Genomic DNA, 51,686 nt, shown 5'->3' on the forward strand with positions numbered 1-51,686 from the left:
AATGGGGTCACGACTTCAGGCCCGAATACCGAAATCTTCGCACCATTGTAAAAAGAATTGGAGATAATATTCCAATTATTGGTCTAACGGCTACAGCTACGCCAAAAGTACAGGAAGATATCCTGAAAAACCTGGGTATCACTGATGCTAAAACTTTTAAAGCAAGCTTTAACAGGCCGAACCTTTATTACGAGATACGCCCGAAGACCAAGAATGTCGATGCCGATATTATTCGGTTTATCAAACAAAATCAGGGGAAAACAGGGATCATATACTGCCTTAGCCGTAAACGGGTGGAAGAGCTCGCTCAAACCCTTCAGGTGAACGGAATTTCCGCAGTACCATACCATGCCGGGTTGGATGCTAAAACCAGATCTAAGCATCAGGACATGTTCCTTATGGAAGATGTTGATGTGGTGGTGGCTACCATTGCATTTGGTATGGGTATCGATAAACCCGATGTGCGCTTTGTGATTCACCATGATATTCCAAAGAGTATTGAAAGTTATTACCAGGAAACCGGACGGGCCGGTAGAGATGGCGGGGAAGGACATTGTCTGGCCTTTTATTCTTACAAGGATATTGAAAAGCTTGAAAAGTTCATGAGCGGTAAGCCTGTCGCCGAGCAGGAAATAGGTCATGCCCTTCTTCAGGAAGTGGTAGCTTTTGCTGAAACATCGGTGTCCAGAAGAAAATTCATCCTCCATTATTTTGGGGAAGAATTTGATGAAAAGACCGGGGAAGGTGCAGATATGGACGATAACGTCCGTAACCCTAAGAAAAAACACGAAGCCCAGGATGAGGTCGAATTGTTGTTGAGAACAGTGAAAGAGACCAATCAGCTTTATAAATCCAAAGAGGTGGTCAATACGCTGGTAGGAAAGTCAAATGCTGTTATCAAGTCGCATAAGACTGATGAGCATGAACTTTTTGGAAAGGGTAGTGGAAAGGATTCCAAATACTGGATGGCATTATTACGTCAGGTTCTGGTCGCAGGATATCTTCGGAAGGATATAGAAACCTACGGAGTGGTTAAACTTACCGGGAAAGGTGAAAAGTACCTTTCTAAACCGCAATCCTTTATGATGACCGAAGATCATACTTATGAGGTTGACGGAAATGATGGTATAGTCACAGCTGCAAAAAGCGGAGGCGGAACCGATGAGAAATTGGTGAAAATGCTCAAGGAATTGCGTAAGAAAGTGGCGAAAAAGCTGGGAGTACCTCCATTTGTGGTATTCCAGGATCCTTCCATTGAGGATATGGCTCTTAAATATCCGGTTTCGGTGGATGAATTGAGTAATATTCACGGAGTAGGGGAAGGAAAAGCAAAGAAATACGGAAAGGAATTCGTAGACCTTATTGGAAGATATGTCGAGGATAATGATATTACACGTCCCGATGATCTTGTTGTGAAGACTACAGGAGCCAATAGCGGATTAAAGTTATACATTATCCAGAACGTTGACCGCAAACTGCCTTTAGATGATATTGCTGCCGCAAAAGGCATGGAAATGCCTGAATTTATAAAGGAAATGGAAGCCATCGTTTATAGCGGTACCAAGCTAAATATCAATTACTGGATCGATGAGATCCTGGATGAAGATCAGCAGGAAGAGATACATGAATACTTTATAGATGCTGAAACCGATAAGATCGAAGATGCTCTTGAGGAATTTGACGGTGATTATGATGAAGAAGAGTTGAGATTATACAGGATCAAATTTATAAGCGAGGTAGCGAACTAAAATCTTAATGAATATAGAATAACAGCCGGAACTAGAGTTTCGGCTTTTTTTATGATAAGTTGTATGTTGCCAAATGTCAGGCCAAGCAGAGTCGAGACCTCCACATTACAATTCATTCAATGAATCGAAAATTCCTATTAAACCTATGTTATACATTCAACATAAGGCATTAAACATTTAAAAGCTTTCTTATCTTTGCCTTTTTAACTTAAAAAGCAGTTATGAACGACGGATTATATGCAAAATTCCATACTTCTAAAGGGGAGATTTTGGTTGCACTCGAATTAGAAAAAACACCGGGAACGGTAGGGAACTTTGTTGGATTAGCAGAAGGTAACCTGGAAAATGAGGCTAAACCTCAGGGAACTCCATATTATGACGGATTGATCTTTCACAGGGTTATTCCTGATTTTATGGTACAGGGAGGTGACCCAAAGGGAACCGGAGTTGGTGGTCCCGGATATCAGTTTGAAGATGAGATCCATCCCGACCTAAAACATGACCGCCCGGGAATTCTTTCCATGGCAAATGCCGGACCGGGAACTAACGGGAGCCAGTTCTTTATTACTCACGTGGCTACACCATGGCTAGATGGAAAACATACTGTTTTTGGACATGTGGTGGAAGGACAGGATGTTGTCGATGCTATTAAGCAGGGTGATAAGATCGAGAAGCTGGAGATCGTAAGAGAAGGTGATGCCGCAAAGAACTTTAATGCCGTGGAATCATTTAGACAATTCAATGGAGCTAAAGCCGAAAGAGAGGCTGCGGCAAGAAAGCAACAGGAAGAATTAATGGGAGAGCTATCCCAGGGATTTGAAAAGACTGAAAGCGGACTTCGTTACAAAATGGTTTCAGAAGGCAACGGGAAGAAAGCTGAAAAAGGAAAGACGGTTTCTGTTCATTATAAAGGAATGCTTGCAGACGGAACTGTTTTCGATTCTTCTTATAAGAGAAAGCAACCTATCGATTTTCCTCTTGGAAAAGGGCATGTGATCGAAGGTTGGGATGAAGGAATCCAATTATTGAAAGAAGGGGATAAAGCACGTTTTGTGATCCCTTCTCATTTAGGATACGGGTCAAGAGGTGCCGGCGGGGTGATCCCTCCAAACGCGACCCTTGTTTTTGATGTAGAATTGATGAAGGTTAAATAATACAGGTGATAACCTCTGGAATTTAAAAGGCCTCACAGTTTTCCAAATCCTGTGAGGCCTTTTTTTTGATACTAACAGTTCGCAAACACTAATCCGGTTGTGGGGTTAATCTTAAATAAGGTTTTACCTCTTTGAAACCTTTAGGGAATTTGTTTTCTGCTTCTTTATTTGAAACAGAGGTGCTTATGACCACATCTTCTCCCTGCTGCCAATCAGCCGGGGTGGCCACCTTGTGATGTGCCGTCAATTGTAGAGAGTCGATCACTCTTAGTAATTCTTTGAAGTTTCTACCTGTACTGGCAGGGTAAGTGATCATGAGTTTAATGGTTTTATCGGGCGCGATCACGTAAACAGACCGTACCGTTAGGGTGTCGTCTGCATTGGGATGGATCATATCATATAATTGTGAAACTTTTCGGTCTTCATCAGCAATGATCGGGAAATTCACGGTGGTGTTTTGAGTCTCATTTATGTCTTTGATCCAGTCTTTATGAGATTGTGCTCCATCTACGCTTAAGGCCAGAACTTTTACGTTACGTTTTTCAAATTCATCTTTATATTTTGCAGCCGCTCCTAACTCAGTGGTGCATACGGGTGTGAAATCAGCAGGGTGGGAAAAGAGAATCCCCCAACTGTCTCCCAGGTAATCGTAAAAATTAATTTTCCCTTCTGAAGTTTCCGCGTCAAAGTTTGGTGCTTTGTCTCCTAATCTAAGTACACTCATGGTTTTACGTTTTTAATTATTCAGTTTAAAAATACTGAATAAAAGGGGTAGAGTACTGATCCTGAGTGTTTAAAGTTGTCTTAAAAAAAGGTTTTTAAGGCCGGTATTTCCATTTAATTCCGCAGCCTATACTAGGTTTTTGAGGGCCGGGAAGAGGACGACTGTTTAACACTGCGTCTAAAGCTTCTCGCAGGTCGCGACCGTTTACCGGAATGCCATTCCCGGGGCGTGAGTTGTCCAATTGTCCGTGATAGACCAATTTGAGATCGGCGTCAAAAAGATAAAAATCAGGGGTGCAGGCTGCCTTATAATTCCAGGCTGCCTCCTGGTCCCTGTCATACAAATACGGGAAAGTGAAATTATGCTTCCGGGCAAATTGCCACATTAAGTCAGGATGATCTTCAGGATATTGCTCCACATCATTACTGCTTATGGCGACAAATCCAAATCCCAGAACGCGGTAATCATTTGCCACCCTCACTATCTCATCGGCAACGTGTTTTACAAACGGGCAATGGTTGCAAATGAACATGATCACAGTGCCGCGCTCCCCGCGAACATCTTCGAGCGAATATAAATTTGCGGTTACCGCATCTGCCAGTTCGAAATCGGCCGCCTGGGTACCTAAAGGGAGTTTATTGGATTTTGTTTCAGCCATTAGATTTAGTGCATTTTGATTTCTGAAAATACGAAATTCAAACGGAATTTTTGGAAAAATGCTATCTTGTTCAGATAAAATCTAAAAGCATGAAAACTTTAGACCAGTGGTTTTCTGAATATGCGGTGAGTCACCAGAATGAAACCAATAAGGTGATACATTATATATGTGTGCCTGCCATCTTCTTTTCTATTGTTGGATTACTGATGAGTATTCCACCGGGACCATTGAAAGGGGTTTTCCCTATCTATGTTCCGTTTCTTGAAAATTGGGCTGTAGTGACTTTAATCCTGGTGCTTTTGTTCTATTTCAGGCTGTCTTTAAGCATGGGATTCAAGATCCTTATTTTTGCAGGGCTGTGTATAGCCGGGAATTATTACATCTCTCTAGTCGCGGAGCTCTGGATGGTTTCTTTGATCATTTTCGTGGTCGCCTGGATAGGACAGTTTTACGGACATAAAATAGAAGGTAAAAAACCGTCATTTTTGAAAGACCTGCAATTCCTTTTAATTGGCCCGGCCTGGGTTATCAAAAAGATCTTCGGATAATGGAAATTTCATGGTCAGACTTCGAAAAGGTAGAAATGCGGGTAGGAACGATCGTGGAGGTAAACGATTTTCCCGAAGCCCGAAATCCTGCCTTTCAGCTGAAGATAGATTTTGGACCCGAGATCGGCATTCTCAAATCCTCTGCCCAGATCACCCGTCGCTATTCCAAAGACGATCTTTTAGACCGGCAGGTCATCGCGGTTGTCAACTTTCCGAAGAAACAGATCGCGAACTTCATGAGTGAATGCCTGGTGCTGGGAGCCGTGGGGCAGGATAATGATATTGTATTACTGAATACCGACTTTAAAGTAGAAAATGGCTTAAGAGTGGGCTAATCCCGAAGGCTTTTTTAAATTTGCCGTCATGAAAATAACCGGGATCATTTTCTCTATTTTGATTTTGACACTCAGCGCGATTCCTTGTTGCCTGGATAGCTGTACGGATGAAAAGCCTGTTGAGCAACAGACAGATTCCGAGCGAAACTGTTCCCCATTTTTAAGCTGTGGAAATTGTGTGGGCTTTGTACTACAGGAGAACCTGCCGAAAATAAGTCTGTACATTCAACCCTCAGTCTCAGAAATTGAATTTCCGGAACAACGTTTTTTTTCTGAGTTTTCTGAAACTATTTGGCAACCTCCCAAACCGAATACTAAACGTTTGCTTTAAAAGGAAAGAGTGATATTCTTTTCAAGTTTCATTATTTAATTTTAAAAACATGAATTCTAAATATTTAGTGGTATTTGCCATAATGCTGATGTCAGCCCTTGTAAATGCCCAAAACCGGTTTGAAGCACACATTTTTGATGCTGAGGCCAACAGCCCTTTAGTTGGAGCAAATGCTGCAGTAAAAGGTAGTACAATAGGAGCGACAACCGATCAGGAGGGGAAAATAGTCCTGAATAACGTTCCCGATGGAGCACAAACCATATTGATCAGCTTTGTAGGATATGAGACCCGGGAAATGCAGTTTGAATTTCCTTTGGAAACAGAAGAGCCGCAGGTGATCTATCTTTTTCCGAAAGGAGAGGAGATGGAAGAGGTGATCATCTCGGCCACCCGTTCCCGAAGGACCATTGCCGATCTGCCTACGCGGGTGGAAGTGATCTCGGGGGAAGAACTGGGTGAAAAAGGAAATATGAAGCCCGGCGATATAAGGATGTTACTGAACGAAACTACCGGGATCAGGACGCAGCAAACTTCTGCTACTTCTTATAATTCCAGTATCAGGATACAGGGACTGGATGGTAAATATACCCAGCTTTTGAAAGATGGATATCCTTTATATTCCGGATTTTCAGGTGGATTGAGCCTGTTGCAGATCGTGCCGCTTGACCTGCAGCAGGTTGAGGTGATCAAAGGAGCGTCCTCAACTTTATATGGGGGTGGTGCTATCGCCGGTCTTGTAAACCTGGTTTCCAAAAAACCTACAGAAGCAGGGGAGCTTAACTTTTTGCTTAATGGGACCTCTGCTCTTGGCCTGGACGTGAGCTCATTTTATTCTAATAAATGGGACAAAATAGGAACAACCGTCTTTGCCTCCTATAACTACGGAAATCCTTATGACCCTGCAGATATTGGTTTGACAGCCATACCCGAATTCAATCGTTATACAGTCAACCCGAGGCTGTTCTATTACATCAATGACCGCACAACATTGGAAGTGGGTGTGAATACCGTTATTGAAGAAAGAACAGGCGGGAATATTGATTTTATTAAAGGCGAGGAGGTACAGGATCCCTATTTTGAGCGTAATAATACCGAGCGAATCACCACCCGTGCAGGATTCGATCAATATTACCTGGATGGCTCTTATTTAAGTGTGAAGAACAGTTTTAGCTTTTTTGAAAGGAAGATAGAGATCCCTGATTTTGTTTTTTCCGGTGATCAGTTCGCGTCATTCAATGAGGTGGCTTATAATTTCGGAAGTACAGAAATGGAATGGATCGCAGGGCTTAACCTGAATGTTGACAGCTTTGAGGAAGATCCCAATCCGCAAGCTCAGGTCGTGGATTACAATCATATCACGTACGGAGCTTTCCTTCAGAATAACTGGAGCGTATCTCAAACTTTTAGTTTGGAAACAGGTTTGCGGGCAGATTATCAAAATGAATACGGGTTCTTCGTGTTGCCGCGACTTTCTGCTATGTTCAATTTTTCTGAAAATGTTACCGCCAGGGTAGGAGGGGGACTTGGCTATAAAACTCCGACCATTTTCACTGAGGATGCTGAAAGAATACAATTCCGGTATGTTTTACCCATTGATGTTTCTCAAACCGAAGCCGAGAGGTCTATAGGGCTTAATCTGGATGTAAACTATAGGACTGAACTTTTCAAAACAATTGATTTCAGTCTGAATACCTTATTATTTTACACCAAGGTTAATGATCCTTTGATCCTGAGTAATGCGGGAGGGGAGTTTTACGAGTACACTCAGCCGGCAGGATATATTGATACCAAAGGCCTGGAGGCCAACATGAGGTTTAAATATGGCAATTTTAAACTGTTCACCGGTTATACGCTGGCTGATGTAAACAGGCACTACGGCGGAGAGACAACTGAGATGCCTTTGGTTGCGCAGCATCGACTCAACAATGTGCTGGTCTATGAAATTGAGGAAAGTTTAGTAATTGGTCTGGAAGGATATTATTATGGACCCCAGGATCTCAATGACGGTACTACCGGACAGGATTATTGGATATTTGGATTAATGACCGAAAAGAAATGGGAGGATTTTTCGATCTTCCTGAATTTCGAAAATTTCACTGATACCAGACAGACCGGTTTTGATACCATCTATACCGGTTCGATCTCTGATCCCCAGTTTAGAGATATCTATGCGCCGGTGGACGGATTTGTGATAAACGGTGGAGTTAAGATAAGGATATAAACAAATATTTCGAATTGTCTCCGGCTTTAGCCGTGGGGAATAAGAAGATAGATAAAAAGGGCTTTAGCCCAAAACCCGGAAAAGGTGTCAAAAATCCCCATTTTTGACACCTTTTCTTTTTGATCATTTCCCAAAAATTCTAATTGAGAAGTCTTAATTTTAGGCCTATGGATGATAAATTTCAAAAACGGCTGAATTATGCTTTTATATTGAGCATGATCACGATAGGATATAATACAGTTGAAGGTGCTGTCTCCACTTTTTTCGGGGCCAGTGATGAAACCCTTGCTCTCTTTGGATTTGGTCTGGACAGTTTTGTAGAGGTGTTGTCTGGGGTGGGAATCGCCCATATGATCTACAGGATGAAAAGACGTCCCGTGATAGAACGTGATAGTTTTGAAGTTACGGCACTCAAAATAACCGGAACGGCTTTGTACACCCTTGCCGCCGGACTGGTTGTTGGGGCGGTTCTTGCAGTGATCAATAGATCTGAACCCGAAACCACCCTGGCGGGAATCATTATCGCCGTTTTGTCGATCCTTACCATGTACTTTCTGTACAGGGAAAAGATCAAGGTTGGAAAAAAACTAAATAGTCAGCCTATCATTTCTGACGCGAAATGTACCAAAACCTGCTTTTACCTATCTTTTATTCTCCTGACTTCAAGCCTGCTTTACGAACTTTGGGGGATCCCATATGTGGATGCTTTGGGAAGTATAGGTATAGCCTGGTATGCCTGGAAAGAAGGGAAGGAAGCCTGGGAAAATGCCAGAACAAAGAGCCTTAGCTGCAGCAGTGATTGTTGTTAATGATCAGGTTGGGAAACCTAATAGTAGAAAACAAAAAACCCGTCCATTTGGGCGGGTTTTTATATTTAGAGTATATCTAATTAAATGTCATCAAAGCTAATGTCTGTAAAAGCAGCGGCAGATGGAGTGGCAGCTGATTCAACCGTGTCCTCCTCTTCATTTTCTTTCTTGAAATTCTTTTGGTGACGCTCACTGATCACTTCTTCACCTTTTTCATCAAGAATATAATCAGTCATCTCCTTAAGTATCTCATTAAAACCGGCAAAATCTTCTTTGTAAAGGTAGATCTTATGTTTCTTGTAGTGGAACGAACCGTCTTCGTTCGTGAATTTTTTACTTTCAGTGATAGTCAGGTAGTAATCATTTGCTTTAGTCGCCCTAACATCAAAGAAGTAGGTGCGTCTCCCAGCTCTTAAGACTTTGGAAAAAATCTCTTCTTTTTCAATCGTTCCATTGTCGCTCATAATCAATTGTCTTTTACGGTTTGTAAATCATATCTCCAAAATTCTAAAAAAAATTAACATTCCGCAACAAATTTTTACATTTCTTTTTCACTTAGTTGTTTTAAATAAAGTTCTTTGTAGTAGCCGTCCTGGCCCAGTAATTCCTGGTGCGTTCCACGTTGAACTATTTCTCCACCTTCTAGAATAATGATTTTATCAGCATTTTTAACTGACGAGATCCGGTGACTTACGATGATTGTGGTCTTATCCTTGGAAATTTTGAACAAATTATTGAGGATTTCCTCTTCTGTTTCGGTGTCTACTGCGGAAAGAGAATCGTCAAAAAGGAGGACCTTAGGATCATGAATAATTGCCCTTGCGATAGAAACTCGTTGTTTTTGTCCGCCTGAAAGCGTGATCCCTCTTTCCCCTAAAATTGTATCATAACCTTTACTGAAGCCCACGATATTTTTGTGGACGGCAGCCACTTTCGCGGCTTCCATGATCTCCTTGTCGCTGGCTTCCGCTTTTCCGAAGCGAATATTATTTTTAATGGAATCGCTAAAGAGGAAGGCGTCTTGAGGCACATATCCAATCCCGTCTCTTAGCTCGTTGAGGTTCATCTTCCTAATGTCCTTTCCGTCGATCGCGATCACACCCTCATCCACATCATAAAGACGCCCGATCAATTCCAGGATGGTTGATTTCCCAGATCCGGTTTTTCCGATAATAGCAAGAGTTTCACCGCTTTCTACTTCAAAAGAGACATTTTTAAGGGCTGTGATATTTGTGTCTTCATAGGTAAAAGAAACATTTTTAAAGGTGATGGACCCCTCGACGTTTTCCGGTTCTAAGGAAGGATTTTGGATGCTAGGCACTTCCTTTAAAAATTCGTTGATCCTTTTCTGTGAAGCTTCAGCCTGTTGGACAATGGAGGTTACCCATCCCACAGTCGCAACAGGCCAGGTCAGCATATTTACATACAGCAAAAATTCCACGATTATCCCGAGGTTGTCAATTTCTCCCATGATGAACTTACGGCCACCCACGAAGATCACAAGAATATTGCTCGCTCCTATCAGGAGGACCATAAGCGGAAAAAAGAAAGCCTGTACCTTTACAAGGTCGATGTTCTTCGCTTTGTTATCGTTGGAAAGTTCGGTAAAGGAAGTATTCATTTGTGGTTCCAGTCCGTACGATTTAATGACTGATATTCCGCTGAAACTTTCCTGGGTAAACGTGTTCAATTTTGACAGGTACTGTTGTACGATGGTACTTCTTTTATTAATCGCCACACTTAATTTATAGATGGCGAACGATAGTATTGGCAGCGGTGCAATAGTGTACATGGTAAGTTCCGGAGCCTGGGAGAACATATAAGGAATTACCACTATGAAAAGAACTCCTGTTTGAACGCTATACATGATGGCCGGCCCCAGGTACATTCTCACTTTTGAAACATCTTCGCTGATCCTGTTCATGAGGTCCCCGGTACGGTTCTGTTTGTAAAAGTTTAGTGACAGGTCCTCATATTTCCGGAAGATCTCATTTTTGAGGTCGTACTCAATATGACGGGAAACCACGATGAAGGTTTGGCGCATTAAAAAGGTGAAGAATGCGGCAATCAGTGTGGCTCCTAAAATGAGCAAAATATTAGTCATCAATTCTGAGCGAACGGCAGCTTCAGAAACTATTTCCCCGTTTACGTATTTTTCTATGGCGTTGGTGGACTCTCCTATAAATCTCGGAGTAAGGATGGCAAACACCCTTGCAGCGATAGTTATAAAAAGGCCTACGATCAAATGCCATTTATATTTGAGAAAATATTTATTTACGTGTTTTAATTCTTTCATAGCTGTTAAAAACTGCAATTATTCGCAATTCCTTATTTATCAAAGGAAAAAGGATGGTCAAATTGAAATATTCCTTATTTTTGCCTTGAATTTTTTCGATTAAACGAAATTCCAACTTTTATTTAAAAACTTATGACAGTGGACGTTCTAAAGGCAAATGAACTTAAAAAAGCCGCTCCGGTCTTTGGGCAGCTTTCTTTCGATGACCATGAGCAAGTGGTTTTTTGCAACGACAAAGATACAGGATTAAAGGCAATTATTGGAATTCACAATACAGTTTTAGGACCTGCTCTGGGAGGAACCAGAATGTGGAACTACAGCAGTGAATGGGATGCCGTAAATGATGTTTTGAGGCTGTCCCGCGGGATGACCTTTAAAAGTGCCATTACAGGATTAAATCTTGGTGGAGGTAAAGCTGTGATCATTGGGGATGCTAAAACCCAAAAGACTCCAGAGCTTATGCGCAGATTCGGTGAATTCGTTCATTCTTTAAGCGGAAAATATATCACTGCCGAAGATGTGGGAATGGAAACTGCAGATATGGATACCGTAAGAGAGGTGACTCCTTATGTTACGGGTATTTCTGAAGATAAAGGAGGAGCAGGAAATCCTTCCCCTATTACTGCCTACGGGGTGTATATGGGAATGAAGGCGGCTGCTAAATTCAAATTCGGAACAGATAACCTTGAAGGAAAATCTGTTTTGGTGCAGGGAATTGGTCACGTTGGAGAATCTCTGGTAGAACACCTTTCCAAAGAAGGAGCAAAAGTTCTTATCAGTGATATCAACCAGGCCCGACTGGAAGAAGTTAGTAAATTATATAATGCGCAGATCTTTACAGATGCCGATGTGTATTCTGCAGATGTGGATATTTACGCGCCATGTGCTCTTGGAGCCACGATCAACGATGAAACAATCGATCGTTTCAAAGCTTCTATTATCGCCGGTGCAGCGAACAACCAGCTGGCAGATGACCGTAAGCACGGGATCGTACTTAGAGAAAAAGGAATTTTATATGCTCCAGATTTTCTTATCAATGCCGGAGGTATCATCAATGTTTATGCTGAACTCGAAGGTTACGGGAAGAAGGAGATCATGGAGAAGACACAGAATATCTACAATACTACTCTTGAGATCCTCACAAGCGCAGATGTCAATGACATCTCAACGCATGAGGCTGCGTTGAAAATAGCGCAACAGCGAATTGCCGATAGAAAAAAGCAGCAATAAGCTAAGCGGTTTTTCAATTTAATAGTATTTTTGCGGGGCGAAAGGATTTCCTTTCGCCCCCTATAATTTTTAAAAGTTCTTTTACAGCTATGTTAACCAGAAGACATATCAGAGTTAAAGTAATGCAGTCATTGTATGCGTACTCTCAAAGTGAAAATGATAATATCAATTCAGAAGAAAAATTCCTTCTGAAAAGTATGGAGGAGATGTACGATCTGTATCTTTTGCTACTGAATCTTTTTGTAGAGATCAAGGATCATGCAGCAGACTTTATGGAGAAATCTCAACAGAAACATCTACCTTCTGAGGAAGACAGAGATCCCAACAAAAAATTCGTGAACAATGAATTGATCAGTTTGCTGGAAGCGAATACCGGCCTTCAAAACGGGATCGAGAACAGAAAGTTGAATCATTGGAAGCATGATGACGAATATGTTGGTATCCTTTGGAATGAGATCAAGAACAGCGAGATCTATGAGGAGTATATGGTCTCCAGAACCGGTACCTTTAAAGAGGACAAGGATTTTTTGATCAAGGTCTTTAAAGAGATCATTGCACCTAACGAAAAATTATACGATTACCTGGAGGATAAGAAGATCACCTGGATAGATGACCTTCCGCTTGTAAATACTGCCATTGTAAAAATGCTTCAGAAATTACAGTCAGGAAAAGAGCATGCTCTTACCCGTCTTGTTAAAAGTACAGACGACAAGGATTTTGCAGTGCAGCTTTTCAGAAAGACCTTATTGAATGATGAGAGCCTGGCTCAGGAGATGGAGGGTAAAACTCCTAACTGGGATAAGGAACGCATCGCCGACCTGGATACTATTCTTATAAAGATGGCAATTTGTGAATTTTTAAAGTTCCCATCGATCCCTGTGAAGGTGACTATTAACGAATATTTAGAAATTGCCAAGGAATACAGTACTCCTAAAAGTAGTATTTTTATAAACGGGATCCTTGATAAACTCTCAAAAGAGTACCAGGAAGAGGGCAAGCTCAATAAAATGGGGCGTGGCCTTATGTAGTCCCCTTAAATTTATTAATTTTATCACTTTAACCACAAATTGTTAATTATGAAAAAAGGAATGTTATTTTTAGCTCTCGTTGCTGCTATGGTTTTTACCTCATGCAAGGATGATGCATCGAACAAAGTTAAAGCTGAAAACGTAGAAGAAGCTGCTGAGCGTGATGCTCAGGAAGTTGTTTATCCTGAAATGTCCTTCGACGAGACTGAATTTGACTTCGGGACAATAGAACAAGGTGCTGCACAGGAGCATACGTTTACTTTTACCAACACAGGAAAAGCTCCTTTGGTAATCACTAATGCGTCAAGCTCTTGCGGATGTACTGTTCCGACCTGGACAAAAGAGCCAATTGCCCCGGGTGAAAAAGGAGAAATGCTAGTTAAATTTAATGGTAGCGGCCAGAACCAGGTAACTAAGACCGTAAATATTACGGCTAATACCGAATCTGGTAAAGAACAAATCAAAATCAAAGCTTTCGTAAATCCTAAACAGTCTTAAGGAAGCGACAAATTAATTTATGGATCAATTAACCCAGTTTGCCCCAATTATTTTAATGTTTGTAGTGGTGTATTTCTTTATGATACGCCCGCAAATGAAACGTGCTAAACAAGAGAAACAATTCTCTTCCGAACTTAAAAAAGGTGACAGAGTCATCACTAAAAGCGGAATGCATGGTAAAGTAGTTGATTTTAGTGAAAAACAAAATGCTGTAATTATCGAAACCGGTGCCGGAAAGATCACTTTCGACAGGTCATCCATCTCTATGGAAATGAGTCGAAAGCTGAACGAACCTGCAAAAGAGGTAAAATAATTCCAGTTTTGGAATAAGAAAAAGGCCGGTCATTTTGACCGGCCTTTTTTCATTTCTTGTATTTATCATTGATTCCCACTCCAGATTTGATCATGGGAGTGATCTTCTCAAGTCTGTTGAGCTTGGTAGAATCCTGTCGGGCATCGTCGATATACTGACAGTAATCGCGTTGTTTGCCGGCAGTCAGTTCGAAAAAAGCAGTTTTAAGGTCAGAATCATTTTCAAAAGCCGTATTCAGTAATGCAGGGATTTCTACCTCCTTGCCTGTTTCAGGTTTGATCTCTTTCCCTGCTTTCTGATTCTTGATAGCCTCCTTCACGTACTTTTTAAGATCCTTCAGCGGTAAGTCCTCTCCTTTTTCAAATTTTATCTGTCTCAAGGCTTTAGTCTTGCCTTCCTGGGCGTTGGTTAACATGGCAGTATTCTCTTCCAGAAGAGCCCCTTGAAAGAACCATAAAGCGCAATGGTTCTTAAAAGCCCCGATCCCTACCACGTTTTTACCGTGATGGGTGTAAACGGGGCCTCCCCATTTTATGGTTTCTTCCAGGTCGGTCGAGAGGATCATCTTTCGCAGGGCTTTGATCTCCTCTTCCCATTCTACATGCCTGAGAATGTATTCATCTACATTTTTAACTGCCATAAGACCGATTATTTGTTGAACTTTTCAGCAGTGATTTCTGCGATCTTTACGATCACTTCGGTAGCCTTTTGCATACTTTCAACCGGAACATATTCATACTTGCCGTGGAAATTGTGGCCCCCGGCAAAGATATTAGGGCATGGAAGGCCCATGAAGCTCAATTGTGCCCCGTCTGTTCCCCCGCGAATTGGTTTAATTTCAGGGGTGATGTCCAGTTGTTTCATGGCTTCTTCCGCAATATCTACGATGTGCATGACCGGCTCCACTTTTTCGCGCATATTAAAGTATTGGTCCTTGATCTCAATACTCACGCAGTCTCTTTCGTACTGGTCGCATATTTCCTGCGCGAGGTTTTTCATCATCTCTTTACGAGCCTCGAAGTGCTTGCGGTCATGGTCGCGAATGATATAATGTAATTTGGTTTCCTCCACGTCGCCTTCCATTCCATTTAAATGGAAGAACCCCTGACGGCCTTCTGTATGTTCCGGGGTCTCCAGTCTAGGCAGAGAATTGATAAAATCCTGGGCAATGTACATGCTGTTGATCATTTTGTCCTTCGCATATCCTGGGTGTACACTTTTTCCTGAAACCGTGACCACCGCCCCGGCAGCATTGAAGTTCTCATATTCCAGTTCTCCGATCTGGCTTCCGTCCATGGTGTAAGCCCATTTCGCACCGAACTTTTTCACGTCGAACTTGTGTGCGCCACGCCCTATTTCCTCATCTGGGGTGAAGCAAACTCGTATTTTTCCGTGTTTGATTTCAGGATGCTCAATAAGATATTTCATGGCTTCCATGATCTCGGTGATCCCGGCCTTATCATCGGCACCCAAAAGTGTGGTCCCGTCGGTAGTTATCAGGGTTTGACCTTTATACTGGAGCAAATCATCGAAATATTCCGGAGAAAGAATGATATTTTTCTCCTTATTAAGGACGATATCTTTTCCGTCATAATCTTCGATGATCTGTGGATTCACATTGGTGCCCGTAAAATCAGGGGTCGTATCAAAGTGAGCGACAAATCCAATAGTAGGAACATCATGCTTCACATTTGAAGGAAGGGTGGCCATCACATAAGCATGTTCGTCAATGCTTACATCCTGCATCCCCATTTCCTGAAGTTCATCTCTTAATTTATTGGCAAGGTCCCATTGTTTTTCTGTGCTGGGAGTTTTTTCACTCGTTTCGTCACTTTGTGTGTCAATTTTCACATAACTAATGAAACGGTCTATGATCTCTTGTTTGTTGGTCATTGTTGAAGTGTTTGCCCAAAAATAATGAACTCTAAGTCAGCTTCAAAACCTTTTATCTTTTCCGCTTGTAATATTCAGGTTTATGTTAATTTTGTCGAAAATCTTCACCATGTACAACTCAATTATTAGACCCTTGCTTTTTAAAATGGATCCTGAAAAAGTGCATCACCTCACTTTTGGATTGCTTCGGAATTTATTCAGGTTACCATTAGTCTCAGGAATTGTAAAAAGCAAGTTTGTGGTAGAAGATCCAAGGTTGGAGCGGGAAGTTTTCGGACTGAAATTTAAAAATCCCGTTGGACTGGCCGCTGGCTTTGATAAAGACGCGAAACTATATAAGGAGTTATCAGCCTTCGGATTTGGTTTCATTGAGATTGGTACCCTTACACCAAAACCACAGCCCGGAAATGAGAAAAAAAGACTCTTCCGTCTAAAAGCAGATAAGGCAATCATCAATCGTATGGGCTTCAATAATGGTGGAGTAGAGGAAGCTGTGGTGCGCCTGAAAGAGAATAAGGATGTGCTGATTGGTGGGAATATCGGAAAGAATAAAGTCACTCCCAATGAAAATGCCGTAGACGATTACATTATTTGTTTTGACACACTTTTTGATCATGTAGATTACTTCGTGGTGAACGTAAGTTCTCCCAATACGCCTAACCTGCGTGAACTTCAGGATAAGGAACCACTTACAAATCTCCTGAAAACACTTCAGGATAGGAATGCTGAAAAACCGGTTTCCAAGCCAATTTTACTGAAGATCGCACCAGATCTTACAGATTCTCAATTAATCGATATCATTGATATCGTAAAGGATACGAAGATCGCCGGGGTGATCGCCACCAATACTACCATTTCCAGAACCGGGCTTAATTCAGAAGATAAGAACGAGACAGGAGGGTTGAGTGGATTACCATTGAAAGATCGCGCGACTGAGGTGATCAGGTTCCTTTCTGAAAAGAGTAACAAAGCCTTTCCTATTATTGGAGTTGGCGGGATCATGTCGGCAGAAGATGCTATTGAGAAGCTGGAAGCAGGGGCGAGCCTGGTGCAGGTCTATACGGGATTCATCTATGAAGGTCCCGGACTTATTAAGGAGATCAACGAAGAAATCCTAAAACGCTCCTAAGTGCTCGAACAACTAATTCCTTTTTTAACAGCTTCGATGCTGCTTACCATATCCCCGGGTCCAGATATAATTTATGTTCTGGTGCAGGGAATGACCAATGGTAAGAAATTCGGGGTAATTACTACCCTTGGTCTTGTTTCAGGGATCATAGTACATACTTCGCTGGTGGCATTTGGAATATCTGCTATTATAAAGCAATCTGAGGTTCTTTTCCTCATTATCAAAATGATTGGTGCTACCTACCTGATCTACCTGGCTTATATGGTATATAAAAGCCATCCGCAGATCAATGTCGATCTTGATGATACTGTTCAAAAGAAGGATCTTTGGTCATTATATAAAAGAGGATTTTTAATGAATGTCCTGAATCCGAAAGTGGCAATCTTTTTCCTCGCCTTCTTTCCTGGATTTTTATGGGAGCCTCAGGGAGACACCGTTTATCAGTTTTACCTGTTAGGTTTTCTTTTTATGCTTCAGGCGTTTGTCATTTTTTCGAGCGTAGCCATTCTGGCCGGAAAGATCTCCCGGTACCTTCAAAGTCATCCTCATTCCGGTTTGATTTTTAAGTGGTTGCAGATCTTTGTTTTCGTCGGGATCGCCATTTACATTCTTCTGTAAAACTTCGGAAAAGGGCTGTGGACGACACTTTTTCGTTTTTCCTAAAATTGTATATTTGAGCCTATGGGGAAGATCAAGATTATTGAATGCCCGCGCGATGCCATGCAGGGTATTAAGGATTTCATTCCAACGGAAAAAAAGGTGCAGTATATTCAGTCCTTGTTGAGGTGTGGTTTTGATACCATTGACTTCGGAAGTTTTGTTTCTCCTAAGGCGATCCCGCAAATGGCAGATACCGCAGAGGTACTCTCAAAACTTGATCTTTCAAGGACTCAGAGTAAATTACTCGCGATAGTTGCCAATACCCGAGGCGCACAAGATGCATCTCAACATCCGGAAATTGATTATTTGGGATACCCTTTTTCCATATCTGAGAACTTCCAGATGAGGAATACCCACAAGACCATTGCTCAGTCTGTAGAAACTTTGCAGGAGATTCTCGATATTGCCAATGGCAAGAATAAAGAGGTGGTGGCGTATCTTTCCATGGGCTTTGGTAATCCTTACGGGGATCCATGGGATGTGGAAATAGTAGGAGAGTGGACCGAGAAACTTTCAGGGATGGGAGTGAAGATCCTTTCACTTTCTGATACTATTGGAAGTTCCACGCCCCAAGTGATCGAATATTTATTCTCCAACCTCATTCCGAAATATCCCGAAATTGAATTTGGGGCTCACCTTCATACTACACCAACCAGCTGGTTTGAGAAGGTAGATGCTGCTTTTAAAGCAGGTTGCACCAGGTTTGATGGTGCTATTCAGGGATTTGGAGGATGCCCAATGGCAAAAGATGAACTCACGGGGAATATGCCCACTGAAAAACTACTTTCTTACTTCACTACCAAAAAGGAAGATACCAATGTCAAAATGATGAGTTTCGAATCATCTCATAATGAGGCAACTAAAATATTTTCTGCGTACCATTAGGAAAATCAATGCCTTTCAGCTGATTGATTAAAATATTTTATTTAAAATTAATCTAAATAAACTTTGTCGAAATTAGACTTGCATATATATTTGCAGCATCAATTATTATTTTAAACAAGTCTAAATAAGAATCATGAAAAAGTTTTTACTTTCATTAGTGATTGGAGCTACTACCGCGGTTTCAGTTGCGCAAACCCAACAAGATTCGATCACTTTTGATCCCCAATACCAACAAAATTCTGCTCAAAGAGTACTTTCAGCCAACAAAGATGCTGTTACTTTAGGTGCATATGGAGAAATTACTTACAACCAGCCGGAAGGTGATAACGGAGAGCTGGATGTTCAGCGTCTTGTGATGTTGTTAGGATACCAGTTTAATGATAAAGTTCAGTTCTTTACTGAAATTGAATTTGAGCATGTTGAGGAAGTTTATGTAGAGCAGGCTTTTGTGAATTACAACGTTGCCAATAATGTGAATTTACGTGCCGGTTTGATGTTGGTGCCAATGGGTATCATCAACGAGTACCACGAACCTACTACTTTTAACGGAGTTGAACGTCCAGCTATTGCCGGGTCTATCGTTCCAACTACCTGGAGAGAGATCGGGGTTGGGGTGACAGGTAGAATTAATTCTGCTTCACTTACCTACCAGGCTTATGTCTTCAACGGATTTCAGTCTACCGATGCTGACGGAAACGGACTTCTTAAAGGGAGCAACGGTTTAAGAGGAGGTCGTCAAAAAGGTATCAAGTCTACCGTGAACACTCCAAACCTTTCCACTAAAATTGAATATTACGGAATCCTTGGTATGAGATTAGGTCTTGCAGGTTACTTTGGAAGAACCCAGGCTGCAGACGAAGTTGATATGCTTGATGGAGCTGATATAGGAATGTCTATGGTAGGTCTTGATGCTCGTTATGTGTACAAAAGATTCACTGCAAGAGGTGAGTTCATCTACGCGTCTCTTTCAGATACCGAAGATTACAACAACCTGACCGGAAGAGATCTTGGAAGTGCCCTTTCAGGATGGTATGCAGAAGCCGCTTATAACCTGTTGCCTGCAATGAACAAACAAAAGTTATTCGCCTTTGCCCGTTACGAAGACTATGATACGCATGCTTCTACTGAAGGAACTTTGGTTGAAAATCCTGCGTATGACAGAAATGACATTACTATGGGATTAAGTTATCACATTGCACCGGGAGTGGTTTTCAAAGGAGATTACCAGATCAAGGACAATGCTGTTGAAGGAGCAGATGCTCAAAACCAGCTGAACTTTGGAGTAGGAGTTTGGTTCTAAATTAAAAAAATTGATGTGCTTCGGTCGGGTGGAATTCATTTTCTGCCCGACTGTTGGCATATAATTTGTCCTTACAGATTATAAATTCATAATTTTGCAGTCATGAAAAGGAAATATTTTACCGGAATTTTATTCGTTTTACCTCTTTTAATGTCCTTTACATTTTTAAAGGGTCTTGATAAAAAGGTGGATCGCGAAATAAAGGATGAGTTCGAGGTTGCCGACTATTCTCATGAGGGGGTGGTTGTGCCCCAGGAACTTCAGGGTAAACTGCCTTCTAACGTGACCGTCCAAAATTTTATTAAACTGCAGCATTCCGGAAATTTACTTGGATATGCTTATATAGATAAGGCACCGAGTAAAACCGCCGAGTTTGATTATTTGGTGATCTTTGATAAAGACCTTAAAATTGCCCGAACCAAAGTTTTGGTGTACCGTGAAGAATACGGCGGGGAAATTGGCAGCCGCAGGTGGCTGCGTCAATTTACCGGAAAGTCTAAAGCCAGTGAGTTAAATCATATAGCAGCTATTTCAGGAGCGACCATTTCGGTTAGGTCTATGAAAAATGCGGTAAAAGATATACTTGCTAGCGTTGAGATCCTTCAAAAACATAATGTGCTCTAAATGCAGTATAACGGTCTACTTTTAACCCTTCCGAAGGAAATAAGAACCTTTTTGGCTGTTTTTGTAATAGTTTTAAGTGTAGGCTATTTTACAGGTTTGTTGTTTGTTGGGCAAACAGAAACTACTACTCCTGCAGGGATCGAGGAAAATTACCTGGGAAATGAAGATGATCCCGATGCCAAGGTGATGAAATTCGAGAAAGGGGAGCGCGAGATGCTCACTATTATTCACACTCATGTGCTTTCCATGTCCTTTATCTTTTTTCTGCTGGGTGGTATCATGGTGTTTACCCAATTACCTCAAAAATTCAAATTCTTTCTCATCTTAGAGCCTTTCTTTTCCATTATCGCCACTTTTGGCGGCATCTATTTTGTCTGGAAAGGTGTGGAATGGATGAAGTATGTAGTTATGATATCAGGTGTCTTGATGACCCTCATTTTTATAACTTCAGTCCTGATTGTACTCTATCAATTACTATTTAAAAAAGCTACGGTTTAAGTCCTTTTCAATAGACATTTTTCTGTAATCCGTAGAAAAGCAAATATTTAGTGTCCATCTCTCTTCTTTGTGATTAAAAGGATGTATATTTGCACGCAATTAAATCTTAATTGCCATGATTGCACACAACTCCAGGATAGTTGGCGAAGGACTAACTTACGATGACGTATTATTAGTTCCGGCCTTTTCGGAAATCCTTCCCCGCGAAGTCAGCATCCAGTCAAAATTCACAAGAAATATTTCAATCAATGTTCCCATAGTTTCCGCTGCGATGGATACTGTGACCGAATCCCGTATGGCGATCGCCATAGCCCGGGAAGGTGGTATTGGGGTATTGCATAAAAACATGACCATCGAGGATCAGGCTTTGAAAGTGCGTAAAGTAAAGCGTGCTGAAAGTGGAATGATCATCGACCCGGTTACTTTACCTATCACTGCCAAAGTGAGGGATGCGAAGGAAAACATGAGGGAACATTCCATCGGCGGGATTCCAATTGTAGATGAGGACGGTCGCTTACTGGGGATCGTGACTAATCGTGATCTTAGATTTGAAAAAAATAATGACCGACCAATTTCCGAAGTAATGACTTCAGAAAACCTGGTGACAGTGGCAGAAGGAACTTCTCTTGAGGAAGCTGAAGGAATTCTTCAGGAAAACAAGATTGAAAAACTGCCGGTGGTCAATAAAGAAAAGAAACTGGTTGGTTTGATCACCTTCCGTGATATTACAAAACTCACTCAAAAACCTATTGCAAATAAAGATGTCTTCGGAAGGCTTCGGGTTGCTGCAGCTGTTGGAGTTACCTCAGATGCCGTAGACCGCGCTGCCGCCCTTGTAAAAGCCGGAGTTGATGCGATCGTTATCGATACTGCTCATGGTCATACCAAAGGAGTGGTCACCGTTCTAAAAGAAGTAAAAAAGAGCTTTCCTGATCTGGAAGTGGTGGTTGGAAATATCGCTACTGCCGAAGCTGCAAAATATTTGATCGAAGCCGGTGCGGACGCTATTAAAGTAGGAATTGGTCCTGGATCGATTTGTACTACCAGAGTAGTTGCCGGGGTTGGTTTTCCACAATTCTCAGCCGTTCTTGAAGTTGCTGAGGCTGCCAAAGGAACCGGAGTGCCTGTGATCGCTGATGGTGGAATTCGCTATACGGGAGATATTCCCAAAGCCATCGCGGCCGGTGCAGACTGTGTGATGTTGGGATCATTATTGGCGGGAACAAAAGAATCACCTGGTGAAACCATTATTTACGAAGGAAGAAAATTCAAATCTTACCGGGGAATGGGTTCTGTAGAAGCCATGAAACAAGGATCGAAAGATCGTTATTTCCAGGATGTGGAGGACGATATCAAAAAACTGGTTCCTGAAGGTATTGTAGGCCGTGTGCCTTACAAAGGTGAACTTTTTGAAAGTATTCACCAGTTTATTGGCGGCTTAAGAGCCGGAATGGGGTATTGTGGTGCTAAAGATATTGCCACCTTGAAGGAGACTGCAAAATTTGTGAAGATCACAGCTTCGGGGATACATGAAAGTCACCCGCACAACGTGACCATCACCAAAGAATCTCCTAATTATAGTAGATAAAATATAAGTAAGTATCATTAAAAAAGGCTTTATCGAGAGATAAAGCCTTTTGTTTTTATAGTTTTAGAGAACTACTGCTGAGTGACTCCTAATTTAGCCATTACCTTTTCTGTAATGTCACTTTCTGCTTCTGCAAAAGCTAAAGCATTTCCACCGGCGTGGAAGATGTGAGTATAATTTTCTTCCTGGATCACCTGTTGCATTGCTTCATTGATCTTATCATACAAAGGTTTGGTAAGCTCGCTACGTCTCATTTGCATCATGACGGATGCTTTTTGCCTGAAGCTTTTAATGTCATTTTCCAGGGAAATGATCTCGCTCTCCTTTGTTTTTCTGTCTTCTTCGGAAAAAGTCGCGTTGTTCTCCTGGTAATCTTTTACCTGGGTCTCATATTTTGAAATGGTAGCCTCAAGTTCTTTCTGAAGCTCTTCGTTGTAGGTCTTCATTCCTTCATTGACCTGGGTCATTTCCGGAAGCTGGGCAATTATGTACTCCGCGTCAATGGTTCCGATCTTTGACTGGGCAAAAGTGGTAAAAGAAAGAAGTGCTAAACTGAATAATGCTATGAATTTTTTCATGAATGTTGTTTTTGTTTGCAGGCAAATATAATCGAGTAGGTTGATTAATGGGAGTTTAGCCTATGTTTTTTCATTTCTCCTCCTGGTATAACTGTCCTCTGTGAGGTTTCAAAGCGTCTCTTACCGGTGGCATTTGGCTTTCATTCACTACCATAAAGGCGATGCTATGGTGTTCGTTGATGGGTTCAAAACCGGTGATATTCAGAGAGATATTGTTGGTCTGAATGAATTCCTTGAGATGAAGGGCGTGATGCTCAGCCGTACGTTCGGCTCCCGGCCCCTTAAAATCCCAGATCAGTTTTAATTTTCGTTCCTTATTTTCTTCCATGTTTTCTTTTTCTGAATTTTTGAGACAGCCCGCTGTCCTGAAATTCAAAAATACTTTTTTTAATTGGCTTTCGTTTGAATAAGAAGTTGGTAAACATGCCAGAATTCTTATTTTTGCCTACTCACTAATTCAAAAGTTGCAGTTGATAAAACTAAAGAACTTAAGTATTTTATGTCTTTTTTGTGTGGTTTTCACCGCATGTAACTTTTTAGAAGAGACTGATGATCGTGATGTGATCGCCCGGGTTAATGACTCCTACCTTTATAATGATGATGTTGCCTTTTTGATCTCAGAGAACACAACTTCTGAAGACAGCGCCCTTATTGTATCCAGTTATATAAACAGATGGGCAACCCAACGGCTTCTTATAGACAGGGCCAAGGTCAATTTGAGTGAACAGAAACAAAGGGAGTTTGAAAAGTTGGTAAAGAATTACCAGAATGAACTCTACGCCAATGCTTATACAGATGTGATCATAGGCAGGCAATTGGATACTTCCATAAGTATGGAGGTGGCTCGTACTTATTATGAGGAGAACGGGGAAAACTTCATCCTGAATGAGAATCTTTTAAAACTTAGGTATATTAACCTCACCAAGGATAACAAGGATTTTGACAAGATCAAGACCCTTTTCCGAAGATTTGAAGAAGAAGATAAACAGGAATTACTGGATATGGCCATTCAGTTTAACTCCTATTCACTAAATGATTCGGTTTGGGTGAAAAGTAAGCAGGTTTATGATAAAATCAAGCCGCTTACTCCCGAAAATGATTCAGAATTACTAAAAAAACAGAATTTTTTACAACTTGAAGATTCATTAGGAGTATATTTGATCTCTGTTGAAGATATCAAGTTACGCAATGAACAGGCTCCTCTGGAGTACACATTGCCCAATATAAAACAGATCCTGCTCAACAAGCGAAAACTGGAGCTGAAAAAGGAATTAGAAAAAGACATTACTCAAGATGCAATTAAAAACGACAAATTTGAAATCTATAATTAATCAGGCGGCTATACTTTTATTTACTGCCGCATTAGGTACTGCACAAGCCCAGGAAGTGGTTGTGACAGACAGTACCGCAATAAATGATACTGCTGAAATACAGGTAGAAACTGAAAAACCGTTTCAGAAATTTAAAGTTGACGGCGTTGCAGCTGTTGTAGGTGATTTCGTTGTTCTGGAGAGCGATATTGATAAAATGTATATCGAACTTCAAAGTCAGGGGGTGTCCATTAAAGATGTCACCAACTGTAACCTTGCCGGAAGATTGATGGAGAATAAATTGTATGCCCACCATGCCATCCAGGATAGTATTGTTGTTTCAGATGCTGAGATCAATGCCGAAATTGATCAGCAACTTGCCTACATGACCCAACAAGTAGGATCAATGGAAAAGGTTTTGGAGTTCTATAAAAAAGATAATGAAGCCGAATTCAGGTCTGAACTTTTTGAAATTAACAGGCAGAACAAACTTGCGGCTCAAATGCAGCGTAAGATCGTTGATGCTGTGGAGATCACTCCGGAAGAAGTGCGTGAATTCTTCAAGAACATTCCTGAAGATGAGCGCCCTGTTTTTGGAGATGAAGTTGAGATCGCACAGATCGTTGTTAAGCCTGAAATTCCTGAAAACGAGAAGCAGAAGATCATCGATCGTTTGCAGGAAATGAGAGAAGATATCGTAGAGAACGGGGCTAGCTTTAACACCAAGGCTGTTTTGTATTCTCAGGATCCGAGTTCTAAATCTTCAGGAGGGAAAATTTCTCTTTCCAGAAAAGACCCTTTTGTAAAGGAATTTAAAGACGCGGCTTTTAGTCTTCAGGAAGGGGAAGTTAGTCAGCCTTTTGAAACCATGTTCGGATACCATATTCTTACTGTAGATAAGATCCGTGGACAGCAGGTAGATGTGAGACATATTCTTTTGATCCCTGATGTAACTGAAGAAACCAAAGAAGAAGCCTTAAAGGAAATTCGTGAGGTGCGTGAAAAGATCGTTGCCGATGAATTGACTTTTGAAGATGCTGCTAAAGAAGTTTCAGACGAAGATGAGACCAGAGAGAGTGGAGGACAATTAGTAAATCCAACTACAGGCGATACTCGTTTTGATTTGACCAAAATCGATCCTATCTTGTATGAACAGGTTGCTAACCTTGAAAAAGGGGAAGTTTCTCCTGTACTAACAGACAAAGATGATACCGGTCGTCCTATTTACAAGATCATTACCGTTACCGAAAGATATGAGGAGCATGTGGCAGATTATGCCAAAGATTTCAATAAGATAAAGGATCTTGCCCTTCGTGATAAGCAATTGAAAGCAATTGAAAAGTGGCAAAAAGAGAAGATCAAAGAAACGTATATCAAAGTGAACGGTGAATACAGGGATTGTGACTATAACAGTAACTGGTTGAAAAAATAAATGAAAGTATGTCCGATGTAGAAGCGGTAAAGAATCTGGTTTCCAGGCACCAACAACTCAGGCTAGAGATAGCTAAAAGAATTGTTGGTCAGCAGGACGTTGTAGACCAGATCCTTTTATCAGTTTTTTCAGGCGGACATTCTTTATTGATAGGAGTTCCGGGGCTGGCCAAGACCTTAATGGTAAATACCATTGCCCAGGCGCTCGGACTTAATTTTAAAAGGATCCAGTTCACACCAGATCTTATGCCGAGTGATATTCTGGGATCTGAGATCCTGGATGAGAACCGGCAGTTCAAGTTTATTAAGGGGCCTGTCTTCGGGAATATCATCCTTGCCGATGAGATCAACCGAACCCCGCCAAAGACTCAGGCAGCTTTGCTTGAAGCTATGCAGGAAAGAGCTGTAACCGTTGCCGGGCAACATTACAAACTCAACTTACCTTATTTCGTCCTGGCAACTCAGAACCCCATAGAGCAGGAGGGAACCTATCCTTTGCCGGAAGCTCAGTTGGACCGTTTCATGTTTGCCATCAAACTGGATTATCCAAGTTTTGAAGAGGAAGTAGAAGTAGTGAAAAGCACCACTTCAGACGTGGAAGTAGAGATAGAACCTCTTTTTACTGCCCGTGAAATAGTAGATTTTCAACACCTTGTTCGAAGAGTACCGGTATCTGATAATGTTGTGGAGTACGCCGTCAATTTAGTAAGCAAAACAAGACCTTCAGGAGAAAAAGCCCCCGAAATTGTAAGGGAATTTGTTGACTGGGGCGCAGGCCCTAGAGCTTCTCAGAATCTCATCTTAGGAGCAAAGGCACATGCGGCGGTGAACGGTAAATTTTCACCAGATATTGAGGATGTGCAGGCAGTAGCCATGGGGATTCTCAGACATCGCGTGATCAAGAATTACAAGGCCGAAGCTGAAGGAATTTCCGAAGAAAAGATCATAAAAAGCTTATTTTAAAAGCTTTTACTATATTTACTTCATGATGGGTTTCCTGATAAAATATCGAATACCGGTAATTATCCTATTCTATCTTTTTCAATTTACCTGGATTTCTTCGCAAAACAGCCTTCTTCGCTGGCAGGAAATGGACTTTTTAGCCTGGCTTAGTTTTCTCTTTCTTTTTGGATTCTGGCTTATCCTACTTTTGGATATGATCAACTCAAGGATCAATAACAAAACCTTTTGGATGATAGGGATGTTAGTGATGCCCTGGTTAACTCCTAGTTTTTACCTCTTTCAGCGGAAAATTAACACTCGCCTGGAAAGTTCATTATTTAATAGACGTGGAAAAATCGGCTGAAATTATCAATTTCGTATTTAAGGCCTTTTTTTATGTGTTGTGCTTAATTTTTATTGGCAAAATTTAAGAATTGCTGAATTATGTTCAGAATTATTTGATATTTAGTTGTAATTTTTAATATCCGTCAAGAATTAGTAATTTTGCAGGACTTTCAGAATAAAAAAATCACAAAAACTATGGCGTACGATATTGATATGATCAAGAAGGTTTACAGCCAAATGGCAGAACGTGTTGATGAAGCGCGTAATGCGGTTGGAAAGCCTTTAACCCTTTCAGAAAAAATCCTTTATTCCCACCTGTGGGACGGAAACCCTACAAAAGGTTTCACCCGTGGAAAAGATTATGTGGATTTCGCACCGGACAGGATAGCTTGTCAGGATGCTACCGCTCAAATGGCTTTACTGCAATTCATGCAGGCCGGTAAAAAACAAGTGGCTGTTCCAACAACAGTACACTGTGATCACCTTATACAGGCGAAGCTTGGAGCACAATTCGATTTGCCCAGTGCTAAGAAATCAAGTGATGAAGTATTTGACTTCCTTGAGTCTGTTTCTAATAAATACGGGATCGGATTCTGGAAACCGGGAGCAGGGATCATTCACCAGGTGGTGTTAGAGAACTATGCTTTCCCGGGTGGAATGATGATTGGTACCGATTCTCACACGGTAAACGCCGGAGGACTTGGAATGGTTGCTATTGGTGTTGGTGGAGCAGATGCGGTTGACGTGATGGCCGGAATGCCATGGGAGCTTAAAATGCCAAAATTAATAGGAGTTAAGTTGACCGGAAAACTTTCCGGATGGACAGCTCCAAAAGATGTTATCTTAAAAGTTGCCGGAATCCTTACTGTGAAAGGTGGGACCGGAGCTATTATTGAATATTTCGGGGAAGGTGCCCGCTCTATGTCGGCTACCGGAAAAGGAACCATCTGTAACATGGGTGCAGAAGTTGGTGCGACCACTTCTACCTTCGGTTATGATGAGTCTATGGAGCGCTACTTACGTGCTACCAACCGTGCAGATGTTGCCGATGCCGCGAACGCAGTTAAGGAACACTTAACAGGTGATGACGAGGTATATGCAAATCCAGAGCAGTATTTTGACGAGGTGATCGAGATCAACCTTTCTGAATTGAAACCTCACCTAAACGGACCTTTCACTCCGGACCTTGCTACTCCTATTTCTGAAATGGGTGAGAAAGCGAGAGCTAATGACTGGCCAATAAACGTTGACTGGGGATTGATAGGGTCTTGTACCAACTCATCTTACGAGGATCTTACCCGCGCGGCTTCTATCGCCAAGCAGGCAGTTGACAAAAAGGTAAAAGCGAAATCAGACTTCGGAATTAACCCTGGATCTGAGACTATTAGATTTACTGCGGAAAGAGACGGTTTATTGCAGATCTTTGAAGATCTGGATGCGACTATCTTTACCAACGCATGTGGTCCATGTATTGGACAGTGGGACAGAAGTGACCGTAAAGGAGACGAAAAGAATACTATCGTTCACTCTTTCAATAGAAACTTCTCAAAAAGAGCCGACGGTAACCCAAATACACACGCCTTTGTAGGTTCTCCAGAAATGGTTGCTGCAATCGCGATTTCAGGAAGACTTGATTTTGATCCTACAACTGATAAACTTCTTAATGAAGATGGGGAACATGTAATGCTTGATGAACCTACAGGTCTTGAGTTGCCACCAAAAGGATTTGACGTTGAAGATCCTGGATATCTTGCACCAACAGAAGACGGATCTTCTGTAGAGGTAAAAGTTAGCCCAGATTCAGAAAGACTTCAGTTATTGGAGCCTTTCGAGCCATGGGATGGTAAGAATATTACCGGAGCTAAATTATTGATCAAAGCATTAGGAAAATGTACTACTGACCATATTTCTATGGCCGGACCATGGTTGCGTTTCAGAGGACACCTTGACAACATATCAAATAACTGTTTGATTGGTGCGGTTAATGCTTTCAATGAAAAAACAAACTTTGTAAAAAGCCAGATAACAGGTGAATATGACGGAGTTCCAAATACACAGCGTAAATATAAAGCTGCAGGAATACCGACTGTGGTAGTGGGTGACCACAACTACGGGGAGGGATCTTCTCGTGAGCACGCTGCTATGGAGCCTAGACATTTAGGAGTTAAGGTTGTATTGGTGAAATCTTTTGCAAGGATCCATGAGACAAACCTTAAGAAACAAGGTATGTTAGGTCTTACTTTTGATAACGAGAGTGACTATGATCTAATTCAGGAGGATGATACCTTCAATTTTATTGATCTTGAAAACTTCGCTCCGGACAAACAACTGACTATCGAGATCGTTCACGCTGACGGATCTAAGGATACTATTAAAGCGAACCATACTTACAACCTGCCTCAAATTGAGTGGTTTAAAGAAGGTTCTGCTCTTAATCTTATCAAGAAACAAAACGCTGCTTAAGCAAAGCACAAATTTCTTAATACAAAAAGCTCCTGCCATGCAGGAGCTTTTTTTTGTTCAAAACTCATTAAAATAGAAAAGGCAATCATTAAGATTGCCTTTTCAAATTAGATGAGAACTGCGGTATTTTACTACCTCAGTTTTCTATCAAGTAATTTTTGCCCCCCAGTAAAAATTACTTTAATTCTCATCTATTTCGGTATAGATTCTAACTTCTTTTTCTGTTTTAGTAAAACGTCTACAGTAGAAGATGGAATGTCCTGTTGATATAATGTTTCGTAATAAAGTTTTAAATTTTTACGTTCCTCACGGTAGCATGATTCCCAGTCGGCTTCATTAAAAGTATGTCGCGCCAAATATTCTAATTTTAAAAATACTGGTAATAATCCCAGGATAGTGCTATGGAATTTGGAATCTAATATAGAATTCTTCAAGTTGAACAAATGCCTTCGTAACTCAAGTTTGATCTTTTCCCTAATCTCAATTAAACGATCCAGCTTTTCGGTCATCTCGGTATCCTCTGGTTTCAGATCATAATAAAGTGAATAATACATTTGGAGTAAATGATCATTTGCGAGGTCGAGACGAAGAAGTTGTGAGTAAAGTTGAAGCTGCATTCTTTAAAATTTAGGGTAGGGTAATTGGATTATTCTATGAAATAAAAATATAAATTATCTCTTCTATAAGACTCTATAAATGAGTGATTAACAGAATTTTATCTTTCCCGTAGGACTTTTTGTAAGAAAGCCTAAATTTTTAACAGTGAGCTGTGGGGGTGGGAATTAATATTTAAATAAAGTTCTTAATTCTGGATGACAAGAGCCGGTAGATTTTCTTCAAATGCCCGGTAAAAAGAGGGGTTAATTGTATAATTATTTAACTTTTCAGGAAAAAATTATCATTTTTTTTGCGTCTTTTTTCCTACTTCCCAGTCTTGAAAGAAATCAATTTTAAATCCTGTATTATGAAAGAATGTGAAACTTTAAGTTTAGAAAATTTTGGCGCTTGTTATAGAACACCGTCTGTTGATGTTTCCCTGAAGAGGAGTTTTGAAGAAAAAGTAGAACGATTCTTTAAATCATTTCCCACAATAACGAAGGATTGGCTTCATTATAAAATGTAGAAAATAGATTTCCCTGTTTGTGATTTCGGGAAAATTTCAGAAATTTCCCTGCTTATCAAGAATAACCTTATGACCGAATTGAATGCTTATAAAGAAATTTCAGAAGTGTGGGTTTTATATAAAGACGCCCTTAGAAATTACATTTTTAAGATCGTAAAGGATCACGATATGGCTAATGAGCTTTCGCATGAAGTGCTTATGAAGGTATATTCATCCTGCTGCTCGGGAAGGCCGATTCTAAATATAAGATCCTGGTTATTCCAGATCGCTTACAATACCTGTATGGATCATTTTAAAAGATCTGGTAAAACTACCGAGCTTCAGGGTGATTTTGCAGAACCTGAATCAAGTGAAATATTTAGCAATGCATCAGAATTTGTGTTACCCTTGTTGAAACTGCTTCCGAAAAAATATTCAGAACCACTGGAATTAGCAGATATTAAAGGATTAAGTCAGCAGGAGGTGGCCGACAAATTAAATCTAAGTTTGACTGCCACTAAATCACGGGTGCAGAGGGCAAGAAAGCTGTTGAAGGACCAAATTACCGAATGCGTGAACCTGGAAGTAGATCCATCAGGTCAACTCACCGCCTTTAAGGTCAAAGGTTCCTGCGAAGCGCTAAAATGTTATGCCCGGGAAAAGCACAAATAAAAAAAAGAATAGCCATACAGCTATTCTTTTTTTTATCCTCTGGTTCTGTTGATTTCTAATGAACTGAACTCATGTTTAGCTTATCCTTGATGGTATTTTCGTTCTTTCTATAATATTTGTAACCAAGGTATCCTGCACCCGCAATAGCGCCCCATTTTAAAAGACTGCCTGTCCATTGCAATCCTTTTTTAGCGGCCCAAAGTTCAGCTCCTCGTTTTGCGGCTTTTTTAGCGTCATTCTTCAAATTCATAATAGTTTCGTTTTTTGGTTCAATGTTTAATATCGCTATTAATGCCCGCAAAGGGCGTTAAGAACTTTCCAAATAACAGTTTTTTAACCCTTTTAACTAAGATTTTCCGGTGGGTTTGATCATCAGCTCGTTCACATTGACCGAGGCCGGTTGTGAAATGACATACATTACGGCATCGGCGATATTTTCTGGAGAGAGCATAGGTTCGTCCTCAGAATAATTTTTATCGTCCAGCACCTCTTTGTCGGTAATGGAATCCCGGAGGTGGGTTCTTACCGTTCCGGGTTCGATCGCGGTCACCCGAATATTAAATTCCGGAGAAAGTTCCATACGCATAGCCCTGGAGAGAGCAATGACAGCGGCTTTTGATGCTCCGTAAATCGCGCCCCCTTCATACAATTCCTTTCCATCGACCGAAGCGATGTTGATGATATGTCCGTTCTTTTGTGTCTTCATGGCCGGTAACACTTCGCTAATACATCTTAAAGTGCCTTTTACGTTCACTTCTATGGTCTCCAGCCATTCATCCAGATGCCGGTTCTTCATATAGGTGAGAGGCATGACGCCGGCGGAATTTACGAGGATCTCGATTTCCCCGAATTTTTTCCATATATCTCCGAATCCTTCCCTGACACTTTCAGAATTACTCACATCCATATCCACTACCATAGATTCATTTTCGAGTTCATCCTGTAGCTCCATGAGTTTTTCCATATTCCGGCTGGCTAAAGCCACTTTACATCCCGCAGCGGAAAGTTTTTTGGCGATAGCACGTCCTATTCCGCTACTGGCTCCGGTGATCACAGCGACCTTATCTTTTACTTGCATGATTTTGATTTTTTCGATTCCCTTTAAGTTAGGGTTTGTGCGAGAACCTTTTAAACTGAATAACAGATTTTTAACTTCTGAAATTCCTACGGAAAATGTGCTTATTCCTTCCGAAGCCTATCAAGGTTCAGAAGTCATTTGAAAGAGGCTTCAATCATTAATTTTCTTAAATAATTGAAAATTCATGCTACTGACCTATGATTTTCAACTTTTTATCTAAAATAAACGCATTAATTTAATTAAAATGCTGTTTATGAGTAAATTAGATGGTAAACCAAAAAAAATAGTTTTATGAAACTGATCAAATTAATACCCTTACTGGCTTTATTATTTTTTATGGGTGCCTGTGGAGAGAACCGTAGTGAAGAGGTGGTAGAAGAAGATGAAATGGTGGCTGAAGAAGCCGACATGTGGGATTCAAACAAGGCGATGACCGATTGGCGAGATGCATGGAATAAGAATGATGCCGCAGCCGTGGAGTCTATGACTGCAGATGATGCCACTCTTTTTCTTAATGGTAAAGCTCATACCCAGGATAGTGTGACCGCCTGGATCCAGAACAGTTCTTCCTGGATGAAGGATCTAAAAACCACCTCGGTTTATAAGGATAGAGGAGAGGAATTCGCTTTTGAGGCGGGAACTTATACGCATTCGCACAAAGAGAATGATACCCTGAGCATGCAGGGTACTTATACCGTGATTTGGGAGCGTGGTGATGGTAAGGAATGGGCGATCAAGTTAATGGATGTGTCTCCCATGATGGATGCGCCACCTATGCCTTCAGAAAAGCCGAAGCAATAGTTGATCTTTTATTAATAATTATTTAAAGCCGTTCCGTTTTGGGGCGGTTTTTTGTTATTATCCCGCGGCTAATATTTGACTTTCTTTTAAAATATAAGATGGCATTGGTTCTTTAGCCTCCATTTAATATTCAGAGGATTTTCTTGAATTGTGATTTCTAATCCAAGTTCCTCCTTAAACTCTCTTTTCAAACAAGTTTCAAAAGATTCATTTTTAGGTCAACTTTACCTCCAGGAAATGGATAAAATTATGAATTATAAATCCCTATAAGCATAATAGTATCCACCAGTCCGTGCACGAAAATGAGGGGCCAGATCCTTCGACCATTCAGCACGTAGACGATCCCAAAAATGATCCCCAAGGAGCCTGTGATCAATAATCCGGTAAGACCCTGGTAAGCATGTATGCCGGCGAAGAAAACCGCGCTGACCAAGATTGAGAAGGTGGTAGTCAGAAAAGAGTTCCCCAGGAGGATCTCCATTGATTTGATGATATAGGCCCTGAAGACGAGTTCTTCCAGAAAGGCGGCGCCCACCCATACCGTAATCAGCATTTGTATGAGCCTGGGAAGATTACCTTTCAGCGTTTCTAAATAGGAAATGTTTTGGTGTGCCCCGAAAGTTTCAATGATGACAGGTCTTACAAATACAGAGAAAAGAACCAGGGCGCCGAAGGTGAGTACACTTGTTAAAACAGGTTTCCACCAGGATGAAGGCCTTCCCAGTCCCAGATCTTTCCATGACCACGGGATTGCTCGTTTGGTAAATGTTACAATGGCGAACAGGAAAATGCTGTTCAGCCAGAAAAGCCAGAAACCGGGACTTGTGATCTCCAGGATCTCTTCAGCATAATAGGTGTGAGAAAGATAATTGAGTGTAAAATTAACGGCCAGTAATAACCACAGGGAAAGTCCAAGGGTGGTTTTCTGATTGATGTTGTACTCCTGTGGTGCAATTCGGCGACTAATGAAGTTTTTCATGAGTAGGGCGATAAGTCCACCGTTTAGAGGATGTTTGGATCCCTTTATAGGGATTCAAACACGGTTGATTATTTCAATTCGGTTAACAGGAGACGAATTTAATAAATTATTTGTTTTTTGTAGGAAATTATTGTGAGATAAAAAGGGAAAGAGGTTTGCGTATAAAGTTACGCGATAAATGAAAGTGCCCAGAGCGGGACTCGAACCCGCACGCCCTAATGGACACATGGCCCTCAACCATGCCTGTCTACCAGTTCCAGCACCTGGGCAAAAATTGATCTGAAAGTTTTAATAGGGGAGTTGCACGCCTGAAATGGTTTGCAAACCAATTTAATTTTCAGAGTACCTGGAAATAAAAAAGTGATCTGGCTGGGGCTCGAACCCAGGACCCTCTCCTTAAAAGGGAGATGCTCTACCAACTGAGCTACCAGATCATTGTTTTAAAGAACAAAAAGCGATAATTTTGAGACCACTTTTTTAGTGATCTGGCTGGGGCTCGAACCCAGGACCCTCTCCTTAAAAGGGAGATGCTCTACCAACTGAGCTACCAGATCTTTGGTGTTGCATTTTTGCTAATGCGGGTGCAAATATACTATCATTAATTTATTTTTCAAGAACAAATTGACATAAATTTGTCGAGAAATTTAGTGTGGCGGGAAAACCCGCTCGCAATCATAGTTTTAAGGTATGAAAATTATTTTATTGGGTTACATGGGATCGGGAAAAACTGTTGTAGGAAGAGCTCTCTCCGGAACAATTGGACTTCCTTTTCTAGATCTTGATGAACAAATAAGCGCAAAGGAAGAAAAGAGTATTTCTGAAATTTTTGAAACTAAAGGTGAGATCTACTTCCGGAAACGAGAGGCTGAGGTTTTACAAGACCTGATGCAGTTGCCTGAGGATTTTATTCTTGCCCTTGGTGGTGGAACTCCCTGCTATGGGGATAACCTGGCACTTCTAAAAGATCAAAAGGAGGTGATATTAGTTTATCTTAAAACAAGCCTGCAGGAGCTCTTAAAGAGGCTTTCCGGGGAACGTGAGCAAAGACCCTTGATAAGTCATTTGAATTCAGCTGAGCTTCTTGAGGATTTTATCAGGAAGCATCTTTTTGAACGCACGTACTATTACAATCAAAGTGATCTTGTAATTTCTACAGACGGGAAAACTTCCGAAGTAATTGCAGGGGAGGTGCTCGAAAAATTAAACTAATTCAACCTTGCTTTCTTCTTCCCCGAATTTAACCTGTACGGTTTCATGGATAGAAGTGGAAAGGGAAATGCCTTTAAAATCGGCCTTCACCGGGTATTTTTTATGACTGCGGTCTACCAGAACGGCAGTTTTGAATTGTTTTAAAGGTACTTCCAGAAAATGGCGCACTCCGTAGATAAGAGTGGTTCCAGAATTGAGTACATCATCAACCAATACGATGGATTGATCCTTGTATTCGTCCTCATTGAGGGAAGTCTCAACCGCTTTTAAAGGGTCTTTTTTGTCAACCTTCACTTCACAAAGTGTAACCTGCAGATCTGAAATGTTCTCCAGTTCAGATTTCAGCTTTTTGGCAAGTTCAAAGCCGCTTTTTAGAATTCCTGCCAGGACGATCTTTTCTTCGTCTACATTGCTTTCGTAGATCTGGTAGGCGATCCTTTTGATCTTGTGGTTGATCTGAATATTATCGAGAATAAGGACTTCCTGTTTTTTCATGGAATACTTTTTTCAAATATAACTAATCTGGTGGTTTAAATATCAAACACGAATTGTTGGATTTTATTCCTTTTTGGAAGAAGGTTCATCCGATTCATTTTCGGGAGACTCAAACCAGTCATCGAGTTCTCTCCGGTCTTTTTTGGTAGGACGTCCTGTGCCTTTCTTTCGGTAATAGTCCTGAGAATACTTGAGCAATTCCCTTTTTTCGAACTCCTCTTTAGGGGTGACATCGTTTATATAAAGATTGACCAGTTTGGCTCCCACCCGGCTGGGCGGGAGATCGAGTATTTCGAGTTCGTAATTGATCTGGTTCTTCCTGACGCTCAATTTATCTGTGGGGTAAACTTCCCTGGAGGGTTTTACAATGGCTTCATTCACTCTAACTTTTCCCTGCTTACACGCCTCGGTGGCAATACTTCGGGTTTTGAAATACCGCACGCTCCATAAAAATTTATCTACTCTCATATTTTTCCGGTAAAACTCGCTAATTCTATAACAAAAATACAAGAATATTGTATCTTGCCGCCTTTAAAATTAACTATTGATGAGATTGAATAAGTTTTTACTTGCCTATCTTTTTTTAGCCGTTGTGCTTATTTCCTGTAGTAAAGATGATGATGATCCCGCTCCTGTGCCACCGCGAGACAGGGCAGAGGTGGAGATCGAAGATCAGGAAGCATTACAGGCCTATCTTGAGACCCATTTTTATAATTATGAGGAGTTTGAGAACCCTTCTGAGGGCTTTGATTACAAATTGAAGATCGATACTATTTCGGGCTCTAATGCAGACAAGACCCCTTTGATCCAGTCTCCCAATTTGATCACTAAAACAGTGACTTTGAATGATGTGGATTACAAGCTGTATGTGCTGCAGGCCAGAGAAGGAGTTGGGCAGCAGCCTAAGTTTTCAGATTCTACGTTGGTATCCTATACCGGAACCTTATTGAATGAAACCAGGTTCGACTATTCAGAAACTCCTGTTTGGTTTGATCTTACCCAGGTGGTGACAGGTTTTGGACGGGCGTTTGAAGATTTTAAAGGAGCTTCCGGATTTACCGTACGATCTGATAATACAGTAAACTGGAGCAATGATTATGGAATTGGAGCCGTGTTCATGCCTTCAGGGCTTGCGTATTTCGCAGCACCTCCTTCACCGGAAATTCCACAGTACAGTCCCCTGGTCTTTACCTTTGAACTTTATGGGGTGAATGAGGCAGATCACGACCGTGACGGGGTGCCAAGCTGGCGAGAAGACCTTGACGGAGACAAACAGCTTATGAATGATGATACAGATGGGGATGGTCGTCCTAATTACTTTGACAGTGATGATGACGGAGATTTTATTCCTACCATTGAAGAGATCATGGTTGATGGAGAGATAGTTTTTCCATATCCTGATAATGACGGAGACGGTACACCAGATTACCTGGATCCTGATTATATCCCCGGACAATAATATATAATACAGTAAATAAAAAAAGCCCCGTTCAAAACGGGGCTTTTTTTATTTAGAATGGTCAATAATTACAGGTCAAGCGAAACCGCGAAGATGATTTGGTTTGGTCTTGAATCAACTCTTTTTAATCCGTTTGGATTATTAAGGTCCAGCACCTGTGCTTCGTTCTCGGTAAGCCCTCTTTCATATCTTACATCCAGTCCAAAGCGGCCTAACTGAAGTCCGGCACCAAATTGGGCTCCAAGTGTGAATTCATTTTCTACGTCTCCGATAGTAACCCCGTCAAAGTCATTTTCAAGGATGTACTGAAAACTAGGCCCTGCAAATACGTGAACCGGACCAAGAATTTTCACCCCAAGTAGTACCGGAAGGTCTAATTTTGATACGTTGTAATCTGCGTTCTCATTATTGTATTCGTAAGAGCTTTTGGTTTTAGTATAAAGAAGTTCCGGCTTGAGGTAAAAACTTCCCAGGTCTCCTTTAAAATAAACACCCATGTGGTATCCTACTTTGCTGTCGGCACCTTTGGAAACATCTTTTCCTGCGTTCTCAAAATCTGAAAATTCAATTTCTCCGTTGTCACCGTAATTCAATCCGGCTTTTACTCCAAAACTGCTTTGAGCCGATACAGAGGCGGTGAAGATGAATAGTAAAATATAAAGTCCTTTCTTCATAATGATTGTTTTTAATGGGTATTAAACGTTTTTAAATGCGTAAATATTTCCGCAAAGAAAAGAACCCTTGTAGGAAAAATAACTACAAGGGTTCTTATTTATGAGTATTTTAACCTGACTTATTTCCTTTTGATAACCTTTTCTGAAGCCTTTACGATAGCTTCAGCGTTCAGGCCGTACTTCTCCATCAATTGCTCAGGAGTACCACTTTCACCGAAAGTATCCATAGTGGCAACAAATTCCTGTGGCGTTGGATTATTTTGGGCCAGGGTTCTGGCTACACTTTCTCCCAAACCTCCAAGGTAGTTGTGCTCTTCGGCAGTCACCACGCATCCGGTCTTCTTAACCGAAGCAAGGATCGCTTCCTCGTCCAGCGGCTTAATAGTGTGAATGTCGATCACTTCCGCAGAAATACCTTTTGCTTCCAGTTGCTCGGCTGCCTGAAGGGCTTCCCAAACCAAATGTCCGGTTGCGATGATGGTTACGTCTGTTCCTTCATTTAAAAGATTAGCTTTTCCAATCACGAATTTTTGATCTTCAGGGGTAAAGTTAGCTACTTTCGGTCTTCCGAAGCGTAGGTAAACCGGCCCGTGATGCTCGGCGATCGCGATGGTTGCAGCCTTGGTCTGGTTGTAATCACACGTGTTGATCACGGTCATTCCCGGCAACATTTTCATCAACCCGATGTCTTCAAGGATCTGGTGTGTAGCACCGTCTTCTCCAAGGGTAAGCCCGGCGTGAGAAGCGCAGATCTTCACGTTCTTATCTGAATACGCAATAGATTGTCTAATCTGGTCATAAACACGACCGGTGGAGAAATTCGCGAAAGTACCGGTGAAAGGGATCTTTCCGCCAATGGTCATCCCTGCTGCGATTCCCATCATGTTGGCTTCGGCAATTCCTACCTGGAAGAATCTTTCAGGATGATTTTTCTGAAAATCTCCCATTTTTAAAGATCCGGTAAGGTCGGCACAAAGTGCAACCACATTAGGATTGGTCTTACCAAGTTCGGTCAAACCGTCCCCAAATCCGGAACGAGTGTCTTTATTTCCTGTATTTGTATATTTTTTCATTTCTAAGCTTTTGTCATTCCGCAGAAGCAGAACATATTTTAGTAATCTCCCAGGGTTTCAGGGTTTTGAGAAAGAGCGGTTTCCAGTTGCTCATCATTTGGTGCAACGCCGTGCCACTTGTGAGTGTGCATCATGAAATCAACTCCATGACCCATTACAGTGGTCATTAAAATACAAACTGGTTTTCCTTTTCCTGTTCTGCTCTTAGCTTCTTTAAGTCCTTCCAGCACCTGTGTGATGTTGTTGCCGTCTTCGATCTCCAGAACATCCCATCCAAAAGCTTCAAACTTGGCCTTAAGATCTCCCATTGGCAGGACATCATCTGTACATCCGTCAATTTGCTGGTGGTTGCGGTCTACGGTGGCGATCAGGTTATCAACATTCTTGGCTGCGGCATACATGATCGCTTCCCAGTTTTGACCTTCCTGAAGCTCTCCGTCTCCATGAAGGGAATATACAAGGTGGTCATCTCCATTTAGTTTTTTGGAGTTTGCAGCACCAATAGCTACAGATAAGCCCTGACCTAGTGATCCTGACGCGATTCTCACTCCCGGAAGTCCTTCATGAGTAGTTGGGTGTCCCTGAAGTCTTGAATTGATCAATCTGAAAGTGTTCAGTTCCTCAACCGGAAAATATCCGCTGCGAGCAAGTACGCTGTAGAATACCGGGGAAATGTGTCCGTTAGAAAGGAAGAAAAGATCTTCATCTTTTCCGTCCATATCAAAACCTTCTTTGCGGTCCATCACTTCCTGGTACAGTACTGTGAAAAATTCGGCGCAACCTAAAGATCCTCCCGGGTGACCGGAATTTACCTTATGAACCTGCCGTAAAATGTCTCTTCTCACCTGGGTGACAAAGTCTTCTAATTGTTGTGTGTTTGGCATTTGAATTTGATTAAATGTGCTGCAAAAATACTATTTTAATAATGCTTTGAAAATCAATGAGGGTCAATTATAGCCCTTATGAGATAATAAGCGGCCAATTTAAGAATTGAAACCTTTAAAAAATGCTTTTAAGTTGGTTATCTTTGCGGCCTTAAAGACTTCTATGAAATTTGAACTAGCAGTGAATGACCCGGGCAGTAGTGCCAGGGCAGGAGTGATTACCACAGACCACGGAACGATCGAAACCCCTATTTTTATGCCGGTGGGAACCGTGGCTTCCGTAAAGGGAATAAGCCAAAAAGAACTTAAAGAAGAGGTGAATCCCGATATTATTTTAGGAAATACCTATCATTTATACCTGAGGCCACAGACCGAGATCCTTAAAAAGGCGGGTGGACTCCATAAATTTATGAACTGGGATAGAAATATCCTTACCGATAGTGGGGGGTACCAGGTCTATTCCCTTTCTGAAAGACGTAAGATCAAAGAAGAAGGAGTGCGTTTTAAATCGCACATTGACGGTTCCTATCATAACTTCACGCCCGAAAATGTGATGGAGATACAGCGACTTATCGGGGCTGATATTATTATGGCATTTGACGAATGCACCCCGTATCCTTGTGATTACAACTACGCCAAGAATTCCATGCACCGCACCCACCGCTGGTTGGACAGGTGTATCACCCATCTGGAAAAAACTCCTTTTGAGTATAATTATTCTCAGGCATTTTTCCCTATTGTTCAGGGAAGCACCTATAAAGACCTTAGGGAGCAGTCTGCGGAATATATTGCGAAAGCCGGGGCAGAGGGGAATGCTATTGGAGGACTTTCTGTTGGGGAGCCTGCGGAAGAAATGTATGCCATGACCGAAGTGGTGACCAATATCCTTCCGAAGGAAAAACCGCGTTACCTCATGGGAGTGGGAACACCAATCAATATTCTTGAGAACATCGCCCTGGGAGTTGATATGTTCGACTGCGTGATGCCTACAAGAAATGCCAGAAACGGGATGCTTTTTACTTCTCATGGAACTATCAATATCAAGAATAAAAAGTGGCAGGACGATTTTTCTCCAATTGATGAGAATGGTACTACTTACGTGGATACTTTTTATACCAAAGCCTATCTTCGACACTTGTTTACCGTGAATGAAATGCTAGGCAAGCAAATTGCGACCATGCACAACCTCGGCTTTTACCTGTGGTTGGTTCGTGAGGCCAGAAAACATATCTTAGCGGGGGATTTTGCGAGCTGGAAGAATATGATGGTTCGTCAAATGGACAAACGTTTGTAACTTGAAGATACTAGACTGGTACATATTGAAGCGCTACCTGGGCACATTTTTAATGATGCTCCTGTTGTTCATTCCTATTGGGATCACCGTAAATCTTGCTGAAAAGATCGATAAGATCCTTGAGAATGAAGTGCCGTTCTGGGAGGTAGTGAACTATTATATAGATTTCACGATCTATTTTGCCAATCTCTTGTTTCCTCTTTTCCTGTTTTTATCAGTAATCTGGTTCACTTCGAAACTGGCTCAGAATACTGAAATTATCGCATTTTTGAGTAGCGGGGTGTCCTTCTGGCGTTTTCTAAGACCTTACATGATAGGTGCGACCCTTGTTTTGGTAGGCGCGCTTATTTTGGGAATGTACCTCGCGCCAAGTGCCAGTAAAGGTTTCAATGACTTCAAATATACCTACCTGAAAAAGGGACGTGAGATTCAGGAGACCAGTGATGTGTACAGGCAGATCAATGACAACGAATACATCTATGCGTCACATTTTCAGCCGCAGAACAAGTCGGCAAGGAATTTCACTTTAGAGCATTTTGAAGGCAATGAACTTAAATTTAAGATAAGTGCCTCCAGGCTTAAGCTTAACGAAGAAGATACTACTTACACCCTTACCAATTATAATAAGCGAATCATTGGCGAAAATGGAGATGTCCTGATCAATGAACTGGACAAAGATACCATCCTGCCTTTTGAATTTGATGAGCTTACCCCGGTGTCTTATATGGCCGAAACCCTGAATTACAATGAGCTGAACGATTTTATAGAGCAGGAGCAGCGCAGGGGATCTGGAAATATTAACAGGTATAAGGTGGTGGCATACAAACGCTGGAGTCTACCGGTCTCAGCATATATCCTAACCATTATTGCGGTTGCAGTCTCTTCGATCAAACGAAGAGGTGGTATGGGAGTGAACCTTGCTTTAGGAATTACCCTGGCCTTTGTCTTCATTTTTATGGACAAGGTATTTGGAACCATTGCCGAGCAGAGTAGCTTTTCTCCTTTGATCGCTGTATGGACCCCCAATATTTTCTTCGGAATTTTAGCAATTTACCTGCTTTTCAATGCCAAACGATAAACTGAGAAGTTACCTGCATTTTCACGTGATCGTGTTTATTTGGGGCTTCACTGCTGTGCTGGGAGCACTTATTTCATTAGATGCCGTGCCGCTGGTATGGTACCGGATGCTCATGGCTAGTGTCTTTATTCTAATCTGGATTAGATGGAAAAAGAAAAGTCTGAAGCTTGCTCCTAAAAGAGTAAGAGTGATGATCATTGCCGGTCTTGTTATTGCCGTGCACTGGCTCACCTTCTTCGGGGCGATTAAAGTGTCCAACGTTTCAATTACACTGGCCTTGTTGTCTACCGGCGCTTTCTTTACTTCTATTATGGAGCCTATATTCTATAAAAGAAAGATCATTTGGTATGAGATCTTTTTTGGATTGATCGTAATCCTTGGATTATATATTATTTTCAAAGTTGAGTCTGAATATGTACTGGGAATCATTCTGGCGCTTTCTTCAGCTTTTCTTTCAGCAGTTTTCTCATTGATCAACGGAAAGCTGGCCAAACATGAGGATGCTTCGGTAATCTCATTTTACGAACTTTTAACCGGCGCCCTTGGGATAAGTGTGTATTTATTGTTCCTTTCGTTTACCGGAAGCGAGGGAGGTTTCAGTAATGCATTTTTTGATATTTCAGCTTCCGATTTTGGGTACCTTTTGATCCTGGCTTCGGTGTGTACAGCATATGCTTTCATAGCTTCTGTAGCTGTAATGAGACATTTGAGTCCGTATACCGTTATGCTCACGATAAATCTGGAGCCGGTCTATGGAATCTTACTGGCATTCTGGATCTTCGGAAGTGATGAAAAGATGGACGAAGGCTTCTATTATGGGGCTGCAATTATCTTAAGTACAGTGATCCTGAACGGAATATTAAAAACAAAGAGAAAAATTAAAAGACAAAAGAAACCCACCTTTTAAAGTTTCTTATATTTGTAAGCTAATTTTAAACAAACCCCATAACTCATTATGGAATATTTAGATTTTGAATTACCTATAAAGGAGTTGGAAGAGCAGTACCAAAAGGCCTGTGCCATTGGTCAGGAGAGTGAAGTTGACGTGACGGCCACTTGCAAGCAAATTGAAAAGAGGCTGAATGAAACCAAAAAAGACATTTACAAGAATTTGACTGCCTGGCAGCGCGTTCAGTTGTCAAGACATCCAAATCGCCCATATACTCTAGATTACATTAATGCTATCTGCGGAAGTACTTTTCTGGAACTTCATGGTGACAGAAATGTAAAAGATGACAAGGCCATGATTGGTGGTCTTGGAAAGATAGGCGATCAAAGTTTTATGTTCGTTGGTCAGCAAAAAGGATATAACACCAAGACGCGCCAATATCGAAATTTTGGAATGGCTAATCCTGAAGGATATCGCAAGGCTTTACGTCTTATGAAATCTGCGGAAAAATTCGGAATTCCTGTGGTGACTTTTGTAGATACTCCGGGGGCTTATCCTGGTCTTGAAGCTGAAGAACGCGGACAAGGGGAAGCGATCGCCCGAAATATTCTTGAAATGACCCGTCTTAAAGTGCCTATTATCGTTGTGATCATTGGTGAAGGTGCCAGTGGTGGTGCTCTGGGAATTGGAGTAGGAGATAAAGTATTGATGCTTGAGAATACATGGTATTCTGTGATCTCTCCTGAATCTTGTTCTTCTATTCTTTGGAGAAGCTGGGAGTTTAAGGAGAAAGCAGCTGAGGCGTTAAAGCTTACTGCCAAGGACATGAAAAAGCAAAAGTTGATCGATGAGATCGTGAAAGAACCACTAGGTGGAGCTCACAGTGACAGGGATAAAACTTTTGAAACGGTGAAAAATTCGATTGTCGAAGCCTATGATGAGTTTAAAAACTTATCACCAAAAGAATTGATAGATAAAAGGATGGAGAAATATTCATCCATGGGTGTATTTAAAGGATAAACACTTTAACTATATGCTGTCAGAAAAATCCGAAGTGAAGGCTTCGGATTTTTTTGGCCTTATCAACAAAATAAATAAGTTTTCAACAGTTAAATTGTTCATAACCTGTGGACTATCTAAATAGAAGTTCAGGTTCATTCTAAAGTCAATTTTTCTACTTTCGCTATTATGGAAAAATCTAAGTCCCCCCAGAATTACAATTACAGCTCCGGCAATGTTATCAGCCTTGAAAAAGGTAAAATTCCACCTCAAGCCGTTGATCTTGAGGAAGTTGTGCTGGGCGCAATGATGATTGACAAAAAGGGTGTCGATGAAATTATTGATATCCTGCATCCTCAGGTTTTTTATAAATCTGCCCATCAATACATCTTTGAAGCCATCTTTAAGCTTTTTGAAAATTCGGAGCCTGTTGACTTATTAACGGTTTCCACTCAATTGCGTAAAGATCAAAAACTGGAACAGGTAGGAGGGGATTTTTACCTTGTGCAGTTAACCCAAAAGGTGTCTTCTTCTGCGCACATTGAATTCCATGCGCGCATCATCCTTCAAAAATACATTCAGCGAAGCCTTATCAAGATCTCCAATGAGATCATCGAAGAGTCTTACGATGAAACTACAGATGTATTTGACCTGCTGGATACTGCAGAATCTAAATTATATGAGGTAACCCAGGGGAATATTAAACGATCTTCTGAAACTGCCCAGGATCTTGTGATGCAGGCAAAGAAAAAAATTGAAGAGATCTCGAATAAATCGGGACTTTCGGGGATCCCTTCAGGGTTTGAGAAACTTGATAAACTGACCTCGGGATGGCAGCCAAGTGATTTGATCATTGTAGCAGCACGTCCTGGTATGGGTAAAACGGCTTTGACTCTTTCCATGGCACGAAATATTTCCGTGGGACAAAATATCCCGGTGGCATTTTTCTCCCTGGAGATGTCTTCGGTGCAGTTGATCACGCGTTTGATCTCTTCGGAAACCGGACTTTCATCAGAAAAACTTCGTACCGGAAACCTGGAAAAACACGAATGGGAGCAATTGAACGTGAAGGTAAAAGGACTTGAAAAAGCGCCGCTTTTCATTGATGATACCCCGTCACTTTCCATTTTTGACCTTAGGGCGAAGGCGAGACGTCTTGCTTCGCAACACGGCATTAAGTTGATCGTGATCGATTATCTTCAGTTAATGACTGCGGGGGGAACCCAAAAAGGAGGAAACCGTGAACAGGAGATCTCCACTATCTCCCGAAACCTGAAGGCTCTCGCAAAGGAATTGAGTGTGCCTGTAATTGCACTTTCTCAGTTGTCCCGTGCGGTGGAAACAAGGGGAGGTAGTAAAAGGCCATTATTGAGTGACCTTAGGGAATCTGGTGCGATCGAGCAGGATGCCGATATCGTATCTTTTATTTACCGTCCTGAATATTATAAGATCGAGGAGTGGGATGATGAAGAAAGATCACCTACAGACGGGCAGGCCGAGTTCATTGTAGCTAAGCACAGGAACGGTGGTTTAGAGAATATTAGGTTGAAATTCCTTGGACATTTAGGTAAATTCGATAACTTAGATGACTTCGATTCTCCATCAGAATTCTATTCCAAGATGAACGATGATGAATCTGGAGACAGTGGTTTCAACACCGGGCATTTCCCAAGTGCCGATGAAGCCTTTGGAAGCTCAATGAATGATTTTAATGATGACGATAACGACGTGCCTTTCTAAATGCTTGAATGAGATCCGAAAAGTTTTTGGACTGAACGTCTTTGATAAAATAAAAAAAACCGGAACTGACAGTACTGTCAGCTCCGGTTTTTTTGTGTTTTTATTTTTCCTGCTATGGTCAGTTTCTGTTTCGGCCTCCCAAATTTTAATTCCAATGGATGCCGATACCCAGAATAACCATTTGAAAGCCTACGGAATTACTTATTGGTCGCTCGAAAATGGCACTAAGGTACAGTGGCTTTTGAACTATAGGGGTGGGGCCTTTTTATTTCCCGATTCCGAAGCTCTCAGGAAAGAATGTCAGATTCGCGGGGTTTCTTTTGAAGTCTTGAGCGATCATAAAACGGGTGAGATCCTCGATGAGATCAATAGTCCTTCTCGGAACATGGAAGCGGTGCTGCTTGAAAAAGCGCCGAAGATCGCGGTTTATTCCCCGCAGGGAAATATGCCATGGGATGATGCGGTGACTATGGTTCTTTCCTATGCGGAAATTCCCTATGAAACCATTTATGATGAAGAAGTCTTGAATGATGCTTTGTTGCTTTTCGATTGGCTGCATTTGCATCATGAGGATTTTACCGGTCAGTATGGGAAGTTTTACCGCAGTTACAGAACCGCACCCTGGTATGTAGAAGATAAAAAGAAGGCTGAAGCCCTGGCGGCGAGGTTGGGCTATGATAAAGTTTCCGAAGAGAAACTGGTGGTAGCATTGAAGATCCGGGATTATGTCGTTGGTGGCGGCTTCATGTTTGCCATGTGCAGTGCCACAGATAGTTTTGATATCGCGCTTTCAGCTGAAGATGTTGATATCGCGGAACCCATGTTCGATGGCGATCCCAGTGATCCCGATTATCAAAATAAGCTGAATTTTCAGAACAGTTTTGCCTTTACCGATTTTATTCTCGAACGAGACCCGATGGTCTACGAGTTTTCTTCGATTGATATGACTAACAAACGACGCATTCCCATGGATGCCGATTATTTTACATTAATGGAGTTTTCGGCAAAGTGGGATCCAATTCCCACCATGCTTACCCAAAACCACACTATGTTGGTGAAGGGATTTATGGGGCAAACTACAGCGTATGACCCGGGCAATATCAAACCCACAGTTTTAGTATTGGGAGAAAGTAAGATCAATGGCGAAGCAAAATATATCCACGGAATAAAAGGAAACGGATTTTTCACCTTTTACGGTGGGCATGATCCCGAAGATTATCAGCATATGGTGGGTGATCCTAAAACCGAATTGGAGTTGCATCCTACTTCTCCCGGCTACCGGCTTATCCTTAATAATGTGTTATTTCCGGCAGCCAAGAAGAAAAAACAAAAAACCTGATTTAAGGATCTCCAAAAATTAATATTTATGAGCACTTTTTTTCAGAAGGAAATTAAACTAGCTGCTAAAAGAAGAGGTTTCCATTTGGTTACTGAAGAAATTTTAGAGCAGTGTAAGGAGGTCAGAGATTTTAAGGTTGGCTTCTTACAGGTCTTTATTAAACATACTTCAGCATCCTTGACCATTAATGAAAATGCCGATCCAACCGTGAGGGAAGATTTTGAAAGTCACTTCAATAATATGGTACCCGAAGATCAGCCATATTACAAACACACTTTGGAGGGATCTGATGATATGCCGGCTCACATCAAAGCTTCTTTGCTTGACACTTCTCTTATGATCCCTATCACTAACGGTAATCTTAATCTTGGAACCTGGCAGGGAATATATTTATGTGAACACCGAAAACATGGAGGCAGCAGAAAACTGGTGCTGACTATAATGGGAGAACAAAAATAACTTTTAAGATTTTTGAGGAGACTACGTCATCCTGAACTTGTTTCAGAATCTGTATCAAAGAGATTCTTCACTTCGCTGCGCTTCGTTCTGAATCACACATTTACTAAAAACAAAAATCCCGCTCTTTCGAACGGGATTTTCTATAAGTGAGATAAAAGTTTTTAATTACTTTACTTTTTTGACGATAGCTTCAAACGCATCAGGGTGGTTCATCGCCAAATCTGCAAGAACCTTACGGTTCAATTCGATTCCTGCGGCTTTCACTTTCCCTATAAACTGCGAATAAGACATTCCGTGCATACGGGCACCAGCGTTGATACGCATGATCCATAGGGAACGGAAGTTTCTTTTCTTGGTTTTACGGTCTCTGTAAGCATATAGCATTGCTTTGTCAACCGCGTTTTTAGCTACTGTCCAAACGTTTTTACGACGTCCAAAGTAACCTTTTGCTTGCTTAAGAACCTTTTTTCTTCTGGCTCTTTTTGCAACTGAATTTACTGATCTTGGCATATTTTTAAATTTTTTTGTAGCAGGCGGCCGGTAATACCGACACTTTTATGAGCCCAACTCCAGGGTTATTAAATTTGGTAAACCATCAAAGGTTCAATTACTTCAAACGTAATTGAAGTTTGATATTATCCTCGTCTGCTTCATGCACCAAAGTGCTGTGCGTCAAGGCAAGCTTTTGTTTTTTAGTCTTCTTTGTTAAGATGTGACTTTTAAACGCATGCTTTCTTTTAATTTTTCCGGTACCGGTAAGCTTAAAACGCTTCTTGGCACTGGATTTTGTTTTCATTTTCGGCATTGTGTCCTCTTTTTAATTATCTCACTTATTATTGTAAACTGAAAAATGCTTCTTCTGAAGCATTTTCAGATCTTTATTTTGATTTCTTAGGAGAGATGAACATGGTCATTCGCTTTCCTTCAAGCTTAGGCATTTGTTCTACCTTCCCAAGTTCCTCTAAATCCTGCGCCAGTCGTAAAAGAAGGATTTCTCCCTGTTCTTTAAATACGATAGAACGTCCTTTGAAAAATACATATGCCTTTAATTTTGCACCTTCTTTCAGGAATTTTTCCCCGTGCTTTTTCTTAAATTCATAATCATGATCATCGGTATTAGGACCAAAACGAATCTCTTTTACTACAACTTTGGTAGCTTTGGCCTTTAATGCCTTATCACGCTTTTTCTGTTCGTAGAGAAATTTCTTATAATCCATCACTTTCGCAACAGGAGGATTGGCGTTGGGAGAGATCTCCACTAGGTCCAATTCCTGTTCTTCAGCAATGGCTAAAGCTTTTTTGGTTGGGTATACACCCATTTCCACATTATCACCTACCAGGCGAACTTCCTCCGCGCGGATCTTTCCGTTGATTCTGTGCGGATCTTCTTTGATTTCTCTAAGAGGTCTTCTTGATCTTTTTCTTCGTATTGCTATGGCTCAAAAATTTTAGTTAAACTTCAAATTGTTTTAAAGTACTGTGTACTTCCTTCTTTATTATTTCGGCGAAGTCTTCAATTGACATTGTGCCAATATCACCTTCCCCATGTTTACGTACAGAAACCGTTCCATTTTCTGCTTCCTGTTCTCCAACGATCAACATATATGGAACTTTACTTACTTCGGCCTCCCGAATTTTCTTCCCAATGGTTTCATTTCGGTTGTCCGTAAGGGCGCGAATTTCGTGATTTTCCAGCAAAGTTAAAACTTTTTGGCTGTATTTTTCATATTTCTCACTGAGAGAGAGAATAGTAGCCTGCTCAGGCATCAGCCACAACGGGAAATTTCCGGCTGTATGTTCCAGTAGGATAGCTACAAAGCGTTCCATACTACCAAAAGGAGCTCTGTGGATCATCACCGGGCGGTGCATCTCATTATCGCTTCCTTTATAAGTAAGGTTAAATCTTTCCGGAAGGTTATAATCAACCTGGATCGTTCCAAGTTGCCACTGTCTTCCTAAAGCGTCCTTCACCATGAAGTCAAGTTTCGGTCCGTAAAAAGCGGCTTCCCCGGTCTCAACTACATAATTCAAACCTTTTTCCTTTGCGGCATTCATGATGGCGTTTTCCGCCTTTTCCCAGTTCTCGTCAGAACCTATGTATTTTTCCTTGTTCTCTGGGTCTCTTAATGAAACCTGCGCGGTAAAGTTTTCGAAACCTAGAGAGTTGAATACATATAAGGTAAGATCGATCACTTTTTTAAATTCCTCGTCCAATTGATCCGGAGTACAGAAAATGTGCGCGTCATCCTGGGTGAATCCGCGTACACGAGTTAAACCGTGTAACTCCCCGCTTTGCTCATAACGGTAGACAGTACCGAATTCTGCAAATCTTTTTGGTAGATCCTTGTAGCTCCAGTGTCCGTTGTTATAGATCTCACAGTGGTGAGGGCAGTTCATCGGCTTCAGCAAAAACTCTTCGCCTTCGTTAGGAGTTTTGATAGGCTGGAAACTGTCTTCGCCATATTTCTCGTAGTGACCTGAAGTCACATATAATTCTTTATGGCCAATATGAGGTGTCACCACCATTTCATAACCGGCTCTCTTTTGTGCTTTTTTAAGGAAGTTCTCAAGACGCTCTCTTAAAGCGGCACCTTTTGGCAGCCATAATGGCAGTCCCTGGCCCACCTTGTGTGAGAAAGTGAATAATTCCAGTTCCTTTCCAAGTTTTCTGTGATCTCTCTTTTTAGCTTCCTCAAGAAGCTCAAGATATTCTTTCAGGTCTTTCTGCTTTGGAAAAGAAATCCCGTAAACACGAGTAAGCTGCGGATTGTTCTCATTACCTCTCCAGTAAGCTCCGGCAACGCTCATTAATTTCACAGCCTTTATAGGGGCGGTGTTAGGAAGATGGCCACCGCGACAAAGGTCAGTAAAGGTATCGTGGTCACAAAAAGTGATCGTTCCGTCTTCCAGGTTTTCAATAAGCTCTACCTTGAAAGGGTTATTTTCTTTTTTGTAAAAGTCCAGCGCATCTTGTTTAGAAACCGAACGCATGTTGAAATCATGTTTTCCACGGGCAATTTCCAGCATGCGGTCTTCGATCTTCTTGAAATCATTTTCAGAGATCTTATGCTCTCCAAAATCTACATCGTAGTAAAACCCATTTTCAATAGCGGGTCCTATGGTAAGTTTAGCACCCGGATAAAGATCCTGGATAGCCTGCGCCATCACGTGAGAAGAAGAGTGCCAGAAAGCCTTTTTTCCCTCGTCGTCATTCCATGTATATAAGGTAAGGCTGCCATCGGTAGTTAAAGGAGTGGTGGTTTCCACCGTCGTATCATTGAATTTTGCCGAAAGTACATTTCGCGCAAGTCCTTCACTAATGCTTTTGGCAACCTCTATTGGAGTGGTGCCTTTTTCAAACTCTTTAATACTGCCGTCGGGCAACGTAATCTTTATCATAATTCTCAATTAAGCTGCAAAGATAATAGGATAATAGGTGCTTTACAATACTTATATATATAGGAGTGCATTTTTCTTTTATTGTTTTGGGCGTTCCCCGCCCCTGGCGGGGTCGGGCTCTTCGCTTCAATCTTTTTGCTTATGCTTCACAAAAAGGATTTCCGCTACGATCCCTAACGCGGTTTGGTTACCTATATAATAGGAGGGAGGAAGTGTTTTCAAAAAAGTGAAAAAAGTTTGCTCTTCAAAAACCACATTTTCAAGCCCTTAAAACGGAGGCTTAAAAAAACCTTAAAAAAGTTGAGTTTGGGACTTGCGAGATTAAAAAGAGGGCGTATATTTGCACCCGCTTTGAGAAACAGCAACGGGTTATGAATCTGAAGTAAAAGTCCAGTAATGACAAGGTCTCCGAGCGAAAAAGTTCTCTGAAAAATAATTGAAATTTCTTTTGGAAGCTAAGAAAAAAAGGTTGTAAGTTTGCAGCCGCTTTCAGCCGCAACAAATGATCGAGAGATCGGGAGTTG

Annotated in this window: 55 protein-coding genes and 3 tRNA genes (1 of these 58 running past the window's edge); 34 read left to right on the forward strand and 24 right to left on the reverse strand. The window is 41.4% G+C overall.

Translation table 11 applies throughout. The features are described from left to right. A protein-coding gene (locus ACFQ1G_RS14330) for a RecQ family ATP-dependent DNA helicase (protein ID WP_380740697.1) crosses the window boundary here: on the forward strand, positions 1 to 1,748 show its 3' portion. Its footprint begins 451 nt before the window's first position; 1,748 of the gene's 2,199 nt are visible here — the last part of the coding sequence; its start codon lies beyond the left edge, outside the window; it ends in the stop codon at positions 1,746 to 1,748. 221 nt (positions 1,749 to 1,969) lie between these two features. Then, positions 1,970 to 2,902: a peptidylprolyl isomerase gene (locus ACFQ1G_RS14335; protein ID WP_380740699.1), complete on the forward strand. Its 933-nt coding sequence runs from the start codon at positions 1,970 to 1,972 to the stop codon at positions 2,900 to 2,902. Positions 2,903 to 2,990: 88 nt separating this feature from the next. On the opposite strand, the gene ACFQ1G_RS14340 is transcribed toward ACFQ1G_RS14335, so the two are convergent. Together ACFQ1G_RS14340 and ACFQ1G_RS14345 are read right to left on the reverse strand one after the other, a co-directional pair. Beyond that, positions 2,991 to 3,626, reverse strand: coding sequence for a peroxiredoxin (locus ACFQ1G_RS14340; protein WP_380740700.1), 636 nt, complete (start codon positions 3,624 to 3,626; stop codon positions 2,991 to 2,993). Positions 3,627 to 3,720: 94 nt separating this feature from the next. After that, positions 3,721 to 4,284 (reverse strand): thioredoxin family protein, encoded by a 564-nt coding sequence (locus ACFQ1G_RS14345; protein ID WP_380740702.1) that lies wholly within the window; start codon positions 4,282 to 4,284, stop codon positions 3,721 to 3,723. A gap of 89 nt (positions 4,285 to 4,373) precedes the next feature. On the opposite strand from ACFQ1G_RS14345, the gene ACFQ1G_RS14350 reads away from it, so the two are divergent. The 5 genes from ACFQ1G_RS14350 (at position 4,374) to ACFQ1G_RS14370 (ending at position 8,528) form a co-directional block, all read left to right on the forward strand. After that, positions 4,374 to 4,832 carry an Mpo1 family 2-hydroxy fatty acid dioxygenase gene (locus tag ACFQ1G_RS14350; RefSeq protein ID WP_380740704.1) on the forward strand — a complete coding sequence of 153 codons (459 nt, stop codon included), beginning with the start codon at positions 4,374 to 4,376 and terminating at the stop codon, positions 4,830 to 4,832. Further along, positions 4,832 to 5,167, forward strand: a complete 336-nt coding sequence (locus ACFQ1G_RS14355; protein WP_380740706.1) for a tRNA-binding protein — start codon at positions 4,832 to 4,834, stop codon at positions 5,165 to 5,167. Before ACFQ1G_RS14350 ends, ACFQ1G_RS14355 begins: the two co-directional genes overlap by 1 nt. A 28-nt stretch (positions 5,168 to 5,195) precedes the next feature. Continuing rightward, the gene (locus ACFQ1G_RS14360; RefSeq protein WP_380740708.1) at positions 5,196 to 5,498 is read left to right on the forward strand and encodes a hypothetical protein; all 303 of its coding nucleotides are present in this window, start codon (positions 5,196 to 5,198) and stop codon (positions 5,496 to 5,498) included. A gap of 49 nt (positions 5,499 to 5,547) precedes the next feature. Further along, positions 5,548 to 7,719 carry a TonB-dependent receptor gene (locus ACFQ1G_RS14365; protein WP_380740710.1) on the forward strand — a complete coding sequence of 724 codons (2,172 nt, stop codon included), beginning with the start codon at positions 5,548 to 5,550 and terminating at the stop codon, positions 7,717 to 7,719. A 167-nt stretch (positions 7,720 to 7,886) separates the two neighbouring features. After that, entirely contained in the window at positions 7,887 to 8,528 is a 642-nt protein-coding gene (locus tag ACFQ1G_RS14370; protein ID WP_380740712.1) for a cation transporter, read from the forward strand. An 80-nt stretch (positions 8,529 to 8,608) separates the two neighbouring features. Here the strand turns inward: ACFQ1G_RS14370 and ACFQ1G_RS14375 are convergent, their stop codons facing one another. Together ACFQ1G_RS14375 and ACFQ1G_RS14380 are read right to left on the reverse strand one after the other, a co-directional pair. Continuing rightward, positions 8,609 to 8,992, reverse strand: coding sequence for a PUR family DNA/RNA-binding protein (locus ACFQ1G_RS14375; RefSeq protein WP_380740714.1), 384 nt, complete (start codon positions 8,990 to 8,992; stop codon positions 8,609 to 8,611). Between the two features lie 74 nt (positions 8,993 to 9,066). Continuing rightward, positions 9,067 to 10,824 (reverse strand): ABC transporter ATP-binding protein, encoded by a 1,758-nt coding sequence (locus ACFQ1G_RS14380; RefSeq protein ID WP_380740716.1) that lies wholly within the window; start codon positions 10,822 to 10,824, stop codon positions 9,067 to 9,069. Between the two features lie 132 nt (positions 10,825 to 10,956). On the opposite strand from ACFQ1G_RS14380, the gene ACFQ1G_RS14385 reads away from it, so the two are divergent. The 4 genes from ACFQ1G_RS14385 to yajC all read left to right on the forward strand — a co-directional run bounded on the left by ACFQ1G_RS14385 (position 10,957) and on the right by yajC (position 13,893). Next, positions 10,957 to 12,054, forward strand: a complete 1,098-nt coding sequence (locus ACFQ1G_RS14385; RefSeq protein ID WP_380740718.1) for a Glu/Leu/Phe/Val family dehydrogenase — start codon at positions 10,957 to 10,959, stop codon at positions 12,052 to 12,054. Between the two features lie 89 nt (positions 12,055 to 12,143). Beyond that, entirely contained in the window at positions 12,144 to 13,082 is a 939-nt protein-coding gene (locus ACFQ1G_RS14390) for a transcription antitermination protein NusB (RefSeq protein WP_380740720.1), read from the forward strand. 48 nt (positions 13,083 to 13,130) lie between these two features. After that, positions 13,131 to 13,580 carry a DUF1573 domain-containing protein gene (locus tag ACFQ1G_RS14395; RefSeq protein ID WP_380740722.1) on the forward strand — a complete coding sequence of 150 codons (450 nt, stop codon included), beginning with the start codon at positions 13,131 to 13,133 and terminating at the stop codon, positions 13,578 to 13,580. 19 nt (positions 13,581 to 13,599) lie between these two features. Next, complete coding sequence (gene yajC, locus ACFQ1G_RS14400) at positions 13,600 to 13,893, forward strand: preprotein translocase subunit YajC (RefSeq protein WP_380740724.1); 294 nt, start codon at positions 13,600 to 13,602, stop codon at positions 13,891 to 13,893. Between the two features lie 49 nt (positions 13,894 to 13,942). Here yajC and ACFQ1G_RS14405 read toward each other — a convergent pair whose 3' ends face one another. Together ACFQ1G_RS14405 and pepT are read right to left on the reverse strand one after the other, a co-directional pair. Next, positions 13,943 to 14,533, reverse strand: a complete 591-nt coding sequence (locus ACFQ1G_RS14405) for a YdeI/OmpD-associated family protein (protein WP_380740726.1) — start codon at positions 14,531 to 14,533, stop codon at positions 13,943 to 13,945. Positions 14,534 to 14,541: 8 nt separating this feature from the next. Further along, positions 14,542 to 15,786 carry a peptidase T gene (gene pepT, locus ACFQ1G_RS14410; RefSeq protein ID WP_380740728.1) on the reverse strand — a complete coding sequence of 415 codons (1,245 nt, stop codon included), beginning with the start codon at positions 15,784 to 15,786 and terminating at the stop codon, positions 14,542 to 14,544. Between the two features lie 109 nt (positions 15,787 to 15,895). Between pepT and ACFQ1G_RS14415 the strand changes: the two genes are divergently transcribed. The 7 genes from ACFQ1G_RS14415 to guaB all read left to right on the forward strand — a co-directional run bounded on the left by ACFQ1G_RS14415 (position 15,896) and on the right by guaB (position 22,470). Then, positions 15,896 to 16,915, forward strand: coding sequence for a quinone-dependent dihydroorotate dehydrogenase (locus ACFQ1G_RS14415; protein WP_380740730.1), 1,020 nt, complete (start codon positions 15,896 to 15,898; stop codon positions 16,913 to 16,915). Next, positions 16,916 to 17,533, forward strand: coding sequence for a LysE family translocator (locus tag ACFQ1G_RS14420; RefSeq protein WP_380740731.1), 618 nt, complete (start codon positions 16,916 to 16,918; stop codon positions 17,531 to 17,533). A 63-nt stretch (positions 17,534 to 17,596) separates the two neighbouring features. Next, positions 17,597 to 18,460, forward strand: coding sequence for a hydroxymethylglutaryl-CoA lyase (locus ACFQ1G_RS14425; protein ID WP_380740733.1), 864 nt, complete (start codon positions 17,597 to 17,599; stop codon positions 18,458 to 18,460). A gap of 133 nt (positions 18,461 to 18,593) precedes the next feature. Next, on the forward strand, positions 18,594 to 19,760 hold the full coding sequence (locus ACFQ1G_RS14430; protein WP_380740735.1) for a porin: 1,167 nt from the start codon (positions 18,594 to 18,596) through the stop codon (positions 19,758 to 19,760). A 102-nt stretch (positions 19,761 to 19,862) separates the two neighbouring features. Next, entirely contained in the window at positions 19,863 to 20,384 is a 522-nt protein-coding gene (locus ACFQ1G_RS14435; RefSeq protein ID WP_380740737.1) for an FMN-binding protein, read from the forward strand. Next, positions 20,385 to 20,882, forward strand: a complete 498-nt coding sequence (locus ACFQ1G_RS14440) for a hypothetical protein (RefSeq protein WP_380740739.1) — start codon at positions 20,385 to 20,387, stop codon at positions 20,880 to 20,882. It abuts the gene before it with no gap. Between the two features lie 115 nt (positions 20,883 to 20,997). Then, complete coding sequence (gene guaB / locus ACFQ1G_RS14445) at positions 20,998 to 22,470, forward strand: IMP dehydrogenase (protein WP_380740741.1); 1,473 nt, start codon at positions 20,998 to 21,000, stop codon at positions 22,468 to 22,470. A gap of 71 nt (positions 22,471 to 22,541) precedes the next feature. Here guaB and ACFQ1G_RS14450 read toward each other — a convergent pair whose 3' ends face one another. Both ACFQ1G_RS14450 and ACFQ1G_RS14455 read right to left on the reverse strand, forming a co-directional pair. Further along, positions 22,542 to 23,048, reverse strand: a complete 507-nt coding sequence (locus ACFQ1G_RS14450) for an OmpH family outer membrane protein (RefSeq protein WP_380740743.1) — start codon at positions 23,046 to 23,048, stop codon at positions 22,542 to 22,544. Between the two features lie 70 nt (positions 23,049 to 23,118). Continuing rightward, complete coding sequence (locus ACFQ1G_RS14455) at positions 23,119 to 23,376, reverse strand: hypothetical protein (protein WP_380740745.1); 258 nt, start codon at positions 23,374 to 23,376, stop codon at positions 23,119 to 23,121. Positions 23,377 to 23,518: 142 nt separating this feature from the next. Here ACFQ1G_RS14455 and ACFQ1G_RS14460 point away from each other — a divergent pair, with 142 nt between their 5' ends. From ACFQ1G_RS14460 to ACFQ1G_RS14480, 5 genes are all read left to right on the forward strand, one after another. Beyond that, positions 23,519 to 24,379, forward strand: coding sequence for a peptidyl-prolyl cis-trans isomerase (locus ACFQ1G_RS14460; RefSeq protein WP_380740747.1), 861 nt, complete (start codon positions 23,519 to 23,521; stop codon positions 24,377 to 24,379). After that, positions 24,342 to 25,790 (forward strand): peptidylprolyl isomerase, encoded by a 1,449-nt coding sequence (locus ACFQ1G_RS14465; protein ID WP_380740749.1) that lies wholly within the window; start codon positions 24,342 to 24,344, stop codon positions 25,788 to 25,790. The genes ACFQ1G_RS14460 and ACFQ1G_RS14465 overlap by 38 nt, the downstream gene beginning before the upstream one ends. Before the next feature lie 8 nt (positions 25,791 to 25,798). Continuing rightward, a complete protein-coding gene (locus tag ACFQ1G_RS14470; protein WP_380740750.1) occupies positions 25,799 to 26,752 on the forward strand; it encodes an AAA family ATPase in 954 nt (317 codons plus the stop codon). Between the two features lie 127 nt (positions 26,753 to 26,879). Further along, the gene (locus tag ACFQ1G_RS14475) at positions 26,880 to 27,095 is read left to right on the forward strand and encodes a PLDc N-terminal domain-containing protein (protein WP_380740819.1); all 216 of its coding nucleotides are present in this window, start codon (positions 26,880 to 26,882) and stop codon (positions 27,093 to 27,095) included. Positions 27,096 to 27,271: 176 nt separating this feature from the next. Next, positions 27,272 to 29,539 (forward strand): aconitate hydratase, encoded by a 2,268-nt coding sequence (locus ACFQ1G_RS14480; RefSeq protein WP_380740752.1) that lies wholly within the window; start codon positions 27,272 to 27,274, stop codon positions 29,537 to 29,539. A gap of 191 nt (positions 29,540 to 29,730) precedes the next feature. On the opposite strand, the gene ACFQ1G_RS14485 is transcribed toward ACFQ1G_RS14480, so the two are convergent. After that, entirely contained in the window at positions 29,731 to 30,156 is a 426-nt protein-coding gene (locus tag ACFQ1G_RS14485; RefSeq protein ID WP_380740754.1) for a hypothetical protein, read from the reverse strand. Between the two features lie 575 nt (positions 30,157 to 30,731). Here ACFQ1G_RS14485 and ACFQ1G_RS14490 point away from each other — a divergent pair. Beyond that, complete coding sequence (locus ACFQ1G_RS14490; protein ID WP_380740755.1) at positions 30,732 to 31,313, forward strand: sigma-70 family RNA polymerase sigma factor; 582 nt, start codon at positions 30,732 to 30,734, stop codon at positions 31,311 to 31,313. Positions 31,314 to 31,368: 55 nt separating this feature from the next. On the opposite strand, the gene ACFQ1G_RS14495 is transcribed toward ACFQ1G_RS14490, so the two are convergent. Then, positions 31,369 to 31,563: a hypothetical protein gene (locus ACFQ1G_RS14495; protein ID WP_380740757.1), complete on the reverse strand. Its 195-nt coding sequence runs from the start codon at positions 31,561 to 31,563 to the stop codon at positions 31,369 to 31,371. 96 nt (positions 31,564 to 31,659) lie between these two features. Then, positions 31,660 to 32,391: an SDR family oxidoreductase gene (locus ACFQ1G_RS14500; protein WP_380740759.1), complete on the reverse strand. Its 732-nt coding sequence runs from the start codon at positions 32,389 to 32,391 to the stop codon at positions 31,660 to 31,662. A 291-nt stretch (positions 32,392 to 32,682) separates the two neighbouring features. Here ACFQ1G_RS14500 and ACFQ1G_RS14505 point away from each other — a divergent pair, with 291 nt between their 5' ends. Continuing rightward, the gene (locus ACFQ1G_RS14505) at positions 32,683 to 33,192 is read left to right on the forward strand and encodes a YybH family protein (RefSeq protein WP_380740761.1); all 510 of its coding nucleotides are present in this window, start codon (positions 32,683 to 32,685) and stop codon (positions 33,190 to 33,192) included. A 247-nt stretch (positions 33,193 to 33,439) separates the two neighbouring features. On the opposite strand, the gene ACFQ1G_RS14510 is transcribed toward ACFQ1G_RS14505, so the two are convergent. From ACFQ1G_RS14510 to ACFQ1G_RS14525, 4 genes are all read right to left on the reverse strand, one after another. Next, positions 33,440 to 34,171 carry a CPBP family intramembrane glutamic endopeptidase gene (locus tag ACFQ1G_RS14510; protein WP_380740763.1) on the reverse strand — a complete coding sequence of 244 codons (732 nt, stop codon included), beginning with the start codon at positions 34,169 to 34,171 and terminating at the stop codon, positions 33,440 to 33,442. A 185-nt stretch (positions 34,172 to 34,356) separates the two neighbouring features. Further along, positions 34,357 to 34,440, reverse strand: a tRNA-Leu gene (locus ACFQ1G_RS14515). 92 nt (positions 34,441 to 34,532) lie between these two features. Next, positions 34,533 to 34,605: transfer RNA gene (locus tag ACFQ1G_RS14520), tRNA-Lys, on the reverse strand. Between the two features lie 47 nt (positions 34,606 to 34,652). Beyond that, positions 34,653 to 34,725: transfer RNA gene (locus ACFQ1G_RS14525), tRNA-Lys, on the reverse strand. 133 nt (positions 34,726 to 34,858) lie between these two features. Here ACFQ1G_RS14525 and ACFQ1G_RS14530 point away from each other — a divergent pair. After that, positions 34,859 to 35,380, forward strand: a complete 522-nt coding sequence (locus tag ACFQ1G_RS14530; protein WP_380740764.1) for a shikimate kinase — start codon at positions 34,859 to 34,861, stop codon at positions 35,378 to 35,380. Here the strand turns inward: ACFQ1G_RS14530 and ACFQ1G_RS14535 are convergent. Together ACFQ1G_RS14535 and ACFQ1G_RS14540 are read right to left on the reverse strand one after the other, a co-directional pair. Then, positions 35,372 to 35,875 carry a phosphoribosyltransferase family protein gene (locus tag ACFQ1G_RS14535; RefSeq protein WP_380740766.1) on the reverse strand — a complete coding sequence of 168 codons (504 nt, stop codon included), beginning with the start codon at positions 35,873 to 35,875 and terminating at the stop codon, positions 35,372 to 35,374. The genes ACFQ1G_RS14530 and ACFQ1G_RS14535 overlap by 9 nt on opposite strands. A 63-nt stretch (positions 35,876 to 35,938) precedes the next feature. Continuing rightward, the gene (locus ACFQ1G_RS14540) at positions 35,939 to 36,343 is read right to left on the reverse strand and encodes an RNA-binding S4 domain-containing protein (protein WP_380740768.1); all 405 of its coding nucleotides are present in this window, start codon (positions 36,341 to 36,343) and stop codon (positions 35,939 to 35,941) included. 79 nt (positions 36,344 to 36,422) lie between these two features. Here ACFQ1G_RS14540 and ACFQ1G_RS14545 point away from each other — a divergent pair, with 79 nt between their 5' ends. Then, positions 36,423 to 37,334 (forward strand): FKBP-type peptidyl-prolyl cis-trans isomerase, encoded by a 912-nt coding sequence (locus tag ACFQ1G_RS14545; RefSeq protein ID WP_380740770.1) that lies wholly within the window; start codon positions 36,423 to 36,425, stop codon positions 37,332 to 37,334. A 68-nt stretch (positions 37,335 to 37,402) separates the two neighbouring features. On the opposite strand, the gene ACFQ1G_RS14550 is transcribed toward ACFQ1G_RS14545, so the two are convergent. From ACFQ1G_RS14550 to ACFQ1G_RS14560, 3 genes are all read right to left on the reverse strand, one after another. Further along, entirely contained in the window at positions 37,403 to 38,008 is a 606-nt protein-coding gene (locus tag ACFQ1G_RS14550; RefSeq protein ID WP_380740772.1) for an outer membrane beta-barrel protein, read from the reverse strand. Between the two features lie 119 nt (positions 38,009 to 38,127). Beyond that, positions 38,128 to 39,081 (reverse strand): transketolase family protein, encoded by a 954-nt coding sequence (locus tag ACFQ1G_RS14555; RefSeq protein ID WP_380740775.1) that lies wholly within the window; start codon positions 39,079 to 39,081, stop codon positions 38,128 to 38,130. A gap of 38 nt (positions 39,082 to 39,119) precedes the next feature. After that, positions 39,120 to 39,965, reverse strand: coding sequence for a transketolase (locus tag ACFQ1G_RS14560; RefSeq protein ID WP_380740777.1), 846 nt, complete (start codon positions 39,963 to 39,965; stop codon positions 39,120 to 39,122). 163 nt (positions 39,966 to 40,128) lie between these two features. On the opposite strand from ACFQ1G_RS14560, the gene tgt reads away from it, so the two are divergent. The 7 genes from tgt to ACFQ1G_RS14595 all read left to right on the forward strand — a co-directional run bounded on the left by tgt (position 40,129) and on the right by ACFQ1G_RS14595 (position 47,763). Beyond that, complete coding sequence (gene tgt / locus ACFQ1G_RS14565; protein ID WP_380740779.1) at positions 40,129 to 41,259, forward strand: tRNA guanosine(34) transglycosylase Tgt; 1,131 nt, start codon at positions 40,129 to 40,131, stop codon at positions 41,257 to 41,259. Position 41,260: 1 nt separating this feature from the next. Continuing rightward, the gene (locus ACFQ1G_RS14570) at positions 41,261 to 42,337 is read left to right on the forward strand and encodes an LptF/LptG family permease (protein WP_380740782.1); all 1,077 of its coding nucleotides are present in this window, start codon (positions 41,261 to 41,263) and stop codon (positions 42,335 to 42,337) included. After that, positions 42,324 to 43,244, forward strand: a complete 921-nt coding sequence (locus ACFQ1G_RS14575) for a DMT family transporter (RefSeq protein ID WP_380740784.1) — start codon at positions 42,324 to 42,326, stop codon at positions 43,242 to 43,244. The genes ACFQ1G_RS14570 and ACFQ1G_RS14575 overlap by 14 nt, the downstream gene beginning before the upstream one ends. A 48-nt stretch (positions 43,245 to 43,292) precedes the next feature. Next, complete coding sequence (locus tag ACFQ1G_RS14580) at positions 43,293 to 44,246, forward strand: acetyl-CoA carboxylase carboxyltransferase subunit alpha (RefSeq protein ID WP_380740785.1); 954 nt, start codon at positions 43,293 to 43,295, stop codon at positions 44,244 to 44,246. 168 nt (positions 44,247 to 44,414) lie between these two features. Continuing rightward, on the forward strand, positions 44,415 to 45,965 hold the full coding sequence (gene dnaB / locus ACFQ1G_RS14585) for a replicative DNA helicase (RefSeq protein WP_380740787.1): 1,551 nt from the start codon (positions 44,415 to 44,417) through the stop codon (positions 45,963 to 45,965). Between the two features lie 94 nt (positions 45,966 to 46,059). Beyond that, positions 46,060 to 47,304, forward strand: a complete 1,245-nt coding sequence (locus ACFQ1G_RS14590; protein WP_380740821.1) for an asparagine synthetase B — start codon at positions 46,060 to 46,062, stop codon at positions 47,302 to 47,304. A 27-nt stretch (positions 47,305 to 47,331) separates the two neighbouring features. Beyond that, on the forward strand, positions 47,332 to 47,763 hold the full coding sequence (locus tag ACFQ1G_RS14595; protein ID WP_380740789.1) for a secondary thiamine-phosphate synthase enzyme YjbQ: 432 nt from the start codon (positions 47,332 to 47,334) through the stop codon (positions 47,761 to 47,763). Positions 47,764 to 47,928: 165 nt separating this feature from the next. Here the strand turns inward: ACFQ1G_RS14595 and rplT are convergent, their stop codons facing one another. From rplT to thrS, 4 genes are all read right to left on the reverse strand, one after another. Then, positions 47,929 to 48,273 (reverse strand): 50S ribosomal protein L20, encoded by a 345-nt coding sequence (rplT, locus tag ACFQ1G_RS14600; RefSeq protein WP_380740791.1) that lies wholly within the window; start codon positions 48,271 to 48,273, stop codon positions 47,929 to 47,931. A gap of 97 nt (positions 48,274 to 48,370) precedes the next feature. Next, positions 48,371 to 48,568, reverse strand: coding sequence for a 50S ribosomal protein L35 (rpmI, locus tag ACFQ1G_RS14605; RefSeq protein WP_380740793.1), 198 nt, complete (start codon positions 48,566 to 48,568; stop codon positions 48,371 to 48,373). Positions 48,569 to 48,641: 73 nt separating this feature from the next. Beyond that, positions 48,642 to 49,157 (reverse strand): translation initiation factor IF-3, encoded by a 516-nt coding sequence (gene infC, locus ACFQ1G_RS14610; protein ID WP_380740823.1) that lies wholly within the window; start codon positions 49,155 to 49,157, stop codon positions 48,642 to 48,644. A gap of 58 nt (positions 49,158 to 49,215) precedes the next feature. Then, the gene (gene thrS, locus ACFQ1G_RS14615) at positions 49,216 to 51,162 is read right to left on the reverse strand and encodes a threonine--tRNA ligase (protein ID WP_380740795.1); all 1,947 of its coding nucleotides are present in this window, start codon (positions 51,160 to 51,162) and stop codon (positions 49,216 to 49,218) included. Positions 51,163 to 51,686 lie beyond the last annotated feature (524 nt).

Origin of the sequence: Salinimicrobium gaetbulicola, assembly GCF_042676025.1 — a bacterium.
Lineage (GTDB): Bacteria > Bacteroidota > Bacteroidia > Flavobacteriales > Flavobacteriaceae > Salinimicrobium > Salinimicrobium gaetbulicola.

What these genes read in the sequence shown, in the direction of transcription:
- ACFQ1G_RS14335 (WP_380740699.1), top strand. Translation starts at nt 1,970, where the DNA reads ATGAACGACGGATTATATGCAAAATTCCATACTTCTAAAGGGGAGATT.
- ACFQ1G_RS14340 (WP_380740700.1), bottom strand. Translation starts at nt 3,626, where the DNA reads ATGAGTGTACTTAGATTAGGAGACAAAGCACCAAACTTTGACGCGGAA.
- ACFQ1G_RS14345 (WP_380740702.1), bottom strand. Translation starts at nt 4,284, where the DNA reads ATGGCTGAAACAAAATCCAATAAACTCCCTTTAGGTACCCAGGCGGCC.
- ACFQ1G_RS14350 (WP_380740704.1), top strand. Translation starts at nt 4,374, where the DNA reads ATGAAAACTTTAGACCAGTGGTTTTCTGAATATGCGGTGAGTCACCAG.
- ACFQ1G_RS14355 (WP_380740706.1), top strand. Translation starts at nt 4,832, where the DNA reads ATGGAAATTTCATGGTCAGACTTCGAAAAGGTAGAAATGCGGGTAGGA.
- ACFQ1G_RS14360 (WP_380740708.1), top strand. Translation starts at nt 5,196, where the DNA reads ATGAAAATAACCGGGATCATTTTCTCTATTTTGATTTTGACACTCAGC.
- ACFQ1G_RS14365 (WP_380740710.1), top strand. Translation starts at nt 5,548, where the DNA reads ATGAATTCTAAATATTTAGTGGTATTTGCCATAATGCTGATGTCAGCC.
- ACFQ1G_RS14370 (WP_380740712.1), top strand. Translation starts at nt 7,887, where the DNA reads ATGGATGATAAATTTCAAAAACGGCTGAATTATGCTTTTATATTGAGC.
- ACFQ1G_RS14375 (WP_380740714.1), bottom strand. Translation starts at nt 8,992, where the DNA reads ATGAGCGACAATGGAACGATTGAAAAAGAAGAGATTTTTTCCAAAGTC.
- ACFQ1G_RS14380 (WP_380740716.1), bottom strand. Translation starts at nt 10,824, where the DNA reads ATGAAAGAATTAAAACACGTAAATAAATATTTTCTCAAATATAAATGG.
- ACFQ1G_RS14385 (WP_380740718.1), top strand. Translation starts at nt 10,957, where the DNA reads ATGACAGTGGACGTTCTAAAGGCAAATGAACTTAAAAAAGCCGCTCCG.
- ACFQ1G_RS14390 (WP_380740720.1), top strand. Translation starts at nt 12,144, where the DNA reads ATGTTAACCAGAAGACATATCAGAGTTAAAGTAATGCAGTCATTGTAT.
- ACFQ1G_RS14395 (WP_380740722.1), top strand. Translation starts at nt 13,131, where the DNA reads ATGAAAAAAGGAATGTTATTTTTAGCTCTCGTTGCTGCTATGGTTTTT.
- yajC (WP_380740724.1), top strand. Translation starts at nt 13,600, where the DNA reads ATGGATCAATTAACCCAGTTTGCCCCAATTATTTTAATGTTTGTAGTG.
- ACFQ1G_RS14405 (WP_380740726.1), bottom strand. Translation starts at nt 14,533, where the DNA reads ATGGCAGTTAAAAATGTAGATGAATACATTCTCAGGCATGTAGAATGG.
- pepT (WP_380740728.1), bottom strand. Translation starts at nt 15,786, where the DNA reads ATGACCAACAAACAAGAGATCATAGACCGTTTCATTAGTTATGTGAAA.
- ACFQ1G_RS14415 (WP_380740730.1), top strand. Translation starts at nt 15,896, where the DNA reads ATGTACAACTCAATTATTAGACCCTTGCTTTTTAAAATGGATCCTGAA.
- ACFQ1G_RS14425 (WP_380740733.1), top strand. Translation starts at nt 17,597, where the DNA reads ATGGGGAAGATCAAGATTATTGAATGCCCGCGCGATGCCATGCAGGGT.
- ACFQ1G_RS14430 (WP_380740735.1), top strand. Translation starts at nt 18,594, where the DNA reads ATGAAAAAGTTTTTACTTTCATTAGTGATTGGAGCTACTACCGCGGTT.
- ACFQ1G_RS14435 (WP_380740737.1), top strand. Translation starts at nt 19,863, where the DNA reads ATGAAAAGGAAATATTTTACCGGAATTTTATTCGTTTTACCTCTTTTA.
- ACFQ1G_RS14440 (WP_380740739.1), top strand. Translation starts at nt 20,385, where the DNA reads ATGCAGTATAACGGTCTACTTTTAACCCTTCCGAAGGAAATAAGAACC.
- guaB (WP_380740741.1), top strand. Translation starts at nt 20,998, where the DNA reads ATGATTGCACACAACTCCAGGATAGTTGGCGAAGGACTAACTTACGAT.
- ACFQ1G_RS14450 (WP_380740743.1), bottom strand. Translation starts at nt 23,048, where the DNA reads ATGAAAAAATTCATAGCATTATTCAGTTTAGCACTTCTTTCTTTTACC.
- ACFQ1G_RS14455 (WP_380740745.1), bottom strand. Translation starts at nt 23,376, where the DNA reads ATGGAAGAAAATAAGGAACGAAAATTAAAACTGATCTGGGATTTTAAG.
- ACFQ1G_RS14465 (WP_380740749.1), top strand. Translation starts at nt 24,342, where the DNA reads ATGCAATTAAAAACGACAAATTTGAAATCTATAATTAATCAGGCGGCT.
- ACFQ1G_RS14470 (WP_380740750.1), top strand. Translation starts at nt 25,799, where the DNA reads ATGTCCGATGTAGAAGCGGTAAAGAATCTGGTTTCCAGGCACCAACAA.
- ACFQ1G_RS14475 (WP_380740819.1), top strand. Translation starts at nt 26,880, where the DNA reads ATGGACTTTTTAGCCTGGCTTAGTTTTCTCTTTCTTTTTGGATTCTGG.
- ACFQ1G_RS14480 (WP_380740752.1), top strand. Translation starts at nt 27,272, where the DNA reads ATGGCGTACGATATTGATATGATCAAGAAGGTTTACAGCCAAATGGCA.
- ACFQ1G_RS14485 (WP_380740754.1), bottom strand. Translation starts at nt 30,156, where the DNA reads ATGCAGCTTCAACTTTACTCACAACTTCTTCGTCTCGACCTCGCAAAT.
- ACFQ1G_RS14490 (WP_380740755.1), top strand. Translation starts at nt 30,732, where the DNA reads ATGACCGAATTGAATGCTTATAAAGAAATTTCAGAAGTGTGGGTTTTA.
- ACFQ1G_RS14495 (WP_380740757.1), bottom strand. Translation starts at nt 31,563, where the DNA reads ATGAATTTGAAGAATGACGCTAAAAAAGCCGCAAAACGAGGAGCTGAA.
- ACFQ1G_RS14500 (WP_380740759.1), bottom strand. Translation starts at nt 32,391, where the DNA reads ATGCAAGTAAAAGATAAGGTCGCTGTGATCACCGGAGCCAGTAGCGGA.
- ACFQ1G_RS14505 (WP_380740761.1), top strand. Translation starts at nt 32,683, where the DNA reads ATGAAACTGATCAAATTAATACCCTTACTGGCTTTATTATTTTTTATG.
- ACFQ1G_RS14510 (WP_380740763.1), bottom strand. Translation starts at nt 34,171, where the DNA reads ATGAAAAACTTCATTAGTCGCCGAATTGCACCACAGGAGTACAACATC.
- ACFQ1G_RS14530 (WP_380740764.1), top strand. Translation starts at nt 34,859, where the DNA reads ATGAAAATTATTTTATTGGGTTACATGGGATCGGGAAAAACTGTTGTA.
- ACFQ1G_RS14535 (WP_380740766.1), bottom strand. Translation starts at nt 35,875, where the DNA reads ATGAAAAAACAGGAAGTCCTTATTCTCGATAATATTCAGATCAACCAC.
- ACFQ1G_RS14540 (WP_380740768.1), bottom strand. Translation starts at nt 36,343, where the DNA reads ATGAGAGTAGATAAATTTTTATGGAGCGTGCGGTATTTCAAAACCCGA.
- ACFQ1G_RS14545 (WP_380740770.1), top strand. Translation starts at nt 36,423, where the DNA reads ATGAGATTGAATAAGTTTTTACTTGCCTATCTTTTTTTAGCCGTTGTG.
- ACFQ1G_RS14550 (WP_380740772.1), bottom strand. Translation starts at nt 38,008, where the DNA reads ATGAAGAAAGGACTTTATATTTTACTATTCATCTTCACCGCCTCTGTA.
- ACFQ1G_RS14555 (WP_380740775.1), bottom strand. Translation starts at nt 39,081, where the DNA reads ATGAAAAAATATACAAATACAGGAAATAAAGACACTCGTTCCGGATTT.
- ACFQ1G_RS14560 (WP_380740777.1), bottom strand. Translation starts at nt 39,965, where the DNA reads ATGCCAAACACACAACAATTAGAAGACTTTGTCACCCAGGTGAGAAGA.
- tgt (WP_380740779.1), top strand. Translation starts at nt 40,129, where the DNA reads ATGAAATTTGAACTAGCAGTGAATGACCCGGGCAGTAGTGCCAGGGCA.
- ACFQ1G_RS14575 (WP_380740784.1), top strand. Translation starts at nt 42,324, where the DNA reads ATGCCAAACGATAAACTGAGAAGTTACCTGCATTTTCACGTGATCGTG.
- ACFQ1G_RS14580 (WP_380740785.1), top strand. Translation starts at nt 43,293, where the DNA reads ATGGAATATTTAGATTTTGAATTACCTATAAAGGAGTTGGAAGAGCAG.
- dnaB (WP_380740787.1), top strand. Translation starts at nt 44,415, where the DNA reads ATGGAAAAATCTAAGTCCCCCCAGAATTACAATTACAGCTCCGGCAAT.
- ACFQ1G_RS14595 (WP_380740789.1), top strand. Translation starts at nt 47,332, where the DNA reads ATGAGCACTTTTTTTCAGAAGGAAATTAAACTAGCTGCTAAAAGAAGA.
- rplT (WP_380740791.1), bottom strand. Translation starts at nt 48,273, where the DNA reads ATGCCAAGATCAGTAAATTCAGTTGCAAAAAGAGCCAGAAGAAAAAAG.
- rpmI (WP_380740793.1), bottom strand. Translation starts at nt 48,568, where the DNA reads ATGCCGAAAATGAAAACAAAATCCAGTGCCAAGAAGCGTTTTAAGCTT.
- thrS (WP_380740795.1), bottom strand. Translation starts at nt 51,162, where the DNA reads ATGATAAAGATTACGTTGCCCGACGGCAGTATTAAAGAGTTTGAAAAA.